This window comes from Hoeflea algicola, from assembly GCF_026619415.1.
Classification (GTDB): domain Bacteria; phylum Pseudomonadota; class Alphaproteobacteria; order Rhizobiales; family Rhizobiaceae; genus Hoeflea; species Hoeflea algicola.
This window is the reverse complement of record NZ_JAOVZR010000001.1, coordinates 2,712,501-2,768,522: the sequence shown is the minus strand read 5'-3', so window position 1 is coordinate 2,768,522 and position 56,022 is coordinate 2,712,501. Positions and strand designations below refer to the sequence as shown.

Sequence of the window (56,022 nt, the reverse complement as noted above, 5' to 3'; positions counted from 1 at the left end):
CGGGGAGCGGGCTTAGTCATAAATGTCGAGCCGCCCCTCAGACAGGATCATGCGCCGGGCATCTACCCGGTCCATCAGTGACAGATCATGGGTGGCAATTACCACGGCGGTGCCGAGCCGATTGAGTTCGGTGAACAGATTGAGCAGACGCTGGGCCATTGGCGGGTCGACGTTACCGGTCGGCTCGTCGGCCAAAAGGATTTCCGGCTGGTCGATCAGGGCGCGGGCAATTGCGACACGCTGCTTTTCGCCACCGGAAAGCACCGGCGGCAGCACATTGATGCGTTCTCCGAGGCCGACCCATTTGAGCAGTTCGATCACATCGGAACGGTAACTGGATTCGTCCTTGCCACGGACTCTCAGTGGCAAGGCGACATTCTCATAGGTCGTCATATGGTCGAGAAGCCGAAAATCCTGAAAGACGATACCGATCCGGCGACGCAGCAGCGGCAGTTCTTCGCCGGGAATGACGGAGATATCGCGGTCGAACATGCGAATCAGGCCACGTGTCGGTTTGAGCGACATGAACAAAAGCCGCATCAGCGTGGTCTTGCCGGCGCCAGACGGCCCGGTCAGGAACTGAAAGGACTTCTTAGGTATGTCGAAGGTCAGGTCACGCAGGATTTCCGGCCCCATGCCATAGCGCAATCCGACATTTTCGAAATGAATCAACGGTCGTATCCTGTTCCGGAGGCTAATCCGCAAAGTCACCCGGTATGGTTAACGCAGGGTTAAAACAAACCGGCTGCCAGTGGTTGTAAGCGGTCTGATGACGAAGCGTTAACCAATTCCGTTTACGCATCGGTAAGAGATGTTTCAATGGCTTCTGTATGGCAGAAGGCCGAAATGGGGGCAGCGATGGGCTTTTCAGGCCGCGCGACACAGGCGATTGACCCTGAATCCAGCGATCTGCTGATGCCTGATCGGGCACACAAGATGCGCCCGGCGCGGGTTCGGGACGTCGAGGACGCCAGTTTTGAAACTCTGGGCAGGCCCCGTCAAGTGCAGACCGAGCCTACCGCGACGCGGGACAGCAAACGGACCTACAAACCCCGCATCACCGATTTCCCGTCCTATGGGCCGGTTCCGCGCGATTTTGCGGCGCCGGAGCGTGCCCCCGATTCTCTATCTACAGTTCGTGTCGGCGCCAATGACCGTCTCGGCGTGTTTGCCGGCGGGAGGGCGTCAGTTGCTGGCAGCAAGGTCGGGCGACCGAAAGCCGGCGTCGTGTTCACCCTGACGGTGGGCATCATCGCCGTTGCCGCCTTGTGGATGGCCGGCGGTCATGCGCTGCTGCTTGAGCCGGCAGCCCCCGTTCAAGCTTTGACGGTGACGGCTCCTGTCGCGCCGCCGCCCCTTGTTTCCAGGGCAACGTTGCTCAAACACGACCCGGTGATCACATCATCGATTGCGGTCCTGCCATCGAAGCCGACGGAGACATCGATCATTCACCCCAAGCCGCGCCCGGCGCGAATCGAAAGAGCAGGGTCGATCCTGATGATCAGGCCCGCGGGGAACTAGACACCGGTACGGGTATGCCGACCGGAAATCGACGGGTGATTTGGCCCGGCTTTGGGCATGCGGCCGTCAAACGACTTTCAATTGAGGGCGAAGGGCTCTAGGAGTGGGCGACATCAGAGTCAGCTTGCCTGGAGAGCCGAATGCCGGTTGTGCGCGGAAAAATCATCGACCCCCTGTTTAGCGCTGAGGTGATTGCTGAACGCAATCGCACCATGGCGGCGGAGATTGCCACCAATCCGAAGAAGGATCTGCTGGTAATCTCGATCCTCAAGGGGTCGTTCATTTTCGCGGCCGACCTGATTCGCGCGCTGCATGAAGCGGGGCTTGAGCCCGAAGTTGAGTTCATCACCCTGTCGAGCTATGGCAAGGGCACCACAAGCCGGGGCGTCAAGATCATCAAGGATATTGACAGCGACGTGCGTGGCCGCGATGTCCTGCTGATCGACGACATTCTCGAATCGGGCCGGACCCTGAGGTTTGCCCGCGAGTTGATGTTTGAGCGCGGCGCCAACAATGTCGACATCGCCGTGTTGCTGGACAAGCGCTCGCGCCGTGAAGGTACACTTGATGCCGATTATGTCGGCTTCGAATGCCCGGATTATTTTGTGGTCGGCTACGGCATGGATGTGGCCTATGCGTTTCGCGAATTGCCCTTCGTCGGCGTGGTCAAGGGCGACGCCTGAAGGATCGACGTACCTACAAGAATTGATCACGCCGCCGTTCATGTTGCGGCAAGTTTTGACCGCTAGTTTTCCCCGACCACTAAAGGGGACAGATGATGGCGAGAATCCTGATTGCCGAAGACGAAGACTCGTTGCGGCGGTTCGTTGCCCGGGCGCTCGAAATGGACGGTCACCAGACCGTGCAGGCTGGCGATGGCGCCGAAGCGCTTGAGCATCTTCAGGCCGAGGCGTTTGACCTGCTGCTCTCCGATATTCGTATGCCGATAATGGACGGGATCGAGCTTGCCGGTGAGAGTGCCGAGCTGGTTCCTGAGATGCCGATCCTGCTGATGACCGGTTTTGCCGAACAGCGCGAACGGGCCGAGCATCTGATGCGCATTGTTGTCGATGTCGTGGACAAGCCTTTCACCCTGCCGCAGATCCGGCAGGCGGTGGCGGACGCGCTTGTGGCCCAGGCTGCCTGATCTACTGAAGGTCCAGAAGCCTTTCGAGATAGCGTTTTTCGACGTCCGGTGAGAACTGATCGCCCAGACGCTTGCGGATGGCGTCGAGGATTTCGCGGGCGCGCTGAATATCGATCTCGTCGGGTACCTTGACCCGATTGCCGAAATCCGGACCGGTGGTGGCGCGCGGACGGCCAAGCGGATCGAGGTCGCCCGCCGACCGGTTGCCGTTGCGGGCAGGGCCTTCGCCTTCAGCCTCGCCCTGCTGGTTTCCCATGGCTTGCATCATCTGGTTCATCATGTCCTCGGCGCCCTGGCGCAACGCCTGCAGCGCCCGGTCCTGATTGCCCAGCGCCTGGCCGGTCTGGCCCTGTTGCAGATTGCCTGCGGCGTCGCCCATAGCCTCGCCGGCCTTGCCAAATCCCGGTGACGGGTTGATGCCGAGTTCCTCGAGATCGCGCTGCAATTGACCGAGTGCGTCCTGGAGTTCCTGCTGGCTGCGGCCAAGCGCGCCGAGCATGTCTTCAAGCGACTGGTCGCCCTGGCCTTGCTGCCCCTGATCCTGCCCCGCGCCCGGCTGCTGTCCGTCCTGCTCCTGACGGTCGCGGCCCTCGCCCGATTGGTCTTGCCGCTCGCGATCGGCGCGCATGGTCTGATCCATCAGTTGTTGCTGCTGACGCATCAATTCGCCGAGTTTGTCCATCTGCTGGCGCATCGGCCCGCCCTGCTGGGGCTGGCGCTGCTGACGGCCGGCCTGCAGATTGTTCATCATACGTTGCAATTCCTGCAGCATCTGCTGGGCCTGGTCGCGGGCACCGGAGCGGGCAAGGTTCTCGATCTGGTCGAGCATGTTGTCGAGGTCGCGCTGACGCAGCATGTTCTGCGGCATTGCCTGCTGCTGTTGGCCGGCCTGGTTGTTGGGGTTCTGGCGTGCCAGTTCCTGCAGATAATCCTGCATGGCCTGGCGCATTTCATCCATCAGACGCGCAACTTCCTCGTCTGATGCGCCATTCTCTAACGCTTGCGACAGGGCATCCTGGGCTTCACGCAGGCGTCGTTCGGCGAGCGAGAGATTGCCGTCCTCCATCTGCAGCGCCACGCCCCACATGTAATCGACGGCGGCGCGGAGATCATCATCGCTGCGGGCATTGTCGAGCCGGCCGCGAACCGATTGCAGCAGCAGGTAATGGGTGAGGTTGGGGATGGTCTCCTCGGGTGCGATGGTGAGCGCATCGTGCAAATCATAGACGCGGGGCAAGTTATTGGCATCAAGCGCCAGCACGCCGCGCTGTTCGACAACCGCAGCCGCCAGCGGCTCGGAAAAGCGGCGGCCCGGCAATGTGGTTTCAAGGGTCTCGCTGCGGCCCTGCTGGCCGGCGCCGTCGGTGGCAAGCAGAGTAATCTTTACTCGCTGCCCGGCCAGTGGATGTTCGGTCAGGTCGTGGCTGGAGAGTGCACTGTTGTCGGTCGCAGACCGACGCGGCAGCGACAGCCGGTATTTGGGCGGCTCGAACAAAGGCCGGGCGTCCGGTGAGGGCTCTTCAGCAGGCACGATCTCGGCCTCGGCGCTGGCAACGCCATGATCATCGGAAAGCGTATAGGCAAGTTCGAGGGCACCGTTAACGGCGCGGCGCGGGCTTTCGATGAAGGCAGCAACCGGTGGCGTGTCGGGGATGATGCTGATTGGGAAGTTGCTCTCCGATCGCCCGGCCTTGATCGTCAAGGTTCCGTCGGCTGTCGGTTTGAAAATCCATGTTGCGGCGCCTGCCGGTCCGGTGGGGTTCGCCGCCGAAGGCGCTAGCATTGTCAGCGAGGCCAGATCCGGCCCCCAGGATACTGCTGCATTGGCATCATCGTCCGCGCCGCCGAGCCGGACAGTGATTTCACTGCCGGCAATGGCGGCAACCGCCTCGCCCTCGGGCCGGGTCACGCCGGTGAGGAACACGGGCGCCTGATTAATATAGGCAGGCGGCGTGATCCAGGCATCGATGCGGATGTCGGGCAAGGTGCTGTGTGCATGGCTGACAAAGGCATCGCCAGGCCGACCGGCGCCGCCGGAAAACGAGTAGCCGAAGGCCACGAACAGCATCAGCGCGAGTGCGACGCGGAGGCCCCAGGGGTCACGCGCCGGCAGATCCGACCGGGGAAGGCCGGTTTCAAGCGTGCCGATGGTTGCGGCCATGCGGCGGCGGTGTTCTTTCCAAAGCGCGCGGGCGAAAGGGTCTGCGGCTTCAACATGATCGTCCTGCACGGCGATCGCCTGGTTGGCGATCCGGTTTTCTGCCTCCAGCCTGGCATCGATCTCGGCGCGGGTCGGCGCCCGGTAGCGGCTCAGCGGCCAGAGCGATGCGGCGAAACCTCCGGCGAAGAGAGCCAGCAGAAGTATCCGCGCCCAGTCCGGCACGATCCGGAAGACGCCGAACCAGGAAAAAGACAGAAATAGAGCGAAAACGCCCAGTAACGGTGCCATGAGGGTGATCAGGCGGCCAAGTGCCAAATTCTGACGCATCAGCCAGCGACCAAGTACGACCGAGCGCCAGGACTCGGCGTCCCGGTTTTCAGGTGGTGTCGATGTGCCGTCGGGCAGGCCTGCCATGGTCATCTTCCTTCAGCGTCCCGCATGAAGATAACAGTCTTTGCGGCTAAGGCGAGGCCTGTGACCAAAAAGTGAGGCCCGGCGTAGCCCGTGCTGCGCCCACGATGCCGGGAAATTGTATCGTCTTCCGGCGCCGTCGCAGTTTGGTCGCAACGCCTGGTCAGGCGAGCCAGGCGGGGATCGAGTCCATGCCGATCAGATCTTCATAGCTCGGCCGGTTGCGGACAATGTGGAACTTGTCGCCGTGAACCAGCACTTCGGGAACCAGAAGCCGGGTGTTGTAGGTGCCTGCCTGTACCGCGCCATAGGCACCGGCGGAACCGATGGCGATCAGATCGCCGGATTTGACCGCTGCCATCTCGCGGTCCTTGGCAAGGTAGTCGCCGCTTTCACAGACCGGGCCGACAATGTCGGCGCGGATCCGCGGGGCGCTCGCTGCCGACAGCCGTACCGCACGAACCTCGTGCCATGCCTCGTAAAGTGTTGGCCGGATCAGGTCGTTCATTGCCGCATCGACGATGACAAAGGTCTTGTCGCCGCCATCCTTGACATAAATGACCTCGGTCACCAGCACGCCGGCATTGGCGACGATCAGGCGGCCGGGTTCGAGAATCACCTTGCAGCCGAGATCGCCGAGTCGGGCCTTGACCATTGACGCATAGGCATCGGGGGCCGGCGGCGGCACATTGTCATCGCGGTAGGGTACGCCGAGGCCGCCGCCGATGTCGAAATGATCGATGGTGTGGCCATCGGAGCGGAGCTGGCCGATCAGCTCAACCATCAGCTTGAGGGCATCGTCAAACGGCTGCAACTCGATGATCTGACTGCCGATATGCATGTCGATGCCGGTGACGCGGACGCCATCGAGACCGGCTGCGTGCTGATAGACTGCCCGGGCGCGTTGCCAGGAGATGCCGAACTTGTCTTCCTTCTTGCCGGTCGAGATCTTGGCGTGGGTTTTGGCGTCTACATCGGGATTGATCCGGAACGAGATCGGCGCGACCTTGCCGAGTGCCAGCGCGCGGGCGTTGATCACCTCAAGTTCGGGTTCAGATTCGACGTTGAAGCAGTAGATCTCGGCGCTGAGCGCGGCGTCGATCTCGCGAACGGTCTTGCCGACGCCCGAGAACATGATCTTCGAGGCGGGAATACCTGCGGCCAGCGCGCGACGCAGTTCGCCTTCGGAAACAACGTCAACGCCCGATCCAAGCTGCGCCAGGGTCTTGAGCACGGCCTGGTTGGAATTGGCCTTCATGGCGTAGCAGACCATCGAGATCGATATCGCCAAAGGCGCCCGAGAACACCTTGTAGTGCCGGCTCAGCGTGGCGGTCGAATAGCAGTAGAATGGGGTGCCGACTTGGGCTGCGATATCGGGCAGGCTGACGCCTTCCGCATGCAGAATGCCGTCGCGGTATTCAAAATGATTCACGGGGTGCGCCTATTCGAGAAGACCATCAAGGATGAAGCGCCGCTGGTTGGGCACGGTCGCCGGTGCGGCGTCATCGTCATCTGTCAGGGTTTCGGAGGCCACGGATGCCGGTGTTGCCGTCACACGCGGCGTATCGAGCGGGCCTTTGCGGCCGCACGCCGACAGAAGCGTGGCCAATGCTGCTGATACACAGATCGATTTTACCAATAGTCTGGTTGTCATTCGCTGTTCCTCACGACGATCCGAACGCTTGCGTGCGGTGGCTTCATAGCCGGTTTCGCGGCATTGTGCACCCTGCTTTGTCAGCATTGCAAAAGTCGGCAGGGTTAAATCCGCCCACGCCAATGGGTCACTTGTGCGCGCACGCCATCAGGCGCGGTGCCGCCGAAGCTCTTGCGACTGCGCACCGAGGCGTCCACCGTCAAAACCGAGAATACGGCATCGGTGATGGCCGGGTTGATTGTCTGCAGGTCCGCGAGCGACAGCGCTTCAAGGCCGATGTTGCGGCTTTCGGCCAGTGCCACGGCGCGGCCGGTGACATGGTGAGCCTCGCGAAACGGCAAGCCTGCCTCCCGCACCAGCCAGTCGGCCAGGTCGGTCGCCGTCGAATAGCCGGCGCCAGCGGCGTCGCGCATCCGATCTGTGCGGATTTCCATGTCACGAATCATGCCGGTCATCGCTGCCAGCGACAATTCAAGGCTTGATGCGGCGTCAAACACCTGTTCCTTGTCTTCCTGCATGTCCTTGGAATAGGCCAGCGGCAGACCCTTCATGACGGTCAGCAGTGCAATCAGCGAGCCGTTGATGCGGCCGGTCTTGGCGCGCACCAGTTCGGCGGCGTCGGGGTTTTTCTTTTGCGGCATGATCGAGGAGCCGGTCGAGAACGCGTCTGACAGGCGCACGAAACCGAATTGCGGCGTCGACCAGATGACGATTTCCTCGGCCAGGCGCGACATGTGAGTGGCGCAGATGGCGGCGAGCGAGAGGAATTCGAGCGCGTAGTCGCGGTCCGAGACGGTATCGATTGAGTTGCGGGTGGGTTCGCGGAAACCCAGTGCGGCAGCGGTTTGCGCGCGGTCGATGGCGTAGCCGGTGCCAGCAAGAGCTGCGGCGCCGAGTGGACATTCATCCAGCCGCTCGATGCAATCGCGAACCCGCGAGCGATCGCGGCCGAGCATCTCGACATAAGCCATGCAGTGATGGCCAAAGGTGACAGGCTGTGCGGTCTGCAGGTGGGTGAAGCCGGGCATTACCGTTTCTGCGTGGGCTTCGGCCTTGTCGAGAAAGGCAGAAATCAGGCCGGTGAGGGCGGTGTCGGTACGCTGCAATTCTTCCTTGACCCAGAGGCGGAAATCCAGCGCCACCTGGTCATTGCGGGAGCGGGCGGTGTGCAGGCGGCCGGCGGTGGGACCGATCAATTCGGCGAGCCGGGACTCGATGTTCATATGGATGTCTTCGAGACGGCGCGAGAAGGTAAATTCCCCCGCTTCGATTTCTGACAGAATCGTGTTCAATCCGTGAGTAATCTTGTCGCAGTCGTCGCTTGAAATTATGCCAGTGTTGGCAAGCATGGCCGCATGTGCGAGGGAACCCCGGATATCCTGGGCATAGAGCTTGCGGTCGAAATCGATACTGGCGTTGATTTCCTCCATGATGGCGTCTGGCCCGGAGGCAAATCGTCCGCCCCACATCTGGTTTGACGCCTGTTTGTCCTTATCTGTCGACATGAGCCTGTCCTGGAGTTTGTCATGAGCCAATCGCGTAAACGCCTGTCCACCGGAGCCATGGTTGCAATCGCCATTGCATTGGGCGCCATTATCGGTGCTGCCGGGATATACGGGAAAGCCATGTCCTCTGGCAATGCGTCGGGGCCGGAAAGTCTTGCCTCGGCGCAATGCACGGCGGACCCGTCATTGCTGGCCGCGCTGAAACCGCTCGCCCATGGCGAAGTGGCGGCGATGAGTGTGCGCGAAAGCGCGAGCGTATTGCCGGACCTGAGTTTTACCTCGGCCGACGGCACCTCGATGCAACTGGCGGATTTTGCCGGTCAAACCTTGCTGGTCAATCTCTGGGCCACCTGGTGCGTGCCCTGCCGCGAGGAGATGCCGGCGCTATCACACTTGCAGAGCGAACTTGGCGATGACGGGTTCAAGGTGCTGGCGATCAACATCGATGCCGGTGATGACAGCAAGCCGAAGGCGTTTCTTGGAGAAATCGGTGTCGACAATCTCGGGCTTTACCGGGATTCGAGCATGGGTGTGTTCAATACATTGAAAAAGCAGGGGCTGGCGTTTGGCTTGCCGGTAACGCTGATGGTCGGCAAGGACGGCTGCCTGCTGGGCGCCATGAATGGGCCGGCGGAATGGGCCAGCGATGACGCCAAGGCGCTGGTGACGGCGCTAAAGGCGGGCTGACAAGGACCGGGCGCCCGGAATGTTTACCGCAGCGCCCTGTCCGGCTTCCATCTGTCTGCCTGGGTAACTGCCCTTAATTGAAGGCGCAGCCGGGCTTTGCTCCGAGTTTTCTGAATACAATCGCCGCCGGGCAGAAGCCGGTAAACGAGGACTGGATCAGATTGAGGCCGACGAAGACCGTCAACAGATGCCAATAGGGCGACACATATACGCCAAGCGCCACCGAGATGAGAATCATGAACCCGGCGAATACCAATATCATTTGATCGAGCGCCATTTTCATTTCCTTTGCTGGCTTGCGGGCAAACCCGCGCCACCGGTTTTCCGGTAGCTTCGCTATGATTTTCATATAGCCGTGGCGCTTTGTGTATTCAAGATCATAAATATAAATGATTACAGATATAATAGGCAAAGAATCCGCCCGCAGTTTTCGGGCGGCTATTCGTGTCGTCTGTGTGAAGCAATCCTTTGGCGATGATTTCAGCCGCCGACACGGCTTCTTGTGTCGGGCTTGCGCCGGATTCGGTGGCATGGGCAAGAATATCGTCGAGCATCGCGTCGGTGAGGTGGAAGGGGGCCCTCACGGTGCCGCGCCGGGGCCGCAGGGACTCGATCGCGGCGGCCTTGTCCCAGACCGTGTAGCTGCGATCGAGATTGCGCATCACCATCAGTATTCAGAACGGCTCGACCGAATGGTAGGACGATGCGTTACATCGCCGCGCATCCGATTGGATGGGCAAAAGACACCGTAACACTTTGAATCGTTGCATGTATGATATCGCTCAAATGAACACATTTGAACACGACATGTATCAGCGGGTCGGAACCGGTGTGTCGCCGCGGTAGTCGTAGAAGCCGCGACCGGATTTGCGACCGAGCCAGCCGGCCTCGACATATTTGACCAGCAGCGGGCAGGGTCGGTACTTGGAATCTGACAGACCGTCATGCAGTACCTGCATGATCGACAGGCAGGTGTCCAGGCCGATGAAATCGGCCAGTTGCAGTGGCCCCATCGGGTGGTTGGCGCCGAGCTTCATCGCCGTGTCGATGGCTTCGACCGAGCCCACGCCTTCGTAGAGCGTGTAGATCGCCTCGTTGATCATCGGCAGCAAAATGCGGTTGACGATGAAGGCCGGAAAATCTTCGGCGACGGTGATGGTCTTGTCGAGCGAATCGATGAACACGCGGGCGGCCTGGAAGGTCTGGTCCTCGGTGGCGATGCCGCGCACCAGTTCCACCAGCTTCATCACAGGTACCGGGTTCATGAAGTGAATGCCGATGAAGCGTTCGGGGCGATCGGTGGCGGAGGCAAGCCGGGTGATTGACAGTGACGAGGTGTTGGTGGCGAGAATCGCTTCGGGATTGAGCACCGGGCAGAGCTGCTGGTAGATCTTGCGCTTGACGGTTTCATCCTCGGTGGCGGCTTCAATCACCATATCCATCGGCGCCAGGTCGGCAATTTCGGAGGCAAGACGGATGCGGGCGAGGGCGGCATCGCGATCGGCGTCGGTGGTCTTGCCGGAGGCTACCTGGCGGGCGAGATTGCCGCTGATATTGGCAAGCATTTCGTGAAGACCGTCGGTGGAAATATCGTAAACATGAACATCATACCCGGCCATGGCGCACACATGGGCAATGCCGCCGCCCATCTGTCCCGCGCCAATAATGCCGACACTCTTGATCTGGTTGCCCATTGGTCCCGCCTGACTGAATTTCTGATGTTGTCCGATGCTTCAAGGCTGAAGCGTCCGGCTTGTGCAAGCTAAATGGCCGGGATGGAGACGTCCAGCCCGGCCATCGATTCCAATGACTAATAATGCCTGATCACAGCGCCTTTTCAAGTTCGGGCAGAGCCTCGAACAGATCGGCAACCAGGCCGTAGTCGGCGACCTGGAAGATCGGCGCTTCCTCGTCCTTGTTGATGGCAACAATAACCTTGGAATCCTTCATGCCGGCCAGGTGCTGGATGGCACCGGAAATACCGCAGGCAATGTAGAGATCAGGCGCAACAACCTTGCCGGTCTGGCCGACCTGCCAGTCGTTGGGGGCATAGCCCGCATCAACAGCTGCGCGCGACGCACCAACAGCGGCACCAAGTTTGTCAGCCACGGGAAGGATGACGCTCTGGAACTTCTCCGAGGAGCCAAGCGCGCGACCACCGGAAATGATGATCTTCGCCGACGTCAGCTCGGGGCGGTCGCTGGTGGCAATCGCATCCTTGACGAAGGATGACAGGCCGGGATCACCCGCAGCGCTGATGCTTTCAACCGAAGCCGATCCGCCTTCGCCAGCGGCGGAGAAGGAGGCGGTGCGCACGGTGATGACACGCTTGGCATCGGTCGAGCGCACGGTCTGCAGCGCGTTGCCGGCATAGATCGGCCGCTTGAAGGTGTCAGCCGAAATAACCTCAATGATGTCGGAAATCTGCATGACATCGAGAAGTGCTGCGATCCGGGGCATGACGTTCTTGCCCGACGTGGTGGCGGGTGCCATCAGCGTGTCGTAGTCGCCGGCAAGCGAAACAGCCAGCGCTGCCAGCGGTTCGGCAAGCCGGTTGGCATATTCGTCACCCTCGGCGTGCAGCACCTTGGATACGCCATCGAGCTTGGCGGCGGCATCGGCTGCTGCCTTGGCATCCTTGCCTGCAACCAGGACATGGACGTCGCCACCGATCTGGGTGGCGGCACTGACGGCCTTGGCGGTCTGGTCGGACAGCGAGGCGTGATCGTGTTCGGCAATAATGAGAATGGCCATGATAATCTCTTCCTTTCCCGCGCTTACAGCACGCCTGCTTCGTTCTTGAGCTTGTCGACCAGTTCGGCCACTGAGCCGACCTTGACGCCGGCCTTGCGGCCGCCTGGCTCTTCGGTCTTGATCACCTCGAGCCGTGGCGCGGTGTCGACGCCGTAATCGGCGGCAGTTTTCTTGTCGAGCGGCTTCTTCTTGGCCTTCATGATGTTGGGCAAGGAAGCATAGCGCGGCTCGTTGAGACGCAAATCGGTGGTAACAATGGCCGGCAGCTTGACTGAGATGGTCTGCAGGCCGCCATCGACTTCGCGGGTGACGTTGGCCGATCCGTCGCCGATTTCGACCTTGGAAGCGAATGTGGCCTGGCTCCAGCCGAGCAATGCCGACAGCATCTGGCCGGTCTGGTTGGCGTCGTCATCGATCGCCTGCTTACCGAGAATGACCATGTCGGGGTTTTCCTCGCCGACAATGCCCTTGAGAATCTTGGCAACCGACAGCGGTTCAACCGTGCCTTCGACCTCGACCAGGATTGCCCGGTCAGCGCCCATGGCCAGTCCGGTGCGCAGCGTTTCCTCGGCCTTGGCCGGGCCGATCGAGACGACGATCACTTCGCTCGCCTTGCCGGCTTCCCTGAGCCGCAACGCCTCTTCCACCGCGATCTCGTCAAACGGATTCATCGACATTTTGACATTGGCGAGATCGACGCCGCTGCCATCGGGCTTGACCCGGATCTTGACGTTGTAGTCAACAACCCGCTTGATCGGCACGAGAATCTTCATCGGTTTGTTTTCCTCACTTTGTTAGGCCTCAGTGTCTTCGGCCTGGTCCCGAGCGGACCTGGAAAGATCCTGTGTCAGGCCGTTGATCCGGATTTTGCCTGTGCAGCCGTCAGCCGGATAGCCGATTGGCGACATGGATACCCGATTTTTCTCCAAGATCAATCGCAGCAGGCACGAGAATATGAAAGGCAAATAAATGACGTTTACGTTTGCGTCAATTTTCTACAGGTAACATCAGCGTCCCCACTTTGGTGGAGTGGATGCGGCGACAGTGGTTGTCGCCACCGGTTCGGGGGTTTTGTGGATGACTGCCCGGGGGGTATCGATAGTCCGGTCAAACAGCGGCACACCGGAACGCCGGAAGAACAGCACCAACACCGCACCGGCAATGATGCCGCCGACATGGGCCGCCCAGGAAACCTCCCCGCCCATGTCGGTGACGACCATGAAGAATTGAAACAGCACCCAGAACAACAACGGGATGAACGCCGGCAGCGGCAACGGGATGCGTCCGAGAACCAGCACCCAGACCCGGACCTTGGGATGCAGCACGAGGTAGGCGGCGACGATGCCGGCCACCGCACCGGACGCGCCGATCAACGGATTTTCGGAATCAGGCAGCAGCAAGCCATGGGCGAAAGCGCCGGCGGCTGCGCAGGCGAAATAGAAGATCAGGAACCGGATATGCCCCATGGCGTCTTCGATATTGTCTCCGAAGACCCACAGGAAAATCATGTTGGAGCCCAAGTGTAGCCAGTTACCGTGCAAGAAGCTGTAGGTCACATAGGTGGCGTCTTCGGGCACCAGAACCAGCGAGGGCGGCAGTTCGGCAATGTCGTTGACCACAGACGGGATGAAACCTAGTCCAAGCACCGCGGCGTTGACAAATTCGCTCTCCGCTCCTGCCAGCTCGGTGATTGCCCAGACAAGGATATTGAGCGCGATCAGCGACCATGTCACCCATTGCACGCGAATGTGCTTGAGATTGTTGGAATCATGAAGCGGAATGAACATCGCGGGGTTCCCGTTTGGCGCTGACGGCCCTCAAGGTTTAGCGGTTTTTACCGGGAACCCAAAGGACATCGGCACGCCCCCGGTCATTGACCCAACGGGCGGCGACGAAAAGAAAATCGGACAGACGGTTAATGAAGCGGAGTGCCGCCGGGTTGACGGTCTCACCGTCCTGGCTTGCGAGTTCGACAACCTGACGTTCGGCGCGGCGCGCCACGGTGCGGGCGAGATGCAGATGTGCCGCCGCCGCGCTTCCGCCGGGCAGGATGAAGGAGCGCAACGGCTCGAGATCGGCATTGAGCGCATCGATGTCAGCCTCGACCCGCTCAACCTGGGCTTCGATGATGCGCAAAGGTTCGTATTTGGGCGTCTCGCCTGTGTCGGGGGTAGCGAGATCGGCGCCAAGGTCGAAGCAATCATTCTGAAGCCGCATCAGCATGGCGTCGAGGTCGGGGAAGGTGGTTGTGTGGAGCCGGGCGAGGCCAATCACCGCGTTGGTTTCATCGACCGTACCGTAGGCCGCGACGCGCAGATCATATTTCGGCAGCCGCGCCCCGCCGACCAGTCCGGTGGTGCCGTCATCGCCGGTCTTTGTGTAGATCTTGTTGATCTTGACCATGAAAAATCTCCTCAATAACCGGATGCCAAGCCGTTGATTTGGCGTGTGGTCGTGGTCTCAGCGGCCGCCCCCGGTGAGCCAAAGGGTCGCAACAATCAGGATGATGGCGAGAAACTGCAACAACACCCGTGCCTGCATCAGCTTGTTGGACAGGTTGCTGGAGCCGCCACGGGCCATGTTGACGAGGCCACGGACAAGGACGGCGGCAACTGCCAGCATCACGACGATAGAGAGGGCATAAGTGACGGAAGACATCAGACGATTTCCTTGAAACGAAGTGCGGGTGAGAAGATAGGAGGTTTTGGCGACATGTCCATTGTTGGGCGCCGGCATTCGGTGTCGGTCAATCCTGTTTTGCGAGCCATGCATAAAACAACCGGGCGGGCAGCAACCGACGGGCGATGACGCCGATCTTTGCCTGCCGGGTGACCGCGTAGTGATAGCGCGGGCGTTTGGCGGTCAGCGCATGAACCAGAACTTTGTAGACGGCGTCGGGGCCAAGCTTGCCTGCCTTGGGTGTCGTCTGACTATCGAGCCGCCTGAGCTGGGCCTGATAGGAATCGCGATGTACCGAATTCTCGATGTCGATATGGCGATGGAATTGTGTGAGCGCATTGGCAATGAATTCGCTGGCGATCGGGCCGGGTTCGATCAGGCTCACATGGATGCCGGTGCCGGCAAGTTCCAGCGCCAGGGTAACGGTCAGACCTTCGAGCGCATGCTTGGAGGCATTGTAGGCGCCGCGGAAGCGGTAAGGCACCAGCCCGAGGATCGATGAGCACTGGACGATGCGGCCATGGCCCTGGCTCCGCATCACCGGGATTACCCGGCGAGTGAGATCGTGCCATCCGAAAAAGTTAGCCTCGAACTGCACCCTCAAGACATCGACCGTCAGGTCGTCGATGGCGCCTACCTGGCCATAGGCGCCGTTGTTGAACAATGCATCGCAGCGTCCACCGGTGGCGGTCATGGCGCTGTCAAAGAAAGTCTTGATGTTGTCGGAGTCGGCATAATCGAGATGAAACGCCTCGAGGCCATCGGCACGTAGTCTGGCAATGTCGGCGTCGGTTCGGGCCGAGGCGATCACTTGCCAGCCATCCGCCTGCAGGGCGCGGGCGCAATGGGCGCCGATGCCGGTTGAACAGCCGGTCACCCAAATTGTTCTTTTTCGGTTTTCAACGTGCATTGTGTTGCTTACCCCTGTTCATTGGCATTTCAACTCCCATAATCATCCAGGGCTGACAATGGCGGATTGGCGCGGATGTCGACCGGGCAGGGAGTATGGCGTGAAACGTGTCGGCAGGGTGGTCTGGGATGCTGTGACCCATTTCAACAATGATGACGGCTGGGCGATGGCCAGTCACGTGGCCCTGTCAATTCTGATGGCGCTGTTCCCGTTCATGATCTTCGGCACGTCGCTGGCAAGCTTTCTTGGCGCCCACGCCTATGCCGAAACGGCGTCACATCTGATTTTCGATACCTGGCCGGAATCCATCGCGGCGCCGATCGCGCGGGAGGTGATTAACGTCCTGACGGTCGAGCGCGGCGGTTTGCTGACCCTGTCGGTAATGGCGGCGGCATTTTTCTCGGCCAACGGGGTGGAGGCGCTCAGGGTCTCGCTCAACCGCGCCTACCGGGTAACCGAGACGCGCCCCTGGTATGTCACCCGGGTCCAGAGCCTTGTGTTCGTGGTGGTGGCGGTGCTGGTGATCATGGCAATCAGTTTTCTGCTGGTGCTGGCGCCGCTTGTCTTGAAACTGGCGCGGCAATTTGCCCCATGGATGGAGACGCTGATTTCCGCGGTCGACGATTGGCGCATCCTCGTCGCCGTCTCGGTGCTGGTGGTTGGGCTGGTGATTTCGCACCTCTGGTTGCCATCCGGCAAACGACGGCTGCTGGACGTGGTTCCGGGAATATGCCTCACCGTGGTGGCCTGGATGGCCGGTGCGTTGATGTTTGCGAGCTATCTGAAAGAGTTTGCCACCTATGTGTCGACCTATGCTGGACTGGCCTCGATCATGATCGCGCTGGTGTTTCTTTACATCGTCGCGGCGATTTTCATTCTCGGCGCGGAAATCAATGCGGCCATCCTAAAGGGTCGAGCGCGTGCCGAAATGGATCAGGCGCGCCATGGGTAAAGGTTAATCCTTAGCCAAGTTTCGAGCCTGTTCGCCGCGATCGCATTCACCATGCTAATATTGTCCTGTCGTCAAAACACACCTGAAAGGGAGGCTGGCAATGTTCGCTGGGCTGACTGTCGACATGATCTTGTTCTTTACCGCCGTGGTGGGTTCGGCCTGCTTCTTCGTCGGCTACTTCATGAATATAGTATTTGGCGCCCAGGGATTTGGTGTCCTGGGTAATATGCTTGTCTTGTTTTCGGGGTTTGTCATCGGCCTCAAGCTGATGGATTACCTCCCGTCTGGCCAAGTGCCCACTAACATGGTCGTGCCGGCAGCGATCTGCGTGGCTTTCGGCGCTCTGTTCCTGCTGTCAGTGCTCAAACGCAAGATGTTGCCGACGTGAGCGACCCTATGCAGTTGTTGGCATTCCGGCGAGGGCGATGATGTCCTCCGCGCTGGCGCCTTGCGCGCGCAGGGCTGTGATTGAGGTGTCGCCATCGCTCTTGGACAGTTTGCGCCCGTGCGAATCACAAACCAGGGCGTGGTGGCAATAGAGCGGTTCAGGCAGTCCGAGAATTTCTTGCAATAGTCGGTGCACCGAGGTCGCGGCAAACAGATCCTGGCCTCGGATGACATGGCTGATGTTCTGAAACGCGTCGTCGACGATGACCGACAGATGATAGCTCGTGGGGACGTCGCGTCGGGCCAGAATCACATCGCCCCAGGCTGCCGGGTCGGCGGTAACGGAACCGGTCTCGCCCCCAGGTCCTGTGCCGATCTCGCGCCATCCAAGCGGCGCGTCCAGACCCTTGATTGCGCATTCCATGTCCAGCCGCCAGGCGTGCGGGTCGCCCTCGGCGATGCGGCGATCACGTTCGGTCTCGGAGCGCCTGCGGTCAATGTCGGGATAATGTGGTGCACCATCGGGGTCCCGCGGCCACGTCCGCCCCGACGCTTCTGACTGGCGCACGATCTCCGCGGCCTCGGCGCGGCTGAGGAAGGCGGGATAGATCAGTCCGAGTTTGCGCAACTCGTGCAAAGCAACCCGGTAATCCTCGAAATGTTCCGATTGACGCCGGACAGGCTCGGGCCATTCTAGTCCCAGCCAGCGAAGGTCGTCGAGAATCGCACGCTCGAATTCGGGCCGCGTGCGGCTGATGTCGATGTCCTCGATTCGCACCAGGAAACCCCCGCCGTGGTCGCGGGCAAAATGCCAATTGATCAGCGCCGAACGGGCATGGCCGACATGCAGCAAGCCATTGGGGCTGGGAGCGAAGCGGACCACCGGAACGGTTGGGGGCGTGTTTGGAGTGGCGTTGACATCGGGCATGGTGTTTCATGTCATTTTTAACGTGGCTCGTCACCGGGCCTGAAAGGTCATCATGCGTCGAATTGACAGCAGCGATGATATTGCCGCCGGCCTGGAAGCGCTGGCTCACGCCGACCCGCGACTGGCGCGGGCAATCGAGCTTGCCGGCCCGGTTCCGCTCAGGCGCAAACCGCCGGGCTATGCCGCGTTGGCGGAGATCATCGTGTCACAGATGGTGTCAAAGGCCAGTGCCAACGCGCTCTGGTGGAAACTTGAGATTGCGGCGGGCGAAATCAGCCCGCAGGCGATCTTGCAATTGTCCGCCGAGGACCTGCGCGCTGCCGGCCTGTCGCGCGCCAAGGCCGAGACCCTGTGCCGGGTGGGCGTAGCGGTGCTTGAGGGCGAACTTGATCTAGAACGGCTCTGTGCTGTCGAAGGCCGTGCGGCGATCAAGGCGATGACCGCGGTCAAGGGCGTGGGGCCATGGACTGCGGAAGTCTATCTGCTGTTTTGTGCCGGCCATCCCGACATCTTCCCCTCGGGCGACGTGGCGCTGCAAAGTGCGGCCGCGCATGCGCTGGAACTTGAGGCCCGACCGCGGCCGCGGGTACTGTCTGACATGGCGGAGGCGTGGAGCCCTTGGCGGGGCGTAGCGGCGCGCCTGTTTTGGGCGTATTATGCGTCGGTCATGCGCCGCGATGCCACCCCGCTAGGTGCCTGATGGCCGGGTGCATTCAACCAAAAGCAGTGCTTCACAAGCCTGTCATCCGAGTCCTATTATGATCCCATCGGTGACGAATCGCTCAGGAGAGGCCTTTGACGATTTTTGTATCCCCAGAGTCCTTGCCGGCGCTCGTGCTGAACGCCGACTACAGACCATTGAGTTATTATCCATTGTCGTTGTGGTCCTGGCAGGATGCCGTCAAGGCCGTGTTTCTTGACCGCGTCCAGATTGTTGCTGAATATGACCAGGCGGTTTCCTCGCCCTCATTCTCAATGCGGCTGCCAAGTGTCGTCTGCCTGAAATCCTACATCAAGCCATCACGGTTTCCCGCGTTTACGCGTTTTAACGTGTTCTTGCGCGACCGGTTTGAATGCCAGTATTGCGGCTCGCTGAACGAACTGACCTTCGATCATGTAATTCCGCGGCGGTGCGGTGGCGAAACCACCTGGGAAAACGTGGTGGCGGCGTGTTCGCCCTGCAATCTCAGGAAGGGTGGAGCGATGCCCAAGCAAGCGGGCATGATCCCGCGGCAAACGCCCTATCGCCCAAGCGTTCAGGACCTGCACAATAACGGACGGATGTTTCCGCCCAACTTCTTGCACGAAAGCTGGATGGATTATCTGTACTGGGATGTCGAATTGCAGCCCTGACAAGAATTGCGCCGCGACGGCATGATCCTGGGTTCAGCCCTTGATCGCAGCGCCGCGAAAGGCGATGGCGGCCAGGGCTGCACTGGCCAGCACGTTCCAGCCGGCGAATGAAAGCCCGAGCACTCGCAACGCTGCGGCATCGCAGGATGGCGGCTTTTTGCTGCTGAGATCGCCAAGCAGCGACCCGGCGTCCTTGGTTACGGCATCGGCTGACGTGGCGCAGCTCGCAGGCCCTTCCCACCAGTGCCATTCGACACCTGAATGGTAGACGCCCAGCATCATGCCATAGAGCATCAGCAAACCGCCGACGGCCAGCAGACCGCGGGAAAGCCATGCCGGACCACCCGCCACCGAGATCAGCGCGGCTACCAGCATCAGCGGTACTCCAAGATAATAGGGGTCGCGCTGGGTCAGGCACAGTGCGCAGGGGATGTAGCCACCGATATGCTCGAAGGCGAGCGCGGTGCCGACTACAATGGCCATCGCCACGGCCAGAAACAGCGCCGTTGCGGCTCTTGATCGATTGGCGGTGCTGTTGGCTGATTGAGGGGATTGTTCAGATATTGTCATGATTAAAACACGTATTTGATTGCATAAAATCCACCCAGCAGAAGAACCATAAACAGGGTGAAAAGAAGGCCGAGATATTTTTCGATGAACAGCCTTATCGGTTCGCCAAAGCGCGACAGGAGCCAGGTCACCAAGAAGAACCTGAAGGCGCGCCCGACGATGCTGACGGCGGCAAACACGACCAGGTTGAGCCCGGTTACCCCGGAGAAGATGGTCAGAACCTTGTAGGGAAACGGGGTGATGGCGGCAAACAGCACGCCCCAGCCGCCCCAGGTGTTGTACCATTCCGAGATTTTTTCGAATTTGTCGGTAGCGCCATAGGCTTCAAGAATCCACGCGCCGATGCTTTCATAAAGAAACATGCCGATGGCGTAGCCAACGAAGGCGCCGATGATCGAGGCGATGGTGCAAATGAGGGCAAGGCGCACCCAGTTGCGCGGCTTGGCCAGGGTCATCGGAATCAGAAGGACGTCCGGCGGGATGGGAAAAAAGAGCTTTCGGCGAATGAAACCCCGAAAAGCGCTTTCTCGGCATGGCGCGTGGCTGCCAGCGACATGGTCCAGTCGTAGAGTCTGCGAAGCATGGAGGGCCTTCTTGTCGCCGCCGCAATCTCGGCGTTCTAGGGTGAAAGCGAGCCCACGTAAACCGCAGGCCGCAGCACAAAATCGATATCGCTTTATGCGCGCCAGATGTTGAAAAAGCGTTTGACCAAAACAAAAGCCTGACTATAGTCCCGCCGTCTGCACCGGTCTGGCCGGTTGCACGCCCCCTTGGCGGAATTGGTAGACGCGCCGCACTCAAAATGCGGTTCTGCAAGGAGTTCCGGTTCGAGTCCGGAAGGGGGCACCATTTCCTTGTTTTAGACTGTCCGAGATAATCCAGAAACTCATTAGAAAGCCCGTAAAAGCGGGTTTTTTTGTTGATTCTTAGTCTTTTGCCGTCCGGTGGCGGTTTCTGGCATCCAAATCATTTGTTGGTATTCCTGTTGGTATCTGGCACGATACCAACACTTTTGCAGTTGTGGATACCAATAAATGGCACTGACAGACCGGCAAATCGTGAACCTCAAACCGACTGACAAGCCCCGCAAGGTCAGCGATGGCGGCGGATTACACCTCTTTGTGTCCCCCAGTGGCGGCAAGCTGTGGCGTCTGGCTTATCGGTATGGCGGCAAACAGAAGCTACTATCCTTTGGACCTTACCCAGCCGTCGGGTTGGCAGACGCTCGAGCCAAACGCGAAGAGGCAAAAAAGCAGTTGGCGAGTGACGTTGATCCTGCGCATTGGCAAAAGCTGGAGAAACAATCCAAGGCCGATTCCAGCGCAAACACGTTTCAAGCCATTGCCGACGAATTCCTTGCCAAGAACCAGCGCGAGGGCAAATCAATAGCGACCTTGTCCAAGAAACAATGGCTCGTCAGCTTGGCGCTGCCGGATCTTGGAAATAGGCCGATTGCCGAGATCACTGCCTCTGAGGTGCTGGTTCCGCTGCGCAAGGTTGAAGGCCTAGGCAAATACGAAACCGCAAGCCGCTTGCGCGCGGTGATCAGTCAGGTCTTCCGTTATGCGATTGCAACGGCAAGGGCTGATAACGACCCGACTTTTGGACTTAGAGGCGCACTGATTGCGCCGAAGGCAACCCACCGCGCCGCGCTTACCGACTGGGAGAGCTTCGCGAAACTGATCCGGGCTGCCTGGGTCTATTCCGGTAGTGTCGAAACCCGCATTGCATTAATGCTCATGGCGTTGCTTTACCCTCGTCCCGGTGAATTGCGCCAAGCGGAATGGCAAGAATTCGATCTGGATAAGGGTGTTTGGACCATACCGGCGGAACGCGCCAAGATGCGGCGCGCGCATAAGAAACCCCTTCCGGCATTGGCCGTTGAAATTCTTCGTGACCTCCAGCGCCATACGGGCAACAGACGGCTGGTCTTTCCGTCACCGCAATCCGCCGAAAGGCCGCTTAGCGAAAACACCATGAATTTGGCACTAAGACGCATGGGCTTTGGCAAGGATCAGGCAACCTCGCACGGCTTCCGCGCTTCTGCTTCGACTCTGTTGAATGAAAGCGGCCTTTGGCCTGCCGATGCGATTGAAGCTGAGCTTGGGCATGTCAGCGGTGATGAAGTGCGCCGGGCTTATCATCGGGCACTCTATTGGGAAGACCGCGTGAAGATGGCGGATTGGTGGACAAGTTCTCTGGACGAACTTAGACAAGTCTGATCTCATTTGAAATAATGATGTTGCATCAGACAACTCAATTCCGATTTCTCATTGGCGCACGAAACCATGAGTGACATTTCAAACTGGATGTATGTGGAAGTGTTTACCGTGGATCAGGCGGCGGCCCTGTGGTGTGGCATAGAGCCTTCGAGAATGAAGCTTTCTGATAGTAGTAATCCGTCGGAGGCCGTTGCAGTCAAGCAGATGCTGGCCGGTGCAATAATGACTGGGCAATTGCAGGCAAATTCAGAGGCAAACCCGTTTTCCAGCATTGGAAACTATTCTATGAGTTTCGTTTCCAGAGACGACCTCAAAGCCTATGCTGAGCAAAGAAAGTTGTTTCCGGCATTTCTTTTCAACACACTGGCTTCTTTTGGCGGCGAGAAAGCACTTCAGGCGTCCACGCATCCGCAGCGATCCGAGCCAGTAGAATCTGTCATAGCGAAAACAGATCGTAATGTCGGTGGGCGTCCTCCGGAGTACGATTGGGACAGCTTTATTCTGGAGGTGATTTGTCGGGCCAACAGCCCCGATGGATTGCCCGAGACACAGGCAGAATTGATTCGTGACATGCTTCAATGGTTTTCCGACACCTACGGCGTCGAACCAGCAGAGAGCGCTGTCAAACAAAGAATATCCAAGATTTACAATTACCTGAAGAAATCCAAAAACCTCCAAGGTTAGGTTTCTACCCTTTCAGGCTGCCGCAACCCAGCGGACAACGCAAAACCACCTTAGTTTTCTCAAGACGAGGTGGCACCATGCCGAACCGCAATGACCTTCCCTCCACCGGCTTTGTCCGGTTGCCCGCAATCATCGCCCCGAACGGGCCTATTCCTGTCAGCAAATCCACATGGTGGGCTGGCATCAAGGATGGGCGCTTCCCTAAGCCGGTGAAGCTTGGGCCGCGCATCACCGCGTGGCGGGTTGAAGACATCCGGACTCTGATTGAAACCGGAGGCCGCTAGATGGCCCGGCGTCGCCCCAACAGGCGGGCGATCAAGCTGCACTACAGCTACACCTCGGAAGAAGCGGCGCGCACGCTTGGCGTATGCAAAGGCACAATCCGGCGAATGCTCAAGGATGGCCTGCCGCACCTCACCGACCAACGACCGTATTTGATACTTGGCGCTGATCTGCGCGATTTTCTGACCAGCCGCAAAAAGCCTAAGCAGAGGTGCGAGCTTCACCAGTGCTTCTGTTTTCGCTGTCAGGAGCCAAAGGCAGCAGCAGGTGGAATGGTCGACTACATGCCGCGCACGGCTCTCAGTGGTCAGATCAGCGCCATCTGTGAGGATTGCGGGACAATCATGCACAAGGCCTTCAGCGCCGCGAAACTGGCCCTCCTGGAGCGGCGAGCAGAAGTTTCATTTCCCCATGGTCAGCCACGCCTAAGCGATAGGGGCAAACCCCGTGGAAATGATCACTTCAACAAGGAGCTTCAGGCATGAAAAAACACCATCCGAAAAACGAGCGGATCAAACGCCGCTATTTCGATTATCTCAAGGAGGCAAAGCGCATGGATGTCAGCAGCGTTGATATGGCAGCGGCGGCGATTGCCAGCTATGAACATTGGTCCAGTTATCGCGACTTTGCGAAATTCCACATTGAGCAGGCCAAGGGTTACAAGGCTTGGCTTGCGAAGCAGGTCAATGAGAAGACCGGCAAGGCGCTGGCCAAGGCCACGACCCACTCCCGGCTTATGGCGCTCAAAGCCTTCGTTTTTTGGTTGGCTGGCCAGTCCGGGTACAAGTCGCGCATCTCCTATGCCGATGCGGATTATTTCAACCCATCAGCCAATGACAGCCGTATCGCCACAGCGCGCCGGGAGAAGAAGGTTCCGACGATTGAACAGATAAAGCTGGTGCTCTCAAAAATGCCGACCGGCAGCGACATCGAAAAACGCGACAGGGCAATTGTCGCCTTCACATTGCTGACCGGCGCACGTGACAACGCAATCGCTTCCTTCAGTCTGAAGCATATTGATCTGGCAGGCAGGCAGGTGTTTCAGGATGCCCGCGATGTTCGGACGAAGAGCCGCAAGACATTTACCACGTTCTTTTTCCCGGTGGGCGGGGACGTCGAAACTATCGTGCGCGACTGGGTGGAGCATCTGAAAGGACCGCTTGTTTATGGCCCTGATGATCCGCTGTTTCCGGCAACTAAAGTCGGGCTTACCAACAGCGGGTTGTTTGGAGCTCTCGGGCTTTCTCGCAACCACTGGAAAAATGCGGCGGCGATCAGACGGATCTTCAAGTCTGCATTTGAGGCCGCTGGATTGCCCTATGCCAATCCTCACAGCTTCCGGGATACGCTTGCTCAACTGGGTGAAGTCCAATGCCAGACACCCGAAGCGTTCAAGGCTTGGAGCCAGAACCTGGGCCATGAACAGGTGCTGACAACTTTCACCAGTTATGGGACCGTTGCGACAAAGAGGCAGGGAGAGCTGTTATCGGCTATCGGCAACAGCACGGGAACCAAAGAGCCATCCGTCTCTGAGCCAGATCCCGAAACAATCGCCAAGGTAGTGACATTCCTGCAAAATCGCGCGACATAGTTTCCCGGTACGAACTCTGGTTCGCTAAATTATTCATAGGGCAGTTTATTGGTGATGTCCGAATCCGTCGAAGCTTTTATCACCCGCTGGAAACCGTCCAGCGGCAGTGAAATGGCGAACTTCCAAAGCTTTGCAAATGAGTTGACGGACTTGCTGGGTGTGGATCGGCCAAAGCCCGCGACCAGCGACGGCGAAAATAACGATTATCGCTTTGAGCGGCCTGTCACTTTTACCCATACCGGACGGAAAAGCCGTGGCCGGATCGATCTCTATAAAACCGGGTGTTTTGTTCTGGAAGCAAAGCAGGGTGGTGACCGGATCAAGCCTGAAGATCAGGATCAACTTGCGCTTCTGACGCAGGACGATGCGCCCAAGGTTCGGCTGGGTCACGGCCCGCGTGGTACGGCCAAGTGGGACGACACCATGCTGAAAGCTCGGAATCAGGCGGATGGCTACGCCCGCGCCGTTTCCAAAGAAGATGGCTGGCCACCTTTCCTGATGATAGTCGATGTCGGCCATGTGATCGAGCTTTTCGCAGATTTCTCACGTGCTGGACAGGGTTACACCCAGTTTCCGGACGGCAACCGCTACAGGATCAAGCTGGACGATCTGCGGAAGGAAGAGACCCGAACCCTTCTGCGTAGCGTTTGGACCAAACCCCAATCGCTGGATCCTTCTCTGGTTGCAGCAAAGGTCACTCGGAAAATCGCCGCTCATCTGGCGGAACTCGGCAAGAGTTTCGAAGCGCAGGGCCATGACAGTGAAACAGTTGCCCGCTTCCTGATGCGCTGTCTGTTCTCAATGTTTGCTGAAGATGTCGAGTTGATTCCCGAAGACAGTTTCACCAATAAGCTGAAGGAACTGCGCGACCATCCTGAAGATGCAGCGCCGACACTGCAGGACCTGTGGGAAACCATGAATACCGGCGGCTTTTCTGCCGTACTGGCCACCAAACTGAAAGAGTTTAACGGTGGCCTATTCAAAGATGCCGACGCGCTGCCGCTGAATGATGCCCAACTCGGTCTTCTTATTGAAGCTGCCGATGCCGATTGGAAACTGGTGGAGCCCGCCATTTTCGGCACCTTGCTGGAGCGCGCACTGGACAAGCGCCAACGCCACAAGCTCGGCGCACACTACACACCGCGCGCCTATGTGGAGCGGCTGGTGATGCCAACCATCATGGAGCCTCTGCGCGCCGACTGGAAGGATGTGCAAACCGCCGTGCAACGGTTGACGGCTGACGGTAAGGAAGGCGAGGCCCGCGAAGCGGTGCATGATTTCCACCGCAAGCTTTGCGAAACAAAGGTGCTGGACCCGGCCTGCGGCTCGGGTAACTTTCTTTATGTGGCGCTGGAAATGATGAAGCGTCTGGAAGGTGAAGTCACCGCGCTGCTGACCGAGCTTGGCGAAAATCAGGCCACTTTGGGACTTTCCGGCCATACAGTCGACCCGCACCAGTTTTTGGGCATCGAGCTAAACCCTTGGGCGGCAGCGGTTGCGGAACTAGTGCTTTGGATAGGTTATTTGCAATGGCATTTCCGTACCCACGGCACGGCGGCTCCATCCGAACCTGTACTAAAAGACTTCCGGAATATTGAGAACCGAGATGCGGTGCTGGAATGGTCCGATCGTAAACCGCGCTTAGACGAGGCGGGCGATCCGATTACGGTTTGGGACAAAGTGACGACGTTCCGACATCCCGTAACCGGTAAAGAGCTGCCTGATGTTTCGGCTAGAGAACCGGTTTTTGAATACATGAGCCCAAAAGCCACAGTTTGGCCGAATGCGGAATTCATCGTTGGAAACCCTCCGTTTATTGGTTCGAAAAATTTGAGAGAAGACTTGGGCGATGGCTATATTGAGGCTCTGTGGTCAGCATATCCAAAAGTACCGCCAAGTGCGGATCTGGTCATGTTTTGGTGGGATAAAGCAGCCTTGGCCGCCCGTGATTACAATTCGAAGAATGGCAAGGGAACCCGCCGTTTCGGTTTGATTACGACCAACTCCCTGCGTCAGACTTACAATCGTCGTGTGCTGGAGCCGCATCTAAACGATCCGAAAAAGCCGATCTCGCTGTTGTTCGCAATCCCGGACCATCCCTGGGTAGACACGCTCTATGGAGCAGCGGTGCGTATTTCAATGACTGTGGTTGGTAAAGGTGAACGGACTGGGGTGCTCTTTAGTGTAGCCACCGAAAAGAAAGAAAAGAACGAAGCCGAAGGCTGCATCGTAACCTTCCAAAAGGCCGAAGGGAAAATCTACTCAAATCTTCAAATTGGGCCGAACCTTTCTGCATGTGTTCCGCTGAGATCCAATCTTGGTCTAGCCCATCAAGGCTTTAAGCCATACGGATTGGCTTTCTGGGTTGACGAAACTGAAGCTCACCGTCTGGGGTATGGCGTTAAGCCCGATGCGGAGAAATTTATCCGTCCATACATAAATGGGCGAGAATTGAACCAAGTCTCGCGAAATCGCTTTGCCTTGGATTTTCACGAGAAATCGGAATCATTCGTCCGGGATAAATTTCCAGAAGCTTACCAGCACCTGCTAGAGAGCTCCAAGCCGGTTCGAGCAGAAGATAAGATGAAATATCGACGCGAAAAATGGTGGCGTTTTGGGCAGCCGTCAACAGAAATGCGCGCCGCACTGGAAGGGTTGCCCTTCTTCTTCGGCACAACAGAGACTGCAGCTCACCGCATATTCAGCAAGCTAGATGGCGAAGCTGCACCTGATCAAAAAATCCGTGTGATCGCATGTTCAGACTGGGCAATTTTTAGCGTTCTGTGCTCACGTGTCCATGTTGAATTCTCGTTCCGTACCGGTGGTTGGCAAGGCAAAGGCAACGATCCTGTCTATCAGCATACGAATACTTTCAACAAATTTCCCTTCCCTGCTCTTGAAGAAATCAAGGACGACTTGATTGACGAGCTTCGGAACGAGGGTCAGAAACTTGATCAATTTCGACGAAAACAAATTGTTTCGAATCCGGGATTGACCCTAACAGGTATGTATAACGTACTGGAAGCTCTGCGAGTCGCCGATAATTCCAAAGATTATAATATTTCGGCTGATGAACGTGAAGTGTATCGGAACGCTAATATTGCAATTCTAAAGCAACACCATGACAGGATCGATAAATTAGTTTTTCAAGCTTATGGCTGGGGTGACATTGCGGGTAAGTTGATTGGCAGGCAAGGCGCGACAAAGCCGCATCAGCTCAAAGCGTCGGATCAGAAAAATGCTGAAGATGAGCTGATGTACCGTCTAGTGTCTCTCAACAAGGAGAGAACGGCGGAAGAGGCGGCAGGCCATATCCGCTGGCTGCGTCCGGACTATCAAAACCCGGAAGGCAAACATGCCGAAGCCAAGGGCAATCAGAACGAATTGGATGTCGGCGCTGCGGTTAAAGTCGAAAAAGAGGCTTGGCCCAAGGCTCTCCCGGAACAGATCGCCGCCGTGCGCGAGGTTCTGGAAGAGATGGGCGAGGCGACACCGCAACAGATCGCTCGCCGGTTCCAGCGCGCCCGTACAGCGTCCGTCGAACCGCTTCTGGCCAGCTTGGCGGCTCTCGGACAGGCACAGTTAATTGAAGATGGGAGATACGCGGCATGACCACGCTTTGGGGGCTGCACATGCCGGAAGACATCGGCAGTGATGCGCTGGAAAATGGGTACGTTGCCATTGGCTGGTCAGCTATGGGCGACATATCGAATTTGCCCAAATGGAGTTGCCCCCTGAAAGTGGTCCACCAACTGGGATAGATTATCCCTCAAATTGGAGGATCAGCGATGGCTGGAAAACGAGAGAAGCCGGAAGAGATTGTATCGAAGCTTCGGCAGGTTGAAGTTCTGCAAGGGCAAGGTGCGACGATTGCTGACGCGGTGCGCCAGATCGGCGTGACACAGCAGACGTTTTATCGATGGCGGAAGCTCTATGGCGGGATGCAGCGATCTCAACTCACTCGGCTGAAAGAGCTGGAGAAGGAGAACCAGCGGCTTCGGCGGGCGGTGTCTGACCTGACACTGGACAAACTCATCCTGACCGAGGCGGCAAAGGGAAACTTCTAAGCCCTTCGCGTCGGCGCAAGTGCATCGACCATGTGCGGCGGGAGCTCGGCGTATCAGAACGCCGCGCCTGCCGCACGCTCGGACAACACCGATCCACACAGCGCAAGGTGCCACAGGGCCGGGCAGATGAAGAACGGCTGACCGATGATATCATCGAACTGGCCGACAAGTACGGGCGCTATGGGTATCGCATGGTCACCGGTCTGCTGAACAACGCGGGCTGGCAGGTAAACCATAAGCGGGTTGAGCGCATCTGGCGGCGTGAAGGGCTGAAAGTGCCACAAAAGCAGAAGAAAAAGGGGCGGCTTTGGCTGAACGACGGATCATGTGTGCGTCTCAGACCGGAACGGCCAAACCACGTCTGGTCCTACGACTTCGTCCAGGATCGAACCGCTGACGGCCGCGTCTATCGGACGCTGAATATCATCGACGAATACACCAGGGAGGCACTCATGATCCGCGTGGACCGCAAGCTCAACTCAACGGACGTGCTGGATGCTCTGACAGACCTATTCATCCTGCGCGGCCCGCCGGAATACATTCGGTCGGACAATGGGCCGGAATTTATCGCCCAGAAAGTGCGGGATTGGATTGCAGCTGTTGGAGCCAAGACGGCCTACATAGAGCCAGGCTCACCATGGGAGAACGGATACTGCGAAAGCTTCAACGCCCGGTTCCGCGACGAGCTGCTGAACGGCGAAATCTTCTACAGCCTAAGGGAGGCGCAAATCCTGATCGAGCAATGGCGTATCCACTACAACACCGTCAGGCCGCATAGCGCTCTGGGCTACCGCCCGCCCGCGCCGGAAAGCATTGTCCCGATGGACCAGACGCCCATGATGCACTAACAATCAAACCGGACCACCTGATGGGGGCACGCCAATCCCGGCGGAATTCCGCGATCGTTTCTTCAAACATCCGTTCGTAGCGCTCGGCCTTTTGAGGACTTTGTTCACGCAAGCGCTCGAGGGTCTTTTCTACTTGTGAGCGATACATCCCCACCACGGCGTCGGCGTCATGCGAACCGCGTGCACGCGCATCGGCCAGTGACCGATCTAACGACATTCTCAATTTTTCCCGAAATTCCAAATCTTCTTTCCCTGCGATGAGCCATTGCCACATTCCGAAGATAAGGCAACTCCTTTGGAGAGGCTACAATATTATTGCTGCATTGAATGAATTTGTAGACGTCGCAAGATTTCAACTTCACGACCCTTGGTACAATTTGCTGCATCTGTGTATCTTCCGATGCGACTGGCTCCATCTTATTACGGTGAAATCCATGCAAGTGCATGAGCTGGGAACGTAAGTGCGCCGGGCTCATCCACTTGCTAAAGCGGCTTGATAATTCCAGCCTCAAAATCCGGTATGGAGGGGGCCTGCTTCCCGCTATTGTCGCTCCGATTGCATCCCGGGCATGCGCGTTGCTATTAGTCGATCTGGCTAATTGCGCCGTAGTTTGATTTGATACCTAATAGTTGTCGCCTGAATGAGACCGCAGCAGTGCCAGGAGCGTAGAATGCGAGCTCCTTACCGCGACGGGTTATGGCGCGGATGTGGAGATATAAGAAATGTTGTTGTCGAGCGGACGGACGTTTGAAGAGGTTGAATCGCGGTTTTCATGGGCGGTGCCGGAATTTTTCAACATCGGCACCGCAGTCTCCGATGACTGGGCGACGCGCGAGCCGGATAGGGTCTGTCTCGAGCATTTCAACCCCGAAGGTGAACCAGCGCGCCTGACCTATGGCGAACTTGCCCGCCGTTCAAATGCGTTTGCGCGGGCGTTGGTAGCGCTCGGAATTGGCACAGGTGACCGTGTTGCACTGATGCTACCGCAGGGTTTTCATACCGCCATTGCCCATATAGCCATCTACAAGATCGGGGCGATTGCGGTGCCACTGGCACTGTTGTTCGGGGTCGAGGCGATCAAGCACCGACTGTCAACTTCGGGCGCCAAAGCGCTGGTGACGACGGCAATCGGACGGGAGAAAGTCAAGACCATTTCCGAGGAACTGCCGGCGCTCGAGACAATCATCGTCGCCGGTGGCGATGCCGGTTCGGATGAGGATTTCGAAGCGCTCGAGAACAACCATTCCGACGCAGTGATCGAGAATGCGACCCGCGCCGAAGATCCGGCGTTGATGATTTTCACTTCGGGCACTACCGGTGCCCCCAAGGGGGCGTTGCATGCTCACCATGTGCTGATCGGCCATATCCCCGGCGTGCAGACCCATCACGAATTTTTGCCGCAACCTGGCGACAAGCTATGGACACCTGCCGACTGGGCCTGGGCAGGAGGTCTGCTCAATGTGCTGTTGCCGGGCTTGCTGCTCGGGGTGCCTGTGGTGTCGTCTCAGGCGCAGAAATTCGATCCCGAATTGGCTTACCGAATCATGGCGGAAATGAAGGTGCGCAACGTTTTCATTCCACCCACCGCGCTCCGGATCATGCGTACGGTGCCGGATCCGTTGTCACGCCATCAGCTTGATTTGCGCACGCTTGGATCGGGTGGTGAGACGCTCGGCCGTGAAACCTATGACTGGGCGCAGCGAGTGCTCGGGCTTACCATCAACGAGTTCTATGGTCAGACCGAGTGCAATCTGGTGCTGTCATCCATCGGCAAGTTGGGAGTGAGTCGCGGCGGCGCCATCGGCAAGCAGGTGCCGGGGCACAGGGTGGCGGTGATCGACGCGCATGGTGACGAGGTGGCCGACGGTGTTTCGGGCCAGATTGCAGTCAGACGTCCCGATCCGGTGATGTTTCTGGGCTATTGGCGCAATCAGGAGGCGACAGACGCCAAATTTATCGGTGACTGGATGCTGACCGGCGACCAGGGCGTGCGTGACGCCGACGGCTATTTCTCGTTCTTCGGGCGTGATGATGATGTCATCACCTCGGCGGGGTACCGTATCGGCCCGGGCGAGATCGAGGATTGCCTGACCGGGCATCCGGCCGTGGCGTTGGCGGCGGCGGTCGGCAAGCCCGATAAGGTGCGCACCGAAATCGTCAAGGCCTATATCGTGCTGGCGCCGGGGATCGAGATAGACGACGCTCTGTCCGGGTCGATTCGGGACTGGGTCAAGACCCGTCTGTCGGCGCATGAATATCCGCGTGAGATCGATTTTGTCGACGATCTGCCGCTGACCACCACAGGCAAGGTGGTTCGGCGGTTGCTGCGCGACAGAGCTATCGCCGAGACCGAGGCTGAAAGCGCCAACGTGACCGTTCAAGTGGAGGCCGCGGGCGGCGCTTGAGCGGCGCTCAGCGCCCGGCGGCCATTCCCCGGATTTTCTGACGCAATAGTCGGGCGATGTTTCGGGTGTTGCGGTAGATGTGCAGCTGGGTGGCTACCTGGCGGACATCGCGGTCGCGGTTGGGATGCAGTCCGACGACCATGGTTCCCATGCTTTCGCGTTCGGTCCAGAGCTTGCTCATGACCGGATGGTCCGGCACGGCGCAGGAATCTGTGCGGCGGATGTTGAGATCGTCGAGATGCCATTCGGTCAGCCGGTCGACCAGAAGCTTGCCCGGTGAGTAACGCGCCCATGTTTCGTTGTAGGCGGTCTTCCAGGTCCAGGCCTCGCCGGCTGAAACGAACACGATCATCGAAGCGATTGCCTCACCGTTCAGGGCCAGACTGTGGATCCGCACGCTGTCTGTTTCAGCGAGGCTGTTGATCGCCTCGCGGGCAAACGCAGCGCGATAACGGTCAGCCACCATCGCGGTCCGGCGGCGGCCTTTCCAGCCGGAATCCTCGAGCGTAAGAAATTCCTCGAGATGATGGCGGATTTCCTCGGGTTGACGGGCGACCATGTAGCTCAGCTCGCCGTGTTCGGAGAGTCGACGCCACTGGCGGCGGAGTTCGTGGCGATGCTTGCCGGAAATGGATTTGGTGAGGTATTCGTCGCCATCCAGGTTGCTTTCGAGGAATGGACGCTCCACCTGATCGGTTTCGACTACGGATAGATTGCGCCCCAACGCCACGGCGCGCAGCAGCGCTGCAACCGGACCCTTCAGGCGCATGTCTGGAAGGACAAGAATGCCCGGCAATCCCGAATCCTTGTTGCCGAGGGCTTCCAGCATGTTGTCGAGCGTTTCGGCCGCGTCTTCACGGTCGAGCAGCGGCGTTCCTTGCGGCCCAAATGGATTGGCCCAGGCTCGGATGATCGAGGCGCCAACGGAAAACCCGGGTTTCTCGACGGAGAATGGCAACAGCAGGCGCATGCGCGATCGGGATTCGTTCTCATCGCGCATCAGCATCAGGCGAATGATGCGGTCCTCGAGTCGCGGCATTGCCGGCGCCAGAAACCGGCCGGAAAAGAACACGTTCGGCTCGATCGCGCGGTTGGTCAGAAAATCGAGTTCTTCCTGCAACTCATAGCCGGCGCGAGCCGGGTATATCGCCAGATGCCGGCCGGGCCGACCGACGGCGATATCGCGTTCGGGCGCGGGGCGAGCGGTCTCCACATCGGCAAACTCGCCAATCAGCGAATTGGCCTGGCTGGCAACATCTTCCTGAACGATGGGGCTCGACGCCATGTTAGCGTTCCTCCGTTGCAGACAGGGTGGACATTGGCCTCGGGCCTGCGCCAATAAACATGACAATGCCCAGCCTGCGGCGAATGATAAAATGCAAGGCCATAGCCTCGATCACCATCGCTGCGGCGGTGGCGGTGGCTGCACCGAGCAGGCCCCAGGCTGGAATCAGGGCGATGTTGAGGCCGAGATTGGCAGCCAGCGCAAAGGCGTAGATCACCGCACAAATCTTCTGTTCGCCGGCCATGGTCAGCAACACTTCGCCGGGACCCACCATCGCCTTGGCTATGATGCCGGCAAACAGCACGACCATGATCATGTGGCCCTCGACGAAGGCGGGCCCGAACAGAGACAGAAGGAACGGTCCGGCGGCGATCACCAGGGCGCCGACGAGCAGCGACGGCCAGAATGTCCATTGCACGGTCTGGCGTGCGAAGGCTGCGAGTGCGAAAGGGTCATTGCCTGAGACCAGGCCGGAGAAGCGCTGTGCGGCGGCTGCCTTGACGGCGAAATAGACGAAATGCACCAGTGCCATGGTTTTGGCCGCGGCGAAATAAACGGCGACTTTCTCGGGCGGCAGATAGAAACCGACGATGACGACATCGGCATTGGTGAGCATGAAATAGAAGCCCTCGATCAGGAAGATCGGGAGTGCCACCAGCAGCCATGCACGGAAATGGATTTCGAGTTTGCGGGCCGGAAACCGGTTTCGCAACCTGGCAGTGATAGTCACGAACTGAACCACGGTGGTCAGGTAGGCCGCGGCAAGTGTGGCGAGAATGGCGGTGTCGGCATTGGCTACCTGGCCGAGACCGACGGCAGCCCCGACAAAGGCGAGGATCAATAGCGGCCGGACGATATAGGTCGGGCTCAACGCATGCACCGGCCAGCCATTGGCGCGGGCGGTACCATCGAGCACATCGCCGAGCGCGATCATCGGCAATGCAAATGCGCCGATGAACAGCGGCTGGATGTAGTGTGCCTCGATCCGGTCTCCGAGCATGTAGAGCGCGGCGATGCCGGTGGCGGCGATAAGTGTCGCCGATACCATCGCGAAAATCCGCGCGGTCGCGGTCAGTCCATTGACCGCGGCATCGGCGCCGTCATTACGGTATTGCGGCAGGAAACGAATGACGGCGGTGTGGAACCCCAGGCAGGAAAGATTGCCGAGAATTACTGCGATCACCCAGACGAAAACAAAGATCCCATATTCGAATTCGCCCATCAGCCGCGCCAGAATGATCTGCGAAACAAAGGCGATCGCGGCGCTGACGATGCGGATGGCAAAGGCGATCATCGCCATGCGCTGGGCCTGGCTGGTCTCGTCGCTGGCGCTGATAATGCTCGACATGCGCGCCAATAGCGGCGTTAGCCGCGCCGCGTAGCGCGGCGGCAATATCTTGCCGGCGGTGTCGATCAAGGTCATGCTCAAGTCTGTACCCATTGTTGAGCGGGCACCTTGGCATGGCGATGTTAAGAAACGGTTTGACCGGCAGGCGGAAAAGCTTCCGCGCTGACCGGTTGAACATCGTTTCGGTTCAGCACCGAAACGATGTTAAAAGGCACCGTGGCAGTGCTTGTATTTTTTGCCAGAACCGCAGGGGCAGGCCTCGTTGCGGCCGACCTTGCCCCAGGTTTCCGGATCCTCGGGGTTACGGTTTTCCGGGGCAACGATACCCAAAGCCGCCGCCGCCACGGCTTGTTGCGATTCGAATTCGTCTTCGCCGGTGCTGGCGTCGAGATGATGACCTTCCATGCCTTCAGGCAGGCTCGGCTCTGCCGCGGCTTCGCGAACGATTTCGACACGCATCAGCTGTGCCATGACCGCCTGACGCAGATTTGCAAGCAGTGCCTGGAACAACTCAAAGGCTTCGGATTTGTATTCCTGAAGCGGGTCGCGTTGCGCGTAACCGCGGAACCCGACCACCGAACGCAGGTGGTCAAGATTGACCAAATGTTCGCGCCAGAGGTGATCAAGGGTTTGAAGTACCACTGATTTTTCCACATAAGTGGTGACTTCCGGGCCGAACCTTTCTGCCCGTTCCGCAGCCATCTTCTCTACCGCTTCGGTGATTCGGGCGCGAATATCGTCCTCGGCGATGCCTTCCTCGGCAGCCCATTGTTCGATCGGTAAATCCAGATTGAGATAGGCCTCGACGCCCTTCTTCAATTCGGCAACGTTCCATTGCTCGGCATAAGCCCGTTCCGGGATATGCAGGCTGACCAGACCGTCGACCACTTCCTGGCGCATGTCGGCGATGATCTCGGAAATCGATTCCGCGTCCATCAGTTCCTTGCGCTGCTCAAAGATGACCTTGCGCTGGTCATTCATCACGTCGTCGTACTGGAGCAAGTTTTTGCGGATGTCGAAGTTGCGTGCCTCGACCTTTTTCTGGGCTCGTTCCAACGCCTTGTTGATCCAGGGATGGACGATCGCCTCGCCTTCCTTGAGGCCGAGAGACTTGAGCATGCCGTCCATACGCTCGGAGCCGAAGATGCGCATCAGGTCATCCTGCAGCGACAGGAAGAACTTGGAGCGACCGGGGTCGCCCTGCCGGCCGGAACGGCCGCGCAACTGATTGTCGATGCGGCGACTTTCATGGCGTTCGGTGGCGAGCACGTAAAGTCCACCAGCAGCGCGAGCCTCGTCCTTGAGCGTCTGGATCTCGGCGCGGATTTCCTGTTCGCGCTTGTCGCGTTCCGGGCCTTCAGGAACGTCCTCAAGCTCCAGCGCGACACGCATGTCGGCGTTGCCGCCGAGCTGGATGTCGGTTCCTCGACCGGCCATGTTGGTGGCGATGGTGATGGCGCCGGGCACACCGGCCTGGGAGACGATATAGGCTTCCTGCTCGTGGTAACGGGCATTGAGCACCTTGAAATCGGTCAGGCCATCCTTGCGCAGCAGTTCTGCCAGGATTTCCGACTTCTCGATTGATGTGGTGCCCACCAACACGGGTTGCTTGCGCTCGCGCGCCTGCTTGATGTCGGCGATGATGGCCTGGTACTTTTCCTCGACCGTGCGGTAAACCTCATCGTCCTCGTCAATACGGGCGATGGGAACATTGGTAGGCACTTCAACGACGTCGAGGCCGTAAATATTGCCAAATTCCTCGGCTTCGGTAGCTGCGGTGCCGGTCATGCCGCCAAGTTTTTCATACATCCGGAAATAGTTCTGGAAGGTGATCGACGCCAACGTCTGGTTTTCCGGCTGGATCTTGACGCCTTCCTTGGCTTCAAGCGCCTGGTGCTGGCCTTCCGAATAGCGGCGGCCCGGCATCATGCGGCCGGTGAACTCGTCAATGATGACGATTTCGTCGTTGCGGACGATGTAATCCTTGTCGCGCGTGAACAGCCGGTGGGCCTTCAGTGCGTTGTTGATGTGGTGCACGATCGCGACGTTTTCGACGTCATAGAGCGATTCGCCCTTGAGCATGTCGGCTTCGGTCAGCATGGCTTCCAGCTTCTCGGTGCCCACTTCGGTAAAGGTGGCAGAGCGCTGCTTTTCGTCGATTTCGTAATCGTCGGGTTCGAGCTTCTGAATCAGCGTGTCGATGCTGTTGTAAAGGGTGGAGCGATCGTCCAGCGGTCCTGAAATGATAAGCGGGGTGCGCGCTTCGTCGACAAGAATTGAATCGACCTCGTCGACGATGGCGTAATGGTGCCCGCGCTGCACCATCTGGGCGCGATCATACTTCATGTTATCGCGTAGATAGTCGAAGCCAAGTTCGTTGTTGGTGGCATAGGTGATGTCGCAGGCGTAGGCAGCGCGGCGTTCATCATCATCCATGCCATGGCCGATGATGCCGGTGGTCAGGCCAAGGAAGCTGTAGATCTGGCTCATCCATTCGGCGTCGCGGGTAGCCAGATAATCGTTGACGGTGACCACGTGCACGCCCTTGCCGGAAAGGGCGTTAAGATAGACCGGAAGCGTGGCGACGAGCGTTTTACCTTCGCCGGTCTTCATTTCGGCAATGGCGTTTTCGTTGAGGATCATGCCGCCGATGAGCTGGACGTCGAACGGGCGCAGGCCGATGGCCCGGCGGGCTGCCTCGCGAACGGTGGCGAAGGCCGGGATCAACAGATCATCGACCTTGGTGCCGGCTGCGATCTGCTCACGAAATTGTGTCGTGCGGGCCGCGAGTTCGGCATCGCTCAAGGCGCTAATTTCCGGCTCAAGGGCATTAATGGCCGCTATTCTCGGGTTGTAGGCCCTGATCCGACGATCATTGGATGAACCGAACATTTTGCGGGCGATAGCGCCGATCTTGACCATTGTAATGGTCCTTTCTTGAGACTGCGCGAACGGCAGGGCGGAGAACCGGCGCTGAATGGCTGCCGGTGAAACGGTTGGAATCGCAGTCCAGACCACCTTCACCGGGTGAAAGTCATCTGGACGGACGGTTGGCTGACAGATAAGAGGGGGTTGAACGATGTCAACGGCGGCAAAGGGCCGTCACAAGATGGCCAAGTTCTCCCTGGTACAGGGGTGGCTGTCGAAAGATGCTTCCCAATGAAAGGTTAGTCCATGCGCTTATCGCAGCTTACAGCCACGCTCCTCTTGACGACCATTGCCTTCCTGCCGGTGCAGGGGCATGCCGCTGATGAGACAGATCCGGTAGTCGCGATTGTTGCGGGGGCTGAAATCCGGACCTCGGAGCTGAATTTGGCCGAAGGCGACCTGGACCCGCAGTTCGACAAGCTTCCGGCGGAACAGCGCCGCGTCGCAGCTCTTGCAGCCGTTATCGATATCAAGACGCTGGCACGCAAAGCCGAGGGCGAGAAGCTCGACCAGACAGACGATTTCAAGAAATTGATGGCATTCCAGCGCGACAGGGCTCTGCACAACGCGCTTTTCAAGGCGACGGTTGTCGATCCGGTCACCGATGCCGACGTCAAGGCGCGCTATGAGAAGGAAGTCGCAGCCACACCGCCGGTAGAAGAAATCAGCGCACGCCACATCCTGCTCAAGACCGAAGAAGAAGCCAAGGCAGTTATCGCCGAGCTTGAGGCCGGCAAGGATTTTGCAGAATTGGCGAAGGAAAAGTCGACAGGGCCGAGTGCTGCACAAGGTGGTGATCTCGGCTATTTCACCAAGGGCCGCATGGTGCCTGAATTCGAGGCCGCAGCCTTTACCCTGAAGAAGGGTGAATACGCCAAGGAACCGGTCAAGACCCAGTTCGGCTGGCATGTGATCAAGGTCGAAGACCGCAGGGAAACTGCGCCGCCGGCTTTTGAGGAAGTTGCCGGTCAGGTCCGCCAGATGCTCATGCGCGAGCGGTATGCAGATCTCATCCGCGGTGCCCGCGAGGGGATCGAGATCGAGGTCGTCGACCCGGATCTGAAGACAGCTTATGAGGCGATCACCAAGCAACCCTAAGCGCATTTTCGGGCGGAAACCCTCCGCCAAACGAGGACCAAACGCATGTCCAGTGACATTTCTCCTCTGGCTCCGAAAACCTATGCCGCGCTGCCCCCGATAAGGGGCGCGCGGATAGAAACGGCTGCGGCCGGGATCAAATACGCTGATCGCACGGACGTGATGCTGATGGTTTTCGACCGGCCGGCGGCTGTGGCGGGCGTGTTCACGACCTCGAAATGCCCGTCGGCGCCAGTTGACTTCTGCCGGGAAAATCTCGGCGGAGGTCAGGCGCGGGCGCTGGTGGTCAATTCGGGAAACGCCAACGCGTTCACCGGCCAGAAAGGGCGTGCCTCAACGGCGATGACGGCGAGCGCTGCGGCAGAAGCTGTCGGGTGCAGCGAAGCCGAAGTCTTTCTGGCGTCGACCGGCGTAATCGGGGAACCGCTGGATGCGAGCAAATTCGCATCAGTGCTCGGGCAGATGGCGGTCTCGGCCAGCGGTGATCGCTGGCTCGACGCGGCACGGGCGATCATGACCACCGACACCTACCCGAAAGTGGCCACACGGACGGCGCGGATCGACGGCGTGACGGTGACGCTGAACGGCATGGCCAAGGGCGCGGGCATGATCGCCCCCGATATGGCGACCATGCTTTCCTTCATCGTTACCGACGCCGATATCGAGGCGGCGGCGCTGCAGGCAATGCTCAGCCGGCACGTGGGGTCGACCTTCAATGCGGTCACCGTCGACAGCGATACCTCCACCTCCGATACGCTGCTGGTATTTGCGACCGGGGCCGCTTCCGAGCTGGGTGCTGGGGCGATATCGGCGGCAGGTGACCCCCGGGCGCGCGGCTTTTCCAAGGCGCTGGCCGATCTCATGGAAGATCTGGCGATCCAGATCGTTCGCGACGGTGAGGGCGCACGCAAGCAGGTCGAAATTCTGGTCACCGGTGCAGGCTCGGCAAAGGCGGCGGGCCGCATCGCCCGGTCGATTGCCAATTCACCACTGGTCAAGACCGCAATTGCAGGCGAAGATGCAAATTGGGGCCGTGTCGTCATGGCCGTCGGCAAGGCCGGAGAAAAGGCCGAGCGTGACAAGCTGGCAATCTGGTTCGGCGACATCCGGGTTGCGGTTGATGGCGAGCGGGACCCCGACTACAGCGAAGCCGCCGCGTCGGAGGTGATGAAACGCGATGAGATCACCATCAGGGTCGATCTCGGAATCGGACGTGGCAAGGCGCGGGTGTTTACCTGCGACCTGACCAAGGCATATGTCGAGATTAATGGCGACTACCGGAGTTGATAATCTGTCCGAACCACCGAGAGCGGAGCTAATAGTGCCCAATCTTGCGATAGTCAGGCGACTGGAAGCGGTTGGGTTCCGGGCATGGCCTGCGGCCTCTATTCAGTATGATGGCAGCTGGCAGATCCGCTTGACTGCTGGGCATCCTTCCAAACGGTTGAATTCGGTCAATCCTCTCGATCCGTCCGATCACGGTGACATCGAGATCAGGGTGGAACGCGCCGCGCGCCGGTTCGATGCCTATGACAGGCCGCTCGTGTTCCGGCAATCGCCGCTGGCGCCGCCGCAACTCGAAGCCTTTCTGGACGCGCATGGCTGGCGGCGGTTCGATGAGACAATCGTCATGGCCGGGGCGATCGACCGGCTGGATATCGATGGCGGCATGGACTACCTGCCGGTTCGCGATATTGGTCGCTATGTCGATGCGGCGATCACGGTTCATGGCCGTGACCAGTCACTGAAAGCCGGATTGGCCGAAGTGCTGAGTTCGATACGTCCCTCAAGCGGTTTGTTCGTGATCGAGGATGATAAGACCGGCCCGACGGCGACGGCGCTGTGTGTTCATGACAACGACATGGCCGGATTGTTCGAGCTAGCAACCCGTGCCGATGCCCGGCGCGCCGGGCATGGCCGGGATGTGATCAGGGCGGCGCTTCGCTGGGCCCGACATCGGGGCGCCGAGACGGCATGGCTGCAGGTGGAAACCGCCAATACGGCCGCGGTGGCGTTGTATAAGGGGCTCGGCTTCGGCGAGGTCTATCGCTACGCCTATCGTGTGAAACCGGGACAGTAATTTCATGACAGGCAAGAAAATGCTGCTGGTTGTCGCTTGCGCGCTCGTCGATGCAGATGGGCGGGTGCTGTTGTCGCAGCGTCCCAAGGGCAAGAAACTGGCGGGATTGTGGGAATTTCCCGGTGGCAAGGTGGAACCGGGCGAAACTCCGGAAGCCGCGCTGATCCGTGAATTGATGGAGGAACTCGGGGTTGCGACCAAGACCGATTGCCTCGCACCGCTGACATTTGCCAGTCACAGCTATGACGAGTTTCATCTGCTGATGCCGCTGTTTGTCTGCAGGCGTTTCGAGGGTTCTGCACGCGGGCTTGAGGGGCAGGTACTCAAATGGGTCCGCCCGCGGGACATGCGCACCTATCCAATGCCGCCGGCCGACGAGCCGTTGATTCCGTATCTGATCGATCTGCTGTAACTATTTGCCGCGGTTATGGTCGAAACGAGCCAAACTGATAACAGCGTTAATCAATCCTCAATTTTAGCAAGCCACACTGCCCCTGAATGACGAATCCGAAAGGATTCTCAGTGGAGAGATCATGGCTAGTAGCGATTTTTGGGTGACGGCAATGGACAGATCTGGCGACGAAAACCGGAGCAATCGGTTTGGTGCGGTTCGCGTGGCGTTGCTGTTTGGCACCGCTGCCATTGCGGTTGCGATGATCCTGACGCCGATCGTCGCCGATCGCACCGCGACATCGCGGGTTGCCTGGTCGCCTTCCCAATATGACAACATCACCACTGGTTCAATTCCGCAACGCTCGAAGGGCACATACTACACCGTGCGGAAATCGATCCTGCAGGATATTCCCGGCGCCGTCTGCATCATTCGTACGGATGGCCGGACCAGCGGGGATTGCTAAGGCAGACTGCGTATTTCCCCCAAGCCCCTGGAGACGGAACATCGATATGAAAACAGTGATGACTTGGTTTCTGAAGGACAAGAGCGGCGCCACCGCAATTGAATACGGGCTTATCGCGGGATTTCTTTCGATTGCCCTTGTGGTTGGCGCCTCGACGCTCGGAAACACCATCAACAATACCTTCGACGGGGCTGCACAGCACCTGGTCAATAGCCAGTAGGGCGTTACAGATCCTCGTTAAGCCTAGCCTTAACGCGGCAGTTTTTGCTCCGGAGCTTTCAGCGCGTCGGCTAGTCGTGCCTTCGCAGACCCCGGCTTGAGCGGCTTTTGCTGGCTTTCATGCGGCGCCCATCCCGACAGGTGAACCACCGGAAAACTGGCGCGTACGCGCCCGTCCGGGTCTGAAAAACGCTCAGCATAGATCTCCGCCGCCCGCAGGAACATCGCCCTGCGGCCCGGTAGGCGGCTGCGGTCGCTCAAGATCGAGGTCATGCCCATGCCGCGCAGATCGCGCAGCAGGGCAAACATGTCATCATAGCGTACGACGATGTCCTCGATGTCTGTGACCGGCAGCGCGAAACCAGCGCGTTGCAGCAGGCCGCCATAGTCACGGATGTCGGCAAAAGGGTGTACCCGGGCATTAGCCCCGCCGGTGAGTTCGCTTTCTGCGGTCAAAAGCGCCTCGCGCAATTCGGCAAGCGTGCCGGCGCCGGGTGTGGCGGCGAGCAACAAGCCATCCGGCTTGAGCGCCCTGCGCAATTGCACCAGAACTCCGGGCGTGTCGTTTGTCAGATGCAGCGCCAGCGGAGAGATCACCAGATCCACGCTTTGCGGTTCAAGCGGAGCCAGATCGGGGGGGACAGACTGAGGTTGCGGCCATCCAGACCCGGCACCTGACAGCAATCGATGAAACTGAATTTTTCGGTTTTCCCGGTCGCCTGCATCAGGTCGGCGGCAAGTGTCGATCCGCCATGCAGTTGCACCGGTTGGTCGAAATGGCGCGCAACGACGGATAGGCGCTCAGCCATGTCCTCGGCGACCCGGCGGGCCAGAAAATCCGCACCCGGCTGGAAACTTGCAAGGGCGCGCTCGCGACGCTGGCGCATAAGCGCGTGGTCAAACAATTGGTCCATGTTTCGCTCCGGCACTTGGTGATTGGCTCGCTTGTTGGATGGAACGGCGTTAAAGTCAATAAATGGAGATCCGCGGATCAGGCCATCCACTGCATCATTTGGCGTTTGCGCTCGGTCGCGCAGGCGGGCAGGCGATGCGGCTTGTCTACCCACCGATCTGCGCCGGTTGCGGAATCATGACCGGCGATCACGCCGCTTTGTGCGCTGTCTGTTGGCAGAGCGTGCGGTTCATTGAACGACCCTATTGCGAAATAACCGGTGCGCCGTTCGACCATGATCGCGGCGAAGGGCTGGTTTCGCCTGAGGCAATCGCTCGGCCACCTGCCTATGGCAAGGCGCGGGCCGCAGTGTTTTACGATGGGGTGGCGCGCAAGATTGCGCAGGGGCTGAAATATTCCGACCGCGCCGATCTCGCCGAAATGATGGCTGCCTGGATGGTTCGTGCCGGTCGTGACGTGATCGATGATAGTGATGTGATAATCGCCGTACCTTTGCACCGCCGGCGGTTGTTTTCTCGGCACTACAATCAATCCGCCGAGCTTGCGCGGGCTGTTGCCCGGCTGTCGGGCAAGCGTTTCCTGCCAGCGGGATTGCATCGGGTCCGCGCCACCGAGCGGCAGGTGGGCTTGGGTCTGAGAGCGCGGCAGGATAATGTGCGGGGTGCGTTCAGGACGCCAGAGACGCAGAAGGCGCGTCTTTTCGGCGTCCGAATTTTGCTGGTTGATGATGTGCTGACCACGGGAGCTACGGTGGAAGCTGCGACGCGGGCGCTCAAGCGTGGCGGAGCCGGTGAGGTCAATGTTCTGACCTTTGCCAGGGTTGCAAGGTCGGGAGAGGAAACCCTATATGCCTAGGAGGCTTGGCCGAACGCAGAAGAAGGCTTGGCCATCCTGTAACCCTGGAGACACGCATGGTTGAAGTAACCGTTTATACGCGCCAATTTTGTGGCTATTGCACCGCCGCCAAACGCCTGCTTGAGGGCAAGGGTGTGAGCTTTACCGAACACGATGCGACGTCCTCGCCGGATCTTCGCCAGGAGATGATCACCAAGGCCAATGGCCGGGCGACATTCCCACAGATTTTCATTGATGGCACCCATGTTGGCGGTTGTGACGAATTGCTCGCGTTGGAACGCGCCGGCAAGCTCGACCCAATGCTGGCGGGAGCTTGAGGCGATGAGCGAGTTGGTGGTCGCAGCCATCCAGATGCGGTCCGGGGTATCCCCGCAGACCAATATTGCGGTCATGGATGATCTGGTTCGCGAAGCCGCTTCTCGTGGCGCACGGTATGTACAGACGCCGGAAATGACCGGCGCGGTACAGCGCGACCGGGCTGCGTTGCAGCAAATGCTCAGATCCGAAACTGATGACCCGGTTCTGGCCGCAGCCTCTGCGCTGGCCGCCGAGTTGGGGATCCACCTTCATATCGGATCGACCGCGGTGGCCGCGGGCGACGGCATGGCCGCCAATCGCGGCGTGGTGTTCGGACCGGATGGCGGCCTGCTGGCCCGCTATGACAAGATCCATATGTTCGATGTGAATCTGGACAATGGCGAAAGCTGGCGCGAAAGCGCGCTTTACCGCCCCGGTGATGTAGCGCAGACTGTTGACATCGGTGGCACGCGTCTGGGGATGGGGATCTGTTATGACATCCGTTTTCCGGATCTGTTTCGTGACCTGGCGCTGGCTGGCGCCGAAATCCTGACCGCGCCGGCGGCGTTTACCCGGCAGACGGGCGAAGCGCACTGGCATGTGCTGCAGCGCGCCCGGGCGATCGAAAACGGTGCTTTCGTGATATCGGCGGCCCAAGGCGGTGTGCATGAGGACGGCCGCGAGACCTACGGGCATTCGATCATCGTCGATCCCTGGGGCCGTGTGCTTGCCGAGGCCAAAGGAGACGATCCGGGTGTGGTGATCGCCAGCCTGGCGCTGGATGAAGTGAAGGCAGCGCGGGCCAAGATCCCCAATCTGAAGAATGCGCGGAATTACCGGGTCGATGGCCAGCAGAAGATGGCAGAAGGAGTGCGTGTGGCGTGATCAAGTTCAATTTGCAATGCGACAATGACCACGAGTTCGAAGGATGGTTTTCTTCGAGCACGGATTTTGATGCGCAGATTGAACGTGAACTGGTTGAATGCCCCTCATGTGGCTCGCGCGCCATCGGCAAGGCATTGATGACGCCTTCCGTCTCGGTCTCACGGGGGCAGGACAAGCGGCCGTTGGCACTGGCTCCCGAAAAGCACGAGATGATGCGCAAGCTCCGGGAGATGGTGAAGGCGGTCCGCGACAATTCCGAGGATGTCGGCGACCGTTTTCCCGATGAAGCCCGCAAGATCCATCATGGCGAGACCGAGGCGCGGGGTATTATCGGCAAGGCGTCGCAAGAGGACGCACGGGCGCTGGTCGAGGAGGGCATCGGCATTGCACCTCTGCCGGATCTTCCAGAGGATCTGAGTTGAGGTGAGTGGCCGCGGCCTTCACCTTGAGATCTATAGTTTCGGCCTGCATGTGGCTGCTTGTGATGCGCCCGAAGTGCAGGGCTTCCTGCTCCGGGAACCGTTGAACTTTGCCGCAGCCGATAACGCGTCCGGTTTTGTTAGCCTGCAGCCGAGGTGTCATCCGACCTCGGGGCGTTTGGCGAGCATCATGTAATTGACATCCATGTCGCGCGACAATTTCCACTGGTCCTGCAGGGGACTGTAGAATACGCCGGTCCGGTCGATGATGCTCATTCCGGATGCCAGGAGTGGAGCCTCGATTTCTTCCGGCCGCACCAGCTTTTCGTACTGATGGGTGCCGCGCGGCAGCCAGCGCAAAACATACTCCGCCCCCACGATCGCCAGCGCCATCGCCTTCATGGTGCGATTGATGGTGGCAATGAACATCAGGCCGCCGGGTTTGACCATTTCGGCACAAGAAGACAGGAACAGGTCAACATCGGCGACGTGCTCGACAACTTCCATGTTGAGCACCACGTCAAAGCGTTCGCCACGGGCGGCCAGTTCCTCAGAAGTCACCGCCTCGTAGGTGACATCAACGCCGGTCTGGGCGGCGTGGATGGCCGCGACTTCGACATTGGTGCGCGAGGCATCGGCGCCGAGCACTTCCGCGCCCATACGCGCCATCGGCTCCGACAGCAGACCGCCACCGCAACCAATATCGAGGACTCTCAAACCTGCCAGCGGCTGGTCGGTCTTCGGATCGCGGCCATAATGCGCGGCGATCTGATCACGAATGTAGCTCAGCCGAACTGGATTGAATTTATGCAAGGGGCGGAATTTGCCTGTCGGGCTCCACCATTCGGCGGCCATGGCCGAAAAACGCTCGATTTCACTCTGGTCAATGGTTGTCCGAGTGGCTTGGCTCATCGGTTTTCTCCCGAGTTTGTCCCGGTCCATCAACTCGGGCGTCGGGCGCGCCTTGTCAAGGGCCGTCTGTGTCACATCGCGGCTCCAGTTGCAGCCACGTGGATTATTGGTTATGAGACCGCGTCCTTCCGCTCCGGCATCCGGAGCGTTTTTTCTGCCCGGTTCCGGGTTACCCAGCGGATAGTTTGATATGGCCCGCATAGTGATGAAGTTTGGCGGCACGTCGGTTGCCGACCTTGACCGGATCCATAACGTGGCCCGGCATGTCAAAAGGGAAGTTGACGCCGGCAATCAGGTTGCTGTGGTGGTGTCGGCAATGGCCGGCAAGACCAACGAGCTGGTCGGCTGGGTTCAGGCGATGCCGAAAGTGGCAGGCGCCGATGCCTCGTTCTACGACGCCCGCGAATACGACGCGATTGTCGCCTCGGGAGAGCAGGTAACCAGTGGCCTGCTGGCGATTGCGCTGCAATCGATGGGCGTTGACGCCCGATCCTGGCATGGCTGGCAGATTCCGGTGAAGACCGACAATGCGCATGGCGCGGCGCGGATCGTCGATATTGACGGCACCGAACTGATCAAACGATTCGAAATCGGCCAGGTTGCCGTGGTTGCCGGCTTTCAAGGCGTCGGCCCCGACAACCGGCTGGCGACGCTGGGACGCGGTGGTTCCGACACCAGCGCGGTGGCAATCGCCGCGGCGATCAAGGCTGACCGCTGTGATATCTATACCGACGTCGATGGTGTCTACACCACTGATCCGCGGGTCGAACCCAAGGCGCGGCGGATGAAGAAGATCGCGTTCGAGGAAATGCTCGAGATGGCATCGCTCGGCGCCAAGGTACTGCAGGTCCGTTCGGTGGAACTGGCGATGGTGCACAAGGTCAGAACTTTTGTGCGCTCCAGCTTTGATGATCCGGATGCGCCTGGAATGGGCGACCCGAACAATCCGCCCGGAACTCTTATTTGCGACGAGGAAGAAATCGTGGAACAGGAAGTCGTTACCGGCATCGCCTATGCCAAGGATGAAGCCCAGATTTCGCTCCGGCGGCTGGCCGACCGACCCGGTGTGTCGGCGGCAATATTCGGCCCGCTCGCCGATTCCCATATCAATGTCGACATGATCGTCCAGAACATCTCGGAAGACGGATCGCGCACCGACATGACATTCACCGTGCCGTCCAGCGATGCGCCCAAGGCTTTGTCGGTACTAGACCAGAACAAGAGCGGCATCGGCTATGATGTGGTTCAGAGCGAATCAGGCCTGGCAAAGGTCTCGGTGATCGGCATCGGCATGCGCAGCCACGCCGGCGTGGCTGCAACGGCGTTCAAGGCGCTCGCGGAAAAGTCGATCAACATCAAGGCGATAACAACTTCTGAGATCAAGATTTCGATCCTGATTGACGGTGCCTATGCCGAGCTTGCAGTGAGAACTTTGCATTCCGTCTATGGTCTCGATAAGACATAGTCAGATCCGACCCGAGACCAGCGAGACCTTACCAAGCCGGTCAGAGCCGAGCCTTGAACCGGTCGGGAATGTCCCGGGCCGGATATGTGAATTGGAGAATGAAGCGCGATGAGAGACCTTTCAACGGGTCCGCGCGTCCTTCTCAGGCGGCTGCGCGAATTGATGGCGGAGCCCCTTGAGCCGCAGGAGCGCCTTGACCAGATCGTTCGCCAGATTGCGTCCAATATGGTCGCCGAAGTGTGCTCGTTTTATGTGCTGCGCGCCGATGGCGTGTTGGAGCTGTTTGCCACCGAAGGTCTGAACAAGGATGCGGTTCATCTGGCGCAACTGAAAATGGGCCAGGGTCTGGTCGGCACGATCGCTTCCAGCGCACGCTCGCTCAATTTGTCCGACGCCCGGACCCACCCGGCGTTTACTTATCTGCCGGAGACCGGCGAAGAAATATACAATTCTTTCCTTGGCGTTCCGATTCTGAGAGCCGGGCGGTCGCTTGGTGTTCTGGTGCTTCAGAACAAGGCGCACCGGAAATACCGCGAAGAAGAGGTGGAGGCACTCGAGACCACCTCGATGGTGCTTGCCGAGATGATCGCCACGGGCGACCTCAAGCAGATCACCCGTTCGGGGATGGAACTGGACCTGAGCCGGCCAGTTACAATCGAGGGCGATGCCTATGGCGAGGGCATCGGGTTGGGGCACGTAATCCTGCACGAGCCACGAATTGTCGTCACTGACCTGCTCAATGACGACATTGATGCCGAACTGCAGCGGCTGGATGAGGCGCTGGGGTCACTAAGGATCTCGATCGACGACATGTTGTCGCGACGTGAAGTGGCGATGGAGGGTGAACACCGGGCGGTGCTGGAAGCCTACCGGATGTTTGCACATGACCGTGGCTGGGTGAGAAAGCTTGAAGAAGCCATCCGCAACGGGCTGACCTGCGAAGCGGCGGTGGAAAAGGTGCAAAGCGACACGCGTGCGCGCATGATCCACATGACCGATCCCTATCTTCGCGAGCGGTTGCACGATTTTGATGATCTGGCCAATCGGCTGCTCAGGCAGCTGACCGGCTTCGTGCCGGGCGGCGCCGGTCTGCCTCAGGATGCTATTATCGTTGCCCGGGCCATGGGGGCCGCCGAATTGCTGGATTATCCACGCGATTCGTTGCGTGGTCTGGTGCTCGAGGACGGTGCGGTGACCAGCCATGTGGTGATCGTCGCTCGCGCCATGGGTATTCCTGTTGTTGGCCAGGTGATCGGTATCTCCTCCCTGGCAGAAAACCGCGACGCGATCATTGTTGATGGCGAGGATGGCGTTGTCCACCTGCGCCCGATGGCCGACATCGAGAGCGCCTATGCCGACAAGGTACGTTTCCGTGCCAAGCGGCAGGAGCAGTTCCGCGCCCTGCGGGATGTCGAATCGCGCACCCGCGATGGCCAGGAGATCACGCTGCACATGAATGCCGGGCTGCTGGTGGATCTGCCGCAACTGGCGGAATCCGGCGCCAGTGGCATCGGCCTGTTTCGCACCGAACTGCAATTCATGATCGCCTCGACCATGCCCAAGGTCGACGAACAGGAAAGCCTCTACCGCAATGTCATCCATCAGGCTGAGGGGCGACCGGTTACCTTTCGGACTTTGGATATCGGTGGCGACAAGGTGGTGCCCTATTTCCGTTCTGCGGAAGAAGAAAATCCGGCGCTCGGCTGGCGTGCGATCCGGTTTTCGCTGGACCGGCCGGGACTGCTGCGGATGCAGATCCGCGCTTTGCTGAAAGCTGCGGCCGGAACTGAACTAAAACTGATGTTGCCGATGGTCACCGAGGTCAATGAACTGCGACTGGCGCGAGAGCTTGTCGACAAGGAAGTCAAGCGGCTGGCGCGTTTCGGGTATCAGTTGCCAAGTCGCGTGTTATTCGGCGCCATGCTGGAAGTGCCGAGCCTGATGTGGCAGCTCGATGAGCTGATGAATGAGGTGGATTTCGTTTCGGTCGGGTCCAATGATCTGTTTCAGTTTGTCATGGCGGTGGACCGCGGCAATTCCCGGGTGGCGGACCGGTTCGACACGCTGGGGCGGCCGTTCCTGCGGGTGTTACGGCAGATCGTTCAGGCTGCCGACCGTGCAAAGACACCCTTGACGCTGTGCGGTGAAATCGCTGGCAAACCGCTTTCGGCGATGGCATTGATGGGGCTGGGATTTCGCTCGATATCGATGTCGCCGGCGGCAATCGGCCCGGTCAAGTCGATGCTGCTGTCGCTGGATCTGGGAAAGCTCGAAACGGGCTTGCTGGAGGCGATCGCCGACACCAGGAGCGAGAAGACTGTGCGCGAGTTCCTGATGGATTTTGCAGACGCAAATAGCGTGAGCCTTTAGGGACCAAACAGATATGGCACGATTGCCGACGCAGAAAATTCGTGAACTTGAACGCCGGTTTGGCGAGGTCGAGGCCCGCATGTCGTCGGGCCCGGACGCGGAGACCTATGTGAAGCTGGCGTCCGAATATTCGGAACTGCAGCCACTGGTCGGTGAGATTCGTGCACTGAACGCGGCACTCGCCGAGCGCGACGACCTTCAGGCGATGGTTGACGACCGGTCATCCGACCGGGAGATGCGGGAGCTGGCCGAGGGCGAATTGCGCGGCATCAAGGGCAAAATCGAGGAGTTGGAACAGCAGATCGAGATCATGCTGCTGCCCAAGGATGTTGCAGATGAACGTAGCGCCATCGTCGAAATCCGCGCCGGCACCGGTGGCTCGGAGGCCGCGCTGTTCGCTGGCGACCTGTTCCGCATGTATGAGCGCTATGCTTCCTCGCACGGGTGGCGGGTCGAGGTGCTGTCGGCAAGCGAGGGCGAGGCTGGCGGCTACAAGGAAATCATCGCCACAATCTCGGGCAAGGGCGTGTTTGCCCGTCTGAAGTTCGAATCCGGCGTGCACCGGGTGCAGCGGGTGCCGGAAACCGAATCAGGCGGGCGGATACACACGTCGGCGGCCACCGTCGCAGTGCTGCCGGAAGCTGAAGACATCGACATCGAGATTCGTCCCGACGATATCCGGATAGACACCATGCGCGCATCCGGTGCTGGCGGCCAGCACGTCAACACCACCGATTCGGCTGTGCGGATAACCCATTTGCCATCGGGCATTGTGGTGACGTCGTCTGAAAAATCGCAGCACCAGAACCGGGCGCGTGCGATGCAGGTGCTGCGCGCGCGGCTGTATGATATGGAGCGGCAGCGGGCCGACGACGAGCGGTCGGAGTCGCGGCGCAGCCAGGTTGGCTCGGGTGACCGGTCGGAACGAATTCGCACCTATAATTATCCGCAGGGACGGATCACCGATCACCGCATCAACCTGACCCTTTACAAGCTCGACCGGATGATGATGGGCGAGATAGATGAAGTGGTGGATGCACTGATCTCCGACCATCAGGCGGGGCAGTTGGCGACGCTCGGCAGCCATGGCCAGGCTTGATCTTTCCGGCGCCACCACGCTGCGCGATGGCTGGCTCGAAATGCGGGCTGCGTTTCGCGCTGCCGGATTGGAAAGCGCTGATCTCGATGCCCGTTTGCTGAGTTCAAGTCTTGCCGGAATTGAGCCGCACCATCTGACCACCGAAGCCCAGTCGGTGCTTGACGAATCTTTGCGGGAAAGGCTGGCAGAGGCCGGCAACGCGCGGCTTCAGGGCAAGCCTGTGCACCGAATTCTCGGGATGCGGGATTTTTACGGGCTGCCGTTTCTGTTGTCAGCGGCCACGCTTGAGCCGCGCCCGGACACGGAAACACTGGTCATCGCGGCGCTGCCGCATGTTCACGCTACACTGGAGCGCAAAGGCACCTGTTCGATCGTCGATCTGGGCATCGGCACAGGAGCGGTCGGCCTGGCGTTGCTGGCGGAGTGCCCGCAAGCCAACGGCCTAGGCGTCGACGTATCCGCCGAGGCAGTGGCAACTGCGCTCGGGAACGCCGACAGGCTTGGATTGTCGGCGCGTTATCGCGCCGCGGTTGGCGACTGGCTTTCGGGGATTGAGGATCGGTTCGACCTGGTCGTGTCCAATCCTCCCTATATTCCGACTGCGGATCTGGCGGGGTTGTCGCTTGAAGTGACCGGGCATGATCCTCTGTTGGCTCTGGACGGCGGTGATGACGGTCTTGATGCCTATCGTGTGCTAGCCAGTCAGGTGGGCGCAAGGCTCATGCCCGGTGGCCAGGTGGCGATGGAAATAGGCATCGGGCAGGGGAGCTCGGTGACCGGGCTTTTCTGCGCAGCGGGGTTTGAGCTGTCAGGCAAATTTGCCGATCTCGGCGGCGTCGAACGGGCACTTCTATTCCATTTGCCGGAGGCGCGGGCGGGGGCCGATAAGAACAATTGATGATTTGGACAAGAAAAAGCTTGGAATTGCGGGCAAACATGGCTAGTTTCCGGGCCAGTGCCGGATAGCAGGTCTTGAAACAGATTCGATCCGACGGCTCGGTTCCAGAAATCCACTTTATATGCGGGTGTTTCTCAGGACAGCCTCTGGCGCGGGTATCTGAATTTGAACCCATAATTGCGACGGGATCGGTGAACGATCCTTTGTCGCGGCGCAATGTGCGAGCTGGGATGTCGGCCGACGCGCCAATCCATATTTTCAGGAACACAACCAGGTGACTATCGAATGAGGCCAGGACAGCAAAATAAGCGCGGTCGCGGACGCAGCGGAAACAACGGCGGCGGCGGTGGCGGTGGTGGCAATCGCAAAGGTCAAAGCCCGCTTTCGCGGACCTATGACAGTTCCGGTCCCGATGTGAAAATTCGTGGTACGGCGCAGCATGTCGCGGAAAAATACATGAACCTGGCGCGTGATGCGCAAAGTTCAGGCGACCGGGTGATGGCCGAAAATTATCTTCAGCACGCAGAGCACTACAATCGCATTATCCTGACTGCCCAGGCGCAGCTGCAGGAGCGTTTCCAGCGTGATGAAAACCAGCCGCAGAACCGTGATTCGCAGGATCAGGACGACGATGATCGCGACAATGATGACGATCAGGACGGCAATGGTACGCAGGAGCGACGGTCTGAACGTTCTGATCGGGGCGACCAGCCGCCGCAGCAACCCCGCGCCGAGCGCCAGCCGCGCCAGGAACGCTCCAATCGAAGTGAGCGGGCACCGCGCGCACCGCGTCAGGATACACAAGACGCACAACCGGTATTCAATGCAGACTCGCCGCAGCCGGTGATTGATGGCGTGCCGGCCGAAGTTGCGATCAAACAGGAAGAGCCCAAGGATGAGGCGGCTGCACCCGCACCGCGTCGCCGTGGACGTCCGCGCCGGGTACGCACCGAGGAGACCACGGAGGCTGCAAGCAGCGAGAAGGAAAAGCCGGCCAAGATCGAGCCCGCTGCTGCCGATTGAGACCGTGCATCCTTGCACACTTCAAACCCCGACCGTCCGCGGCCGGGGTTTTTTTATGCCATGACGGGCCTTTATCGGGCAGGAAACAATACCCATATCTGATTTATCACACGGGCTTGCCGCATTCGGGAGTTCGTCCGGGATCGATGTTTCGTGCCGAAAAGGGCGGGACATGCAAAGGAGAAAATCATGAATATTGAAAAATACTCGGAGCGCGTGCGCGGCTTCATCCAGTCCGCACAGTCATATGCCTTGGCCGAAGGGCACCAGCAATTTGTGCCGGAGCACCTGCTCAAGGTGTTGATGGACGATGATCAGGGTATGGCCTCGTCGCTGATCGAGCGCGCTGGCGGCAGGCCAGCCGATGTCCGGTTGGGCAATGATGCGGCGCTGGCGAAATTGCCCAAGGTGAGTGGTGGTAACGGGCAGCTCTATCTGTCGCAGCCGATTGCCAAGGTGTTCCAGACGGCGGAGGATGGCGCAAAGAAGGCCGGGGACAGTTTTGTCACCGTCGAAAGGCTGTTGCTGGCGTTGGTGATTGAAAACTCCGCGGCCACCTCGAAAATTCTCTCCAAGGCCGGTTTGACGGCACAAGGCCTTAACCAGACCATCAACGAGATCCGGAAGGGCCGCACCGCTGACAGTGCCGGGGCCGAACAGGGTTTCGATGCTTTGAAAAAATATGCTCGTGACCTGACCGAGGCTGCACGTGAAGGCAAGCTGGACCCGGTGATCGGCCGCGATGAAGAAATTCGACGTACCATTCAGGTGCTGTCACGCCGCACCAAGAACAATCCGGTGCTGATTGGCGAGCCCGGCGTTGGCAAGACCGCGATCGCTGAAGGTCTGGCGCTCCGGATCGTCAATGGTGACGTGCCCGAATCGCTGAAGGACAAGCAACTGATGTCGCTCGACATGGGCGCGCTGATCGCCGGCGCGAAATACCGTGGCGAGTTCGAGGAACGGCTGAAGGCGGTGTTGTCGGAAATACAGGCCAACAATGGCGGGATCATCCTTTTCATCGATGAGATGCACACGCTGGTTGGCGCGGGCAAGGCCGACGGAGCGATGGATGCGTCAAACCTGTTGAAGCCGGCGCTGGCGCGTGGCGAGTTGCACTGTGTCGGCGCAACGACGCTTGATGAGTACCGCAAGCACGTGGAAAAGGACGCAGCCCTTGCCCGGCGGTTCCAGCCGGTGATGGTGGAAGAGCCTACCGTTGAGGATACGGTTTCGATCCTGCGCGGGCTCAAGGAAAAATACGAGCAGCATCACAAGGTGCGAATCAGCGATTCGGCGCTGGTCTCTGCAGCCGTGCTTTCCAACCGCTACATTACTGACCGGTTTCTGCCCGACAAGGCGATCGATCTGGTTGACGAGTCGGCCGCGCGGTTGCGGATGCAGGTCGATTCCAAACCCGAAGAGCTCGATGAACTCGATCGCCGCATCATGCAGCTGAAAATTGAACGCGAGGCTCTGAAGAAAGAGACTGACCAGGCGTCCAAGGACCGGCTGGAACGGCTCGACAAGGAATTGTCGGATATCGAGGAAAAGTCTGATGCGCTGACAGCGCGGTGGCAATCGGAAAAGCACAAGCTCGGCCATGCCGCCGATCTCAAGCAGAAGCTTGAGGCGGCACGCAATGATCTGGCGATCGCCCAGCGCAGCGGCGAGTACCAGCGCGCCGGGGAACTGGCCTATAGCGAGATCCCGGCACTGGAGCGGCAGCTTGAAGAAGCCGAAGCTCATAACGAGGCTGATGTTGCCGGCATGGTCGAGGAAACTGTGACGCCGGATCATATCGCCCATATCGTCTCGCGTTGGACCGGGATTCCTGTTGACCGGATGCTGCAAGGCGAGCGTGATAAGCTGCTCAGGATGGAAGACGAGATCGGCAAGCGGGTGGTCGGCCAGGGTGAAGCAGTTCAGGCTGTCGCCAAGGCTGTCCGCCGGGCCCGTGCCGGGTTGCAGGACCCGAACCGGCCGATGGGGTCGTTCATCTTTCTGGGGCCGACCGGTGTCGGCAAGACCGAACTGACCAAGGCGCTCGCCGAATTCCTGTTCGATGACGAGACCGCGCTGATTCGGATGGATATGTCCGAATATATGGAAAAGCACTCGGTCTCGCGTCTGATCGGCGCGCCTCCCGGCTATGTCGGCTATGACGAGGGTGGCGCACTCACCGAAGCGGTGCGGCGCAGACCCTATCAGGTGATCCTGTTCGACGAGATCGAGAAGGCGCATCCGGATGTCTTCAATGTGCTGTTGCAGGTGCTTGATGACGGCCGGCTGACCGATGGACAGGGCCGCACGGTCGATTTCCGCAACACGCTGATCGTGATGACATCGAACCTGGGCGCGGAATACCTTATCGCGCTGGGTGAAGACCAGGATGCGGATGCCGCGCGCGACGACGTGATGAACGTGGTGCGTTCGGCCTTCCGTCCGGAATTCCTCAACCGGGTGGACGAGATCATCCTGTTCCAGCGGCTGCGGCGGTCGGAAATGGGAGCGATTGTCGACATCCAGCTTGGCCGGCTTGGCCAACTTCTTGCCGATCGCAAGATCGAGGTGACGCTGGATGGCCCCGCCCGCGACTGGCTGGCGGAGAAGGGCTACGATCCCGCCTATGGCGCACGCCCGCTCAAGCGCGTCGTGCAGAAATACGTGCAGGATCCGCTGGCAGAGAAAATCCTGCTGGGTGAGGTCGGTGATGGCGCGCATGTGAGTGTGAGCGCCGGATCTGACAGGCTGGTGTTCGCGGTTTCTCAGAACGCGCCTGCCGCGCTGGAAGAAGCCCCAGGCGAAGCGGCGTAACCGCCGCCTGAAAAAAACAAAAGGCGGATCTTCGGACCCGCCTTTTGTTTTTCCGGTCATGCACAATTTTGCAGCGTCGCGCGTCCAAGTTGATGCGCGACGCTGTCGTGCTTGGATCAATCCGGGTTTGTTATCATTGCCATGAACCCATTGGACCACGCCATGCATTGGGAGGCGCGGTGAAGCCCCTTATGGCTGTAACGGTTTGACGATCGAACCCTCGATGAGGTGGCTCTCGGCGATTCGTCAGTCCTATGTCATGGTCATATCCGGGCTGAGCCGCAAAGCCCGCGCCGCGCTTTGAATAGCCGGTACCTACTGCATGAAACTCTGGCCTGACTTCCGGTGTGGTCGATGCCTGGAGACAGCGCGTCTGACTGCCGCTTGCGCGCACGGTGTCACCGGCTGGCGACTTCCTTGTTGGAAACCTCGATATCGAGAAGCGCGTTGATGCGATCGCGTTCACGGGCAAACATATCGAGCGCATCGCCCTTGAGGGTTTTGCCGTCGGGCAGGCGAATCCGCATTGCGTCC

The 56,022-nt window shown here is 59.3% G+C and carries 55 protein-coding genes, 1 tRNA gene and 2 pseudogenes (2 of these 58 running past the window's edge); 34 read left to right on the top strand and 24 right to left on the bottom strand.

All coding sequences use genetic code 11. The annotated features are described in order from the left end of the window. A protein-coding gene (locus tag OEG84_RS13580; RefSeq protein WP_267654237.1) for a cell division protein FtsX crosses the window boundary here: on the bottom strand, nucleotides 1-20 show its 5' end (the start). Its footprint begins 973 nt before the window's first position; the window shows 20 of its 993 coding nt (coding positions 1-20); the start codon lies at nucleotides 18-20; the stop codon falls past the left edge of the window. Continuing rightward, nucleotides 13-672, bottom strand: a complete 660-nt coding sequence (gene ftsE, locus OEG84_RS13575) for a cell division ATP-binding protein FtsE (protein WP_267654236.1) — start codon at nucleotides 670-672, stop codon at nucleotides 13-15. Before ftsE ends, OEG84_RS13580 begins: the two co-directional genes overlap by 8 nt. A gap of 147 nt (nucleotides 673-819) precedes the next feature. Between ftsE and OEG84_RS13570 the strand changes: the two genes are divergently transcribed. The 3 genes from OEG84_RS13570 (at nucleotide 820) to OEG84_RS13560 (ending at nucleotide 2,668) form a co-directional block, all read left to right on the top strand. Beyond that, complete coding sequence (locus OEG84_RS13570) at nucleotides 820-1,521, top strand: hypothetical protein (protein WP_267654235.1); 702 nt, start codon at nucleotides 820-822, stop codon at nucleotides 1,519-1,521. Nucleotides 1,522-1,661: 140 nt separating this feature from the next. Then, nucleotides 1,662-2,204 (top strand): hypoxanthine phosphoribosyltransferase, encoded by a 543-nt coding sequence (gene hpt, locus OEG84_RS13565; RefSeq protein ID WP_267654234.1) that lies wholly within the window; start codon nucleotides 1,662-1,664, stop codon nucleotides 2,202-2,204. Between the two features lie 95 nt (nucleotides 2,205-2,299). Then, the gene (locus tag OEG84_RS13560; RefSeq protein ID WP_267656184.1) at nucleotides 2,300-2,668 is read left to right on the top strand and encodes a response regulator; all 369 of its coding nucleotides are present in this window, start codon (nucleotides 2,300-2,302) and stop codon (nucleotides 2,666-2,668) included. A gap of 1 nt (nucleotide 2,669) precedes the next feature. Here the strand turns inward: OEG84_RS13560 and OEG84_RS13555 are convergent, their stop codons facing one another. From OEG84_RS13555 to argH, 4 genes and pseudogenes are all read right to left on the bottom strand, one after another. Beyond that, nucleotides 2,670-5,243: a TIGR02302 family protein gene (locus OEG84_RS13555; RefSeq protein ID WP_267654233.1), complete on the bottom strand. Its 2,574-nt coding sequence runs from the start codon at nucleotides 5,241-5,243 to the stop codon at nucleotides 2,670-2,672. A 160-nt stretch (nucleotides 5,244-5,403) separates the two neighbouring features. Continuing rightward, nucleotides 5,404-6,673, bottom strand: a pseudogene (lysA, locus tag OEG84_RS13550) (diaminopimelate decarboxylase). A gap of 9 nt (nucleotides 6,674-6,682) precedes the next feature. After that, entirely contained in the window at nucleotides 6,683-6,895 is a 213-nt protein-coding gene (lptM, locus tag OEG84_RS13545) for an LPS translocon maturation chaperone LptM (protein WP_267654232.1), read from the bottom strand. Between the two features lie 104 nt (nucleotides 6,896-6,999). Further along, nucleotides 7,000-8,400 carry an argininosuccinate lyase gene (gene argH, locus OEG84_RS13540; RefSeq protein ID WP_267654231.1) on the bottom strand — a complete coding sequence of 467 codons (1,401 nt, stop codon included), beginning with the start codon at nucleotides 8,398-8,400 and terminating at the stop codon, nucleotides 7,000-7,002. 21 nt (nucleotides 8,401-8,421) lie between these two features. On the opposite strand from argH, the gene tlpA reads away from it, so the two are divergent. Beyond that, complete coding sequence (gene tlpA, locus OEG84_RS13535) at nucleotides 8,422-9,087, top strand: thiol:disulfide interchange protein TlpA (RefSeq protein ID WP_267654230.1); 666 nt, start codon at nucleotides 8,422-8,424, stop codon at nucleotides 9,085-9,087. Nucleotides 9,088-9,160: 73 nt separating this feature from the next. On the opposite strand, the gene OEG84_RS13530 is transcribed toward tlpA, so the two are convergent. From OEG84_RS13530 to OEG84_RS13490, 9 genes are all read right to left on the bottom strand, one after another. Then, nucleotides 9,161-9,364 carry a YgaP family membrane protein gene (locus OEG84_RS13530; protein ID WP_267654229.1) on the bottom strand — a complete coding sequence of 68 codons (204 nt, stop codon included), beginning with the start codon at nucleotides 9,362-9,364 and terminating at the stop codon, nucleotides 9,161-9,163. 100 nt (nucleotides 9,365-9,464) lie between these two features. Beyond that, nucleotides 9,465-9,749: a hypothetical protein gene (locus OEG84_RS13525; protein WP_267654228.1), complete on the bottom strand. Its 285-nt coding sequence runs from the start codon at nucleotides 9,747-9,749 to the stop codon at nucleotides 9,465-9,467. Nucleotides 9,750-9,899: 150 nt separating this feature from the next. Further along, nucleotides 9,900-10,781: a 3-hydroxybutyryl-CoA dehydrogenase gene (locus OEG84_RS13520; protein WP_267654227.1), complete on the bottom strand. Its 882-nt coding sequence runs from the start codon at nucleotides 10,779-10,781 to the stop codon at nucleotides 9,900-9,902. 130 nt (nucleotides 10,782-10,911) lie between these two features. Next, nucleotides 10,912-11,841 carry an electron transfer flavoprotein subunit alpha/FixB family protein gene (locus OEG84_RS13515; protein WP_267654063.1) on the bottom strand — a complete coding sequence of 310 codons (930 nt, stop codon included), beginning with the start codon at nucleotides 11,839-11,841 and terminating at the stop codon, nucleotides 10,912-10,914. 23 nt (nucleotides 11,842-11,864) lie between these two features. Next, on the bottom strand, nucleotides 11,865-12,614 hold the full coding sequence (locus tag OEG84_RS13510; protein WP_267654064.1) for an electron transfer flavoprotein subunit beta/FixA family protein: 750 nt from the start codon (nucleotides 12,612-12,614) through the stop codon (nucleotides 11,865-11,867). Between the two features lie 234 nt (nucleotides 12,615-12,848). Continuing rightward, the gene (locus tag OEG84_RS13505) at nucleotides 12,849-13,628 is read right to left on the bottom strand and encodes a rhomboid family intramembrane serine protease (RefSeq protein WP_267654226.1); all 780 of its coding nucleotides are present in this window, start codon (nucleotides 13,626-13,628) and stop codon (nucleotides 12,849-12,851) included. A gap of 37 nt (nucleotides 13,629-13,665) precedes the next feature. Next, nucleotides 13,666-14,244, bottom strand: coding sequence for a cob(I)yrinic acid a,c-diamide adenosyltransferase (locus OEG84_RS13500; protein WP_267654225.1), 579 nt, complete (start codon nucleotides 14,242-14,244; stop codon nucleotides 13,666-13,668). 57 nt (nucleotides 14,245-14,301) lie between these two features. Next, nucleotides 14,302-14,499, bottom strand: a complete 198-nt coding sequence (locus tag OEG84_RS13495) for a twin transmembrane helix small protein (protein WP_267654224.1) — start codon at nucleotides 14,497-14,499, stop codon at nucleotides 14,302-14,304. Between the two features lie 88 nt (nucleotides 14,500-14,587). After that, complete coding sequence (locus OEG84_RS13490) at nucleotides 14,588-15,430, bottom strand: SDR family oxidoreductase (RefSeq protein WP_267654223.1); 843 nt, start codon at nucleotides 15,428-15,430, stop codon at nucleotides 14,588-14,590. Between the two features lie 58 nt (nucleotides 15,431-15,488). Here OEG84_RS13490 and OEG84_RS13485 point away from each other — a divergent pair, with 58 nt between their 5' ends. Then, nucleotides 15,489-16,382, top strand: a complete 894-nt coding sequence (locus OEG84_RS13485; protein ID WP_425602852.1) for a YihY/virulence factor BrkB family protein — start codon at nucleotides 15,489-15,491, stop codon at nucleotides 16,380-16,382. Between the two features lie 100 nt (nucleotides 16,383-16,482). After that, nucleotides 16,483-16,770 (top strand): hypothetical protein, encoded by a 288-nt coding sequence (locus OEG84_RS13480; protein ID WP_267654221.1) that lies wholly within the window; start codon nucleotides 16,483-16,485, stop codon nucleotides 16,768-16,770. Nucleotides 16,771-16,776: 6 nt separating this feature from the next. Here OEG84_RS13480 and gluQRS read toward each other — a convergent pair whose 3' ends face one another. Continuing rightward, nucleotides 16,777-17,697 carry a tRNA glutamyl-Q(34) synthetase GluQRS gene (gluQRS, locus tag OEG84_RS13475; protein WP_267654220.1) on the bottom strand — a complete coding sequence of 307 codons (921 nt, stop codon included), beginning with the start codon at nucleotides 17,695-17,697 and terminating at the stop codon, nucleotides 16,777-16,779. Nucleotides 17,698-17,749: 52 nt separating this feature from the next. Between gluQRS and OEG84_RS13470 the strand changes: the two genes are divergently transcribed. Both OEG84_RS13470 and OEG84_RS13465 read left to right on the top strand, forming a co-directional pair. Further along, nucleotides 17,750-18,397, top strand: a complete 648-nt coding sequence (locus OEG84_RS13470; RefSeq protein ID WP_267654219.1) for a DNA-3-methyladenine glycosylase family protein — start codon at nucleotides 17,750-17,752, stop codon at nucleotides 18,395-18,397. A 95-nt stretch (nucleotides 18,398-18,492) separates the two neighbouring features. Further along, complete coding sequence (locus tag OEG84_RS13465; protein ID WP_267654218.1) at nucleotides 18,493-19,050, top strand: HNH endonuclease; 558 nt, start codon at nucleotides 18,493-18,495, stop codon at nucleotides 19,048-19,050. 33 nt (nucleotides 19,051-19,083) lie between these two features. Here the strand turns inward: OEG84_RS13465 and OEG84_RS13460 are convergent, their stop codons facing one another. Both OEG84_RS13460 and OEG84_RS13455 read right to left on the bottom strand, forming a co-directional pair. Further along, nucleotides 19,084-19,620: a disulfide bond formation protein B gene (locus OEG84_RS13460; RefSeq protein WP_267654217.1), complete on the bottom strand. Its 537-nt coding sequence runs from the start codon at nucleotides 19,618-19,620 to the stop codon at nucleotides 19,084-19,086. A gap of 2 nt (nucleotides 19,621-19,622) precedes the next feature. Next, nucleotides 19,623-20,203, bottom strand: a pseudogene (locus OEG84_RS13455) (YqaA family protein). A gap of 181 nt (nucleotides 20,204-20,384) precedes the next feature. Here OEG84_RS13455 and OEG84_RS13450 point away from each other — a divergent pair. The 10 genes from OEG84_RS13450 (at nucleotide 20,385) to OEG84_RS13405 (ending at nucleotide 31,720) form a co-directional block, all read left to right on the top strand. Next, nucleotides 20,385-20,469 (top strand) — tRNA-Leu (locus OEG84_RS13450). A 185-nt stretch (nucleotides 20,470-20,654) separates the two neighbouring features. Continuing rightward, nucleotides 20,655-21,842, top strand: coding sequence for a tyrosine-type recombinase/integrase (locus OEG84_RS13445; protein ID WP_267654216.1), 1,188 nt, complete (start codon nucleotides 20,655-20,657; stop codon nucleotides 21,840-21,842). Between the two features lie 66 nt (nucleotides 21,843-21,908). Next, nucleotides 21,909-22,526, top strand: a complete 618-nt coding sequence (locus OEG84_RS13440; protein WP_267654215.1) for a hypothetical protein — start codon at nucleotides 21,909-21,911, stop codon at nucleotides 22,524-22,526. Then, entirely contained in the window at nucleotides 22,421-22,810 is a 390-nt protein-coding gene (locus tag OEG84_RS25375; RefSeq protein ID WP_324288205.1) for a helix-turn-helix transcriptional regulator, read from the top strand. The genes OEG84_RS13440 and OEG84_RS25375 overlap by 106 nt, the downstream gene beginning before the upstream one ends. Next, nucleotides 22,811-23,293, top strand: coding sequence for a helix-turn-helix domain-containing protein (locus OEG84_RS13430; RefSeq protein WP_267654213.1), 483 nt, complete (start codon nucleotides 22,811-22,813; stop codon nucleotides 23,291-23,293). A gap of 68 nt (nucleotides 23,294-23,361) precedes the next feature. Next, the gene (locus tag OEG84_RS13425) at nucleotides 23,362-24,399 is read left to right on the top strand and encodes a site-specific integrase (RefSeq protein ID WP_267654212.1); all 1,038 of its coding nucleotides are present in this window, start codon (nucleotides 23,362-23,364) and stop codon (nucleotides 24,397-24,399) included. Between the two features lie 54 nt (nucleotides 24,400-24,453). Continuing rightward, a complete protein-coding gene (locus OEG84_RS13420) occupies nucleotides 24,454-28,011 on the top strand; it encodes a class I SAM-dependent DNA methyltransferase (RefSeq protein WP_267654211.1) in 3,558 nt (1,185 codons plus the stop codon). Continuing rightward, nucleotides 28,008-28,160, top strand: a complete 153-nt coding sequence (locus OEG84_RS13415; protein WP_267654210.1) for a hypothetical protein — start codon at nucleotides 28,008-28,010, stop codon at nucleotides 28,158-28,160. Before OEG84_RS13420 ends, OEG84_RS13415 begins: the two co-directional genes overlap by 4 nt. 27 nt (nucleotides 28,161-28,187) lie before the next feature. Then, nucleotides 28,188-29,314 (top strand): IS3 family transposase gene (locus OEG84_RS13410; RefSeq protein WP_267652453.1). Its coding sequence is split into 2 segments (ribosomal slippage): nucleotides 28,188-28,452 and nucleotides 28,452-29,314, totalling 1,128 coding nucleotides; the frame shifts between segments, so codons are not numbered across the junction. Between the two features lie 723 nt (nucleotides 29,315-30,037). Beyond that, nucleotides 30,038-31,720, top strand: coding sequence for an AMP-binding protein (locus OEG84_RS13405; RefSeq protein WP_267654209.1), 1,683 nt, complete (start codon nucleotides 30,038-30,040; stop codon nucleotides 31,718-31,720). Between the two features lie 7 nt (nucleotides 31,721-31,727). Here OEG84_RS13405 and OEG84_RS13400 read toward each other — a convergent pair whose 3' ends face one another. From OEG84_RS13400 to secA, 3 genes are all read right to left on the bottom strand, one after another. Continuing rightward, nucleotides 31,728-33,005 (bottom strand): GNAT family N-acetyltransferase, encoded by a 1,278-nt coding sequence (locus tag OEG84_RS13400; RefSeq protein ID WP_267654208.1) that lies wholly within the window; start codon nucleotides 33,003-33,005, stop codon nucleotides 31,728-31,730. Between the two features lies 1 nt (nucleotide 33,006). Further along, the gene (locus OEG84_RS13395; RefSeq protein ID WP_267654207.1) at nucleotides 33,007-34,428 is read right to left on the bottom strand and encodes a lipopolysaccharide biosynthesis protein; all 1,422 of its coding nucleotides are present in this window, start codon (nucleotides 34,426-34,428) and stop codon (nucleotides 33,007-33,009) included. Nucleotides 34,429-34,557: 129 nt separating this feature from the next. Next, the gene (gene secA, locus OEG84_RS13390; RefSeq protein WP_267654206.1) at nucleotides 34,558-37,275 is read right to left on the bottom strand and encodes a preprotein translocase subunit SecA; all 2,718 of its coding nucleotides are present in this window, start codon (nucleotides 37,273-37,275) and stop codon (nucleotides 34,558-34,560) included. 252 nt (nucleotides 37,276-37,527) lie between these two features. Between secA and OEG84_RS13385 the strand changes: the two genes are divergently transcribed. The 6 genes from OEG84_RS13385 to OEG84_RS13360 all read left to right on the top strand — a co-directional run bounded on the left by OEG84_RS13385 (nucleotide 37,528) and on the right by OEG84_RS13360 (nucleotide 41,536). Further along, the gene (locus OEG84_RS13385; protein WP_267654205.1) at nucleotides 37,528-38,379 is read left to right on the top strand and encodes a peptidylprolyl isomerase; all 852 of its coding nucleotides are present in this window, start codon (nucleotides 37,528-37,530) and stop codon (nucleotides 38,377-38,379) included. Between the two features lie 45 nt (nucleotides 38,380-38,424). Continuing rightward, nucleotides 38,425-39,666, top strand: coding sequence for a bifunctional glutamate N-acetyltransferase/amino-acid acetyltransferase ArgJ (gene argJ, locus OEG84_RS13380; RefSeq protein WP_267654204.1), 1,242 nt, complete (start codon nucleotides 38,425-38,427; stop codon nucleotides 39,664-39,666). Beyond that, a complete protein-coding gene (locus OEG84_RS13375) occupies nucleotides 39,647-40,459 on the top strand; it encodes a GNAT family N-acetyltransferase (RefSeq protein ID WP_267654203.1) in 813 nt (270 codons plus the stop codon). The genes argJ and OEG84_RS13375 overlap by 20 nt, the downstream gene beginning before the upstream one ends. Before the next feature lie 4 nt (nucleotides 40,460-40,463). Next, complete coding sequence (locus OEG84_RS13370) at nucleotides 40,464-40,871, top strand: (deoxy)nucleoside triphosphate pyrophosphohydrolase (RefSeq protein WP_267654202.1); 408 nt, start codon at nucleotides 40,464-40,466, stop codon at nucleotides 40,869-40,871. A 121-nt stretch (nucleotides 40,872-40,992) separates the two neighbouring features. After that, complete coding sequence (locus OEG84_RS13365) at nucleotides 40,993-41,316, top strand: hypothetical protein (RefSeq protein ID WP_267654201.1); 324 nt, start codon at nucleotides 40,993-40,995, stop codon at nucleotides 41,314-41,316. Nucleotides 41,317-41,362: 46 nt separating this feature from the next. Further along, nucleotides 41,363-41,536, top strand: coding sequence for a Flp family type IVb pilin (locus OEG84_RS13360; RefSeq protein WP_267654200.1), 174 nt, complete (start codon nucleotides 41,363-41,365; stop codon nucleotides 41,534-41,536). A gap of 29 nt (nucleotides 41,537-41,565) precedes the next feature. Here the strand turns inward: OEG84_RS13360 and OEG84_RS13355 are convergent, their stop codons facing one another. Then, a complete protein-coding gene (locus tag OEG84_RS13355; RefSeq protein ID WP_267656183.1) occupies nucleotides 41,566-42,282 on the bottom strand; it encodes a methyltransferase domain-containing protein in 717 nt (238 codons plus the stop codon). Between the two features lie 229 nt (nucleotides 42,283-42,511). Between OEG84_RS13355 and OEG84_RS13350 the strand changes: the two genes are divergently transcribed. The 4 genes from OEG84_RS13350 to OEG84_RS13335 are packed head-to-tail and all read left to right on the top strand — an operon-like array spanning nucleotide 42,512 to nucleotide 44,907. Beyond that, the gene (locus tag OEG84_RS13350; protein WP_425602851.1) at nucleotides 42,512-43,303 is read left to right on the top strand and encodes a ComF family protein; all 792 of its coding nucleotides are present in this window, start codon (nucleotides 42,512-42,514) and stop codon (nucleotides 43,301-43,303) included. 56 nt (nucleotides 43,304-43,359) lie between these two features. Next, on the top strand, nucleotides 43,360-43,620 hold the full coding sequence (grxC, locus tag OEG84_RS13345; protein ID WP_267654198.1) for a glutaredoxin 3: 261 nt from the start codon (nucleotides 43,360-43,362) through the stop codon (nucleotides 43,618-43,620). A 4-nt stretch (nucleotides 43,621-43,624) separates the two neighbouring features. Further along, nucleotides 43,625-44,485, top strand: coding sequence for a carbon-nitrogen hydrolase family protein (locus OEG84_RS13340; RefSeq protein ID WP_267654197.1), 861 nt, complete (start codon nucleotides 43,625-43,627; stop codon nucleotides 44,483-44,485). Further along, nucleotides 44,482-44,907, top strand: coding sequence for a DUF1178 family protein (locus OEG84_RS13335; protein ID WP_267654196.1), 426 nt, complete (start codon nucleotides 44,482-44,484; stop codon nucleotides 44,905-44,907). The genes OEG84_RS13340 and OEG84_RS13335 overlap by 4 nt, the downstream gene beginning before the upstream one ends. A 156-nt stretch (nucleotides 44,908-45,063) precedes the next feature. Here OEG84_RS13335 and ubiG read toward each other — a convergent pair whose 3' ends face one another. Further along, a complete protein-coding gene (gene ubiG / locus OEG84_RS13330) occupies nucleotides 45,064-45,816 on the bottom strand; it encodes a bifunctional 2-polyprenyl-6-hydroxyphenol methylase/3-demethylubiquinol 3-O-methyltransferase UbiG (RefSeq protein ID WP_267656182.1) in 753 nt (250 codons plus the stop codon). Between the two features lie 190 nt (nucleotides 45,817-46,006). Between ubiG and OEG84_RS13325 the strand changes: the two genes are divergently transcribed. The 6 genes from OEG84_RS13325 to clpB all read left to right on the top strand — a co-directional run bounded on the left by OEG84_RS13325 (nucleotide 46,007) and on the right by clpB (nucleotide 55,488). Then, nucleotides 46,007-47,281, top strand: a complete 1,275-nt coding sequence (locus tag OEG84_RS13325) for an aspartate kinase (protein WP_267654195.1) — start codon at nucleotides 46,007-46,009, stop codon at nucleotides 47,279-47,281. 108 nt (nucleotides 47,282-47,389) lie between these two features. Continuing rightward, a complete protein-coding gene (gene ptsP / locus OEG84_RS13320; protein ID WP_267654194.1) occupies nucleotides 47,390-49,651 on the top strand; it encodes a phosphoenolpyruvate--protein phosphotransferase in 2,262 nt (753 codons plus the stop codon). 13 nt (nucleotides 49,652-49,664) lie between these two features. Beyond that, a complete protein-coding gene (gene prfA / locus OEG84_RS13315) occupies nucleotides 49,665-50,750 on the top strand; it encodes a peptide chain release factor 1 (RefSeq protein WP_267654193.1) in 1,086 nt (361 codons plus the stop codon). Next, nucleotides 50,737-51,648 carry a peptide chain release factor N(5)-glutamine methyltransferase gene (gene prmC / locus OEG84_RS13310; protein WP_267654192.1) on the top strand — a complete coding sequence of 304 codons (912 nt, stop codon included), beginning with the start codon at nucleotides 50,737-50,739 and terminating at the stop codon, nucleotides 51,646-51,648. The genes prfA and prmC overlap by 14 nt, the downstream gene beginning before the upstream one ends. 285 nt (nucleotides 51,649-51,933) lie before the next feature. After that, nucleotides 51,934-52,671, top strand: coding sequence for a DUF4167 domain-containing protein (locus OEG84_RS13305; RefSeq protein ID WP_267654191.1), 738 nt, complete (start codon nucleotides 51,934-51,936; stop codon nucleotides 52,669-52,671). Nucleotides 52,672-52,860: 189 nt separating this feature from the next. Then, entirely contained in the window at nucleotides 52,861-55,488 is a 2,628-nt protein-coding gene (clpB, locus tag OEG84_RS13300; RefSeq protein ID WP_267654190.1) for an ATP-dependent chaperone ClpB, read from the top strand. A 398-nt stretch (nucleotides 55,489-55,886) separates the two neighbouring features. Here clpB and OEG84_RS13295 read toward each other — a convergent pair whose 3' ends face one another. Further along, on the bottom strand, nucleotides 55,887-56,022 hold the end of the coding sequence (locus tag OEG84_RS13295) for a M23 family metallopeptidase (RefSeq protein ID WP_267654189.1). It continues 1,811 nt past the right edge of the window; the window shows 136 of its 1,947 coding nt (coding positions 1,812-1,947); the start codon falls outside the window, past its right edge; it ends in the stop codon at nucleotides 55,887-55,889.

Bases quoted from the DNA above. Each gene is read 5' to 3' on its own strand.
- OEG84_RS13415 (WP_267654210.1), top strand. From the start codon at position 28,008: ATGACCACGCTTTGGGGGCTGCACATGCCGGAAGACATCGGCAGTGAT.
- OEG84_RS13460 (WP_267654217.1), bottom strand. From the start codon at position 19,620: ATGACAATATCTGAACAATCCCCTCAATCAGCCAACAGCACCGCCAAT.
- OEG84_RS13560 (WP_267656184.1), top strand. From the start codon at position 2,300: ATGGCGAGAATCCTGATTGCCGAAGACGAAGACTCGTTGCGGCGGTTC.
- OEG84_RS13525 (WP_267654228.1), bottom strand. From the start codon at position 9,749: ATGCGCAATCTCGATCGCAGCTACACGGTCTGGGACAAGGCCGCCGCG.
- gluQRS (WP_267654220.1), bottom strand. From the start codon at position 17,697: ATGCCCGATGTCAACGCCACTCCAAACACGCCCCCAACCGTTCCGGTG.
- OEG84_RS13420 (WP_267654211.1), top strand. From the start codon at position 24,454: ATGTCCGAATCCGTCGAAGCTTTTATCACCCGCTGGAAACCGTCCAGC.
- OEG84_RS13510 (WP_267654064.1), bottom strand. From the start codon at position 12,614: ATGAAGATTCTCGTGCCGATCAAGCGGGTTGTTGACTACAACGTCAAG.
- lptM (WP_267654232.1), bottom strand. From the start codon at position 6,895: ATGACAACCAGACTATTGGTAAAATCGATCTGTGTATCAGCAGCATTG.
- clpB (WP_267654190.1), top strand. From the start codon at position 52,861: ATGAATATTGAAAAATACTCGGAGCGCGTGCGCGGCTTCATCCAGTCC.
- OEG84_RS13470 (WP_267654219.1), top strand. From the start codon at position 17,750: ATGCGTCGAATTGACAGCAGCGATGATATTGCCGCCGGCCTGGAAGCG.
- argJ (WP_267654204.1), top strand. From the start codon at position 38,425: ATGTCCAGTGACATTTCTCCTCTGGCTCCGAAAACCTATGCCGCGCTG.
- ubiG (WP_267656182.1), bottom strand. From the start codon at position 45,816: ATGAGCCAAGCCACTCGGACAACCATTGACCAGAGTGAAATCGAGCGT.
- argH (WP_267654231.1), bottom strand. From the start codon at position 8,400: ATGTCGACAGATAAGGACAAACAGGCGTCAAACCAGATGTGGGGCGGA.
- OEG84_RS13515 (WP_267654063.1), bottom strand. From the start codon at position 11,841: ATGGCCATTCTCATTATTGCCGAACACGATCACGCCTCGCTGTCCGAC.
- OEG84_RS13505 (WP_267654226.1), bottom strand. From the start codon at position 13,628: ATGTTCATTCCGCTTCATGATTCCAACAATCTCAAGCACATTCGCGTG.
- ptsP (WP_267654194.1), top strand. From the start codon at position 47,390: ATGAGAGACCTTTCAACGGGTCCGCGCGTCCTTCTCAGGCGGCTGCGC.
- OEG84_RS13430 (WP_267654213.1), top strand. From the start codon at position 22,811: ATGGCCCGGCGTCGCCCCAACAGGCGGGCGATCAAGCTGCACTACAGC.
- OEG84_RS13305 (WP_267654191.1), top strand. From the start codon at position 51,934: ATGAGGCCAGGACAGCAAAATAAGCGCGGTCGCGGACGCAGCGGAAAC.
- OEG84_RS13325 (WP_267654195.1), top strand. From the start codon at position 46,007: ATGGCCCGCATAGTGATGAAGTTTGGCGGCACGTCGGTTGCCGACCTT.
- OEG84_RS13340 (WP_267654197.1), top strand. From the start codon at position 43,625: ATGAGCGAGTTGGTGGTCGCAGCCATCCAGATGCGGTCCGGGGTATCC.
- OEG84_RS13375 (WP_267654203.1), top strand. From the start codon at position 39,647: ATGGCGACTACCGGAGTTGATAATCTGTCCGAACCACCGAGAGCGGAG.
- OEG84_RS13405 (WP_267654209.1), top strand. From the start codon at position 30,038: ATGTTGTTGTCGAGCGGACGGACGTTTGAAGAGGTTGAATCGCGGTTT.
- OEG84_RS13480 (WP_267654221.1), top strand. From the start codon at position 16,483: ATGTTCGCTGGGCTGACTGTCGACATGATCTTGTTCTTTACCGCCGTG.
- OEG84_RS13490 (WP_267654223.1), bottom strand. From the start codon at position 15,430: ATGCACGTTGAAAACCGAAAAAGAACAATTTGGGTGACCGGCTGTTCA.
- grxC (WP_267654198.1), top strand. From the start codon at position 43,360: ATGGTTGAAGTAACCGTTTATACGCGCCAATTTTGTGGCTATTGCACC.
- OEG84_RS13385 (WP_267654205.1), top strand. From the start codon at position 37,528: ATGCGCTTATCGCAGCTTACAGCCACGCTCCTCTTGACGACCATTGCC.
- OEG84_RS13440 (WP_267654215.1), top strand. From the start codon at position 21,909: ATGAGTGACATTTCAAACTGGATGTATGTGGAAGTGTTTACCGTGGAT.
- OEG84_RS13570 (WP_267654235.1), top strand. From the start codon at position 820: ATGGCTTCTGTATGGCAGAAGGCCGAAATGGGGGCAGCGATGGGCTTT.
- OEG84_RS13500 (WP_267654225.1), bottom strand. From the start codon at position 14,244: ATGGTCAAGATCAACAAGATCTACACAAAGACCGGCGATGACGGCACC.
- OEG84_RS13555 (WP_267654233.1), bottom strand. From the start codon at position 5,243: ATGGCAGGCCTGCCCGACGGCACATCGACACCACCTGAAAACCGGGAC.
- OEG84_RS13395 (WP_267654207.1), bottom strand. From the start codon at position 34,428: ATGACCTTGATCGACACCGCCGGCAAGATATTGCCGCCGCGCTACGCG.
- OEG84_RS25375 (WP_324288205.1), top strand. From the start codon at position 22,421: ATGGTTTTCCGACACCTACGGCGTCGAACCAGCAGAGAGCGCTGTCAA.
- OEG84_RS13530 (WP_267654229.1), bottom strand. From the start codon at position 9,364: ATGGCGCTCGATCAAATGATATTGGTATTCGCCGGGTTCATGATTCTC.
- OEG84_RS13365 (WP_267654201.1), top strand. From the start codon at position 40,993: ATGGCTAGTAGCGATTTTTGGGTGACGGCAATGGACAGATCTGGCGAC.
- secA (WP_267654206.1), bottom strand. From the start codon at position 37,275: ATGGTCAAGATCGGCGCTATCGCCCGCAAAATGTTCGGTTCATCCAAT.
- OEG84_RS13495 (WP_267654224.1), bottom strand. From the start codon at position 14,499: ATGTCTTCCGTCACTTATGCCCTCTCTATCGTCGTGATGCTGGCAGTT.
- hpt (WP_267654234.1), top strand. From the start codon at position 1,662: ATGCCGGTTGTGCGCGGAAAAATCATCGACCCCCTGTTTAGCGCTGAG.
- OEG84_RS13425 (WP_267654212.1), top strand. From the start codon at position 23,362: ATGGATGTCAGCAGCGTTGATATGGCAGCGGCGGCGATTGCCAGCTAT.
- OEG84_RS13350 (WP_425602851.1), top strand. From the start codon at position 42,512: ATGGAGATCCGCGGATCAGGCCATCCACTGCATCATTTGGCGTTTGCG.
- OEG84_RS13370 (WP_267654202.1), top strand. From the start codon at position 40,464: ATGACAGGCAAGAAAATGCTGCTGGTTGTCGCTTGCGCGCTCGTCGAT.
- tlpA (WP_267654230.1), top strand. From the start codon at position 8,422: ATGAGCCAATCGCGTAAACGCCTGTCCACCGGAGCCATGGTTGCAATC.
- prmC (WP_267654192.1), top strand. From the start codon at position 50,737: ATGGCCAGGCTTGATCTTTCCGGCGCCACCACGCTGCGCGATGGCTGG.
- OEG84_RS13360 (WP_267654200.1), top strand. From the start codon at position 41,363: ATGAAAACAGTGATGACTTGGTTTCTGAAGGACAAGAGCGGCGCCACC.
- OEG84_RS13485 (WP_425602852.1), top strand. From the start codon at position 15,489: ATGGCGGATTGGCGCGGATGTCGACCGGGCAGGGAGTATGGCGTGAAA.
- OEG84_RS13520 (WP_267654227.1), bottom strand. From the start codon at position 10,781: ATGGGCAACCAGATCAAGAGTGTCGGCATTATTGGCGCGGGACAGATG.
- OEG84_RS13445 (WP_267654216.1), top strand. From the start codon at position 20,655: ATGGCACTGACAGACCGGCAAATCGTGAACCTCAAACCGACTGACAAG.
- prfA (WP_267654193.1), top strand. From the start codon at position 49,665: ATGGCACGATTGCCGACGCAGAAAATTCGTGAACTTGAACGCCGGTTT.
- OEG84_RS13400 (WP_267654208.1), bottom strand. From the start codon at position 33,005: ATGGCGTCGAGCCCCATCGTTCAGGAAGATGTTGCCAGCCAGGCCAAT.